Raw genomic sequence first — 56075 nt, 5'->3', positions numbered from 1 at the left:
GTCGTCATGGTTCTGTTCGATGGCGGCGGCCACGATGCGTGACACGCCGATGCCGTAGCAGCCCATGACCATGGTGACGTTGGCGCCGGTGTCGTCCAGCACGCGTGCCTTCATGGCTTCGGAATACTTGGTGCCGAGCTGGAAGATGTGGCCGACCTCGATGCCGCGCTTGATGTCGAGCGGGCCGCTGCCGTCGGGGCTCGGGTCGCCGGGCTGGGCGTTGCGCAGATCCGCCACTTCCGGCTCGGCCGCGTCGCGGCCCCAGTTGACGCCGGTCAGGTGATAGCCCGCCTGGTTGGCGCCGCACACGAAATCGGCGAGCGCGGCGGCGGCGCTGTCCGCCACCACCTTGATCGAAAGGCCACAGGGCCCGAGCGAGCCCGGCCCGCATTTCACCACCGCTTCGATTTCATCCGCCCGCGCCATGCGCAGTGGCGAAGCGACGCCGGCAATCTTCTGTGCCTTGACCGCGTTCAGCTCGTGATCGCCGCGCAGCACCAGCGCCACCAGCGTGCCGTCCTCGCCCGCCACCATCAGGGTCTTCACCACCCGGGCCGGCTCGACTTTGAGGAACTCGGAGACCTCGGCGATGGTATGGGCCTTGGGTGTGGCGACCTTGTCCATGGCCTGGCCCGGCGCCGGGCGCGGCGCGGCGGGCGCCGGCGCCGGCACCATCTCGACGTTGGCGGCGTAGTCGCCGTTGGTGCTGAAGGCGATCAAGTCTTCGCCCGAGTCGGCCAGCACGTGGAACTCGTGCGACTTCGAGCCGCCGATGTTGCCGGTGTCGGCCAGCACCGCGCGGAAAGTCAGGCCGGCGCGCTCGAACACGCGGCTGTAGGCGCGGTACATGTCCTGGTAGGTTTCTTCCAGCGAGGCGTGATCGAGATGGAAGGAATAGGCGTCCTTCATCAGGAATTCGCGCGCGCGCATGATGCCGAAGCGCGGCCGCACCTCGTCGCGGAACTTGGTCTGGATCTGGTAGAAGTTGGCCGGCAGCTGCTTGTAGCTGTGCACTTCGTTGCGGATGAGGTCGGTGATGGCCTCCTCGTGGGTCGGCCCCAGGCAGAAGGCGCGGTCGTGACGGTCCTTGATGCGCAGCAGCTCGGGGCCGTAGTGGTCCCAGCGGCCCGATTCCTGCCACAGCTCGGCCGGCAGCACGCCCGACATCAAGACTTCCTGGGCGCCGGCGGCGTCCATCTCCTCGCGCACGATGCGTTCGACCTTGCGCAGCACGCGCAGGCCCAGCGGCAGCCAGGTGTAGATGCCGGACGCCAGCTGGCGAATCATGCCGGCGCGCACCATGAGCTTGTGGCTCACGATCTCGGCGTCGCCCGGGGCGTCACGCAGGGTCGGGATGAGGAGATTGGTTATGCGCATGGGGTGCTTTCCGCGTGGCTCATGGAAGGGAAACGAGTACAGGGGCGGCATTCTCAAGTCTTAGCCCGGGGCCTGCAACCGCGCCCCGGGGGCGGGCGGGCTCAAGTTCGCCGCGATTTCTCCTTGACCGCTCCGGCGATCATGCGTAGCGTTCCGCCCTCGCTCTCCATCGTCGGTTCGCCATCCACGGCGGCACCTGTCAACGAAGAGCCCGGGCGCAACCACGCGCACGCGGCACTGAGAGGGGAGCGAAGCGTGGATAACAGCCACGTTTACGACTAATCCCGGGCGCGACAGGGCTCGAACAGTTCAAAGGCGGTGATGACTATGACAGAGCGACTGCGTGGTGCGGAGATCTTCGTGCGTGCCCTGGCCGACGAAGGCGTGGAGTTCCTGTTCGGCTACCCGGGCGGTTCGGTGCTGCACATCTACGACGAAATCTTCAAACAGGACAAGTTCAAGCACATCCTGGTGCGTCACGAGCAGGGCGCGACCCATGCCGCCGACGGCTATGCGCGTTCCACCGGCAAGCCCGGCGTGGTGCTGGTCACCTCCGGCCCCGGCGCGACCAACTGCGTGACCGGCATCGCCACCGCCTACATGGATTCGATCCCGATGGTGGTGTTCACTGGCCAGGTCTCGACCGCGCTGATCGGCAACGACGCCTTCCAGGAAGTCGACTGCATCGGCATCACGCGCCCCTGCGTGAAGCACAATTTCCTGGTGGAGCGGGTCGAAGACCTCGCCGCCACCATCAAGAAGGCGTTCTTCGTCGCGACCACCGGCCGGCCCGGCCCGGTGGTGGTCGACATCCCCAAGGACGTCACCGCCAACGTCGCCGAGTACGAATACCCGGCGTCGGTCGAGATGCGTTCCTACAAGCCCAACCTCAAGGGCCACCCGGGCCAGATCAAGCGCGCCGCGCAGCTGTTGGCGACCGCCAAGAAGCCCATGATCTATACCGGCGGCGGCGTGGTGCTGGACAACGCCGCGGCCGAGCTCACGCAGTTCGCGCGCCTGCTCGGCTTCCCGGTCACCAACACCCTGATGGGCCTCGGCGCCTATCCCGGCACCGACCCGCAGTTCATCGGCATGCTCGGCATGCACGGCACCTACGAAGCCAACATGGCCATGCATCATTGCGACGTGCTGTGCGCCATCGGCGCGCGCTTCGACGATCGCGTGACGGGCGACCTGGCCAAGTTCTGCCCGGAAGCGAAGATCATCCATATCGACATCGACCCGGCCTCGATCGCCAAGAACGTGCCGGTCGACGTGCCGATAGTCGGCAGCGTCGGCCACGTGCTGCGCGATCTCATCGAAGTGTTGCAGGCGAGCGGCGTGAAGGCCGTGCAGCGCGACAACGATGCATGGTGGAAACAGATCAACGAATGGCGCGCGCTCGACTGCCTGCGCTTCGACAAGAACAGCGACAAGATCAAGCCGCAGGGCGTGATCCAGCAGCTCTACAAGGCCACCAATGGCGACGCCTACATCACCTCCGATGTCGGCCAGCACCAGATGTGGGCTGCGCAGTTCTACCCCTTCGACAAGCCGCGCCGCTGGATCAACTCCGGTGGCCTCGGCACCATGGGTTTCGGCATGCCGGCGGCGATGGGCGTGCAACTCGCGTTTCCCGACGCCACCGTCGCCTGCGTGACCGGTGAAGCGAGCTTCGTGATGTGCGTGCAGGAGCTTTCGACCTGCCTGCAGTACGGCCTGCCGATCAAGATAGTGAGCCTGAACAACCGCTACATGGGCATGGTGCGCCAGTGGCAGGAGTTCTTCTACGACCGCCGTTATTCCCATTCCTACATGGAATCGCTGCCGGACTTCGTCAAGCTCGCCGAGGCCTTCGGCCATGTCGGCATGCGTATCGAGAAGCCTTCCGACGTGGAGGGCGCGTTCAAGGAAGCCTTCGCCATGAAGGACCGCCTGGTGCTGATGGATTTCATCACCGACCAGACCGAGAACGTCTACCCCATGATCGCGGCCGGCAAGGGCCAGCACGAGATGCATCTCGCGCCGACCCAGGGCGAAGCGTCCGCCGAGCGTGAGCTGGCGTAAGGACGTACACCATGAACGAGAGACACACGATTTCCATCCTGCTCGAAAACGCCGCCGGCGCGCTGTCGCGCGTGTCGGGCCTGTTCTCGGCGCGCGCCTACAACATCGAATCGCTGGCGGTGGCGCCGACCGAAGACCCGACGGTGTCGCGCCTGACGGTCGTCACCAGCGGCTCGCCGCAGATCATCGAGCAGATCACCAAGCAGCTGAACAAGCTGGTCGACGTGATCAAGCTCGTCGATCTCAACGAAGGCCCGCATATTTCGCGTGAGCTGATGCTGGTCAAGGTACGCGCCGCGAGCCCCGACCATCGTGCCGAGGTCAAACGCCTGGCCGACATCTTCGAGGCGCGGGTGGTGGACATCACCGACATCAGCTTCACTTTGGAATTGACCGGCTCTTCGCAGCGCCTCGATGATTTCGTCGAGGCCTTGGGTGTGCGGCACGTGATGGAAATGGCGCGCTCGGGCGTGCTGGGATTATTGAAGGGCAGCAAGGCATTGAAAGCCTGACCGGCTGGCAGATTCGCACTCGATCTTCACTCTCAAACAGGAATGCAACCATGGCAATGAACATCTACTACGACAAAGACGCCGATCTCTCGCTCATCCAGGCACGCAAGGTGGCCATCATCGGCTACGGCTCGCAGGGCCATGCGCATGCCAACAATCTCAAGGATTCCGGCGTTAAGGTCGTAGTCGGCCTGCGCCCCGGTTCGTCCAGCGCGCAGAAGGCGGCCGGCGCCGGTCTCGAAGTGGCGTCGGTGGCCGACGCGGTGAAGTCGGCCGACGTGGTCATGATCCTCGCCCCCGATGAACACCAGGCCGATCTCTACGCCAGCGAAATCGAGCCCAACATCAAGCAGGGCGCGGCGCTGGCCTTTGCCCATGGCTTCAACATCCATTTCGGCCAGATCGTGCCGCGCGCCGATCTCGACGTCATCATGATCGCGCCCAAGGGCCCCGGTCACCTGGTGCGTTCCACCTACCAGCAGGGCGGCGGCGTGCCGAGCCTGATTGCCATTTACCAGGACGCCTCGGGCCAGGCCAAGAACATCGCCTTGTCCTATGCCTGCGCCAATGGCGGCGCACGCGCCGGCGTCATCGAGACCAATTTCCGTGAAGAGACCGAAACCGATCTGTTTGGCGAACAGTCGGTGCTGTGCGGCGGTATCACCGCCCTCATCGAAGCTGGCTTCGACACCCTGGTCGAAGCGGGCTATGCGCCGGAAATGGCCTACTTCGAGTGCCTGCACGAAGTGAAGCTCATCGTCGACCTCATCTACGAGGGCGGCATCGCCAACATGCGCTACTCGATCTCCAACACCGCCGAATACGGCGACTTCACCCGCGGCCCGCGCATCGTCACCGACGAGACCCGCGCCGAGATGAAGAAAATCCTGTCGGAGATCCAGAACGGCGAATTCGCGCGTGAATGGATCGGCGAAAACCGTACCGGCACCGCGGTGCTGAAGGCCAAGCGTCGCAACGCCGCCGCCCATCAGATCGAGGAAGTCGGTGCGCGTCTGCGCGGCATGATGCCGTGGATCGGCAAGAACAAGCTGGTCGACAAGAGCCGCAACTAAGACGGGTTCAGTTCCTTGTAGGTGCGAATTCATTCGCACATTGAGGCCTCGGCTCAGCGCCTCGCGACGGCTTTGATGTGCGAATGAATTCGCACCTACAGGAATGCGCACAGTGGACGCGTGATCGATCATAATGATGGCGTAATCGCCGCAGCGCCGCGCCGCTGATCGATCAACGAGGTTCAGCCCATGCAAGTCGAGTCTTCGCCACCACCGGACGACCCGCCGGAAGCGCCATCCCCCTTGCCGCCGAACAAGCGTCGCGCCGGCATCTACCTGCTGCCCAACCTGTTCACCACCAGCGCGCTGTTCGCCGGCTTCTATGGCGTGGTGGCCGCCATCAACGACCGCTTCGAAGCCGCCGCCATCGCCATCCTGGTGGCCATGGTGTTCGATGGCATGGACGGCCGCATCGCGCGCATGACCAACACCCAGAGCGACTTCGGCGCGCAATACGACAGCCTGTCCGACATGGTGTCTTTCGGCGTGGCGCCGGCGCTGGTCATGTATGAGTGGACCTTGCACTCGCTCGGCAAGCTCGGTTTCGTGGTGTCGTTCATGTACGCGGCCGGCGCGGCCTTGCGCCTCGCGCGTTTCAACACCCAGGTCGGCGTCGCCGACAAGCGCTATTTCCAGGGCCTGCCGAGTCCGTCGGCGGCGGCGCTGGTGGGTTCGCTGGTGTGGTTCGGCGATTACATCGGGGCGCGCGATGCCGGTCTCATGACCACCGCCGCCCTGTTCATCACCATCGCGGCGGCGCTGCTGATGGTCAGCAACATGCGCTACTACAGCTTCAAGGAGCTCGACCTGCACGGCCGCGTGCCGTTCGTGGCGGTGCTGGCGGTGGTGATGGGCTTCGTCCTGATCTCCATCGAACCGGCCAGCGTGCTGTTGATCATCTTCGGCGGCTACGCGGCCTCGGGCGTGGTCGAGACCTTGAAGCTGCGACGCCGGCGGCGTGCCGAGCGGCGCGAAGGCAAGAGTGCATCACCCCCCGTAGAGCCGCCGACGCTTTGACTCCGTCCCTGTAGGTGCGAATTCATTCGCACGGTGATGGCGTCCCGACGCTGTCGCTCGCGCCATGAATGTGCGAATGAATTCGCACCTACAAGTCCCAGGCGTCTTCTCGTCCTCGCGATGCCGCCCTTGTAGATGCCGCCGATGAGGGTCTCGGCCTGCGCTTCGGAAACGCCTGCCGGATCAAAGCTGCCTGCCCAGTGGATGGCGGCCGAGTGGGCATCCAGCGGTTTTACCGTGACCGTTGCCGAGTAATTCGCGACCGGCAACGCGGTCTGTTGATTGATGATGGCGTAGGTGAAGGTGCGCCTGGCGGCGTCATGTGCCTCCAGGCGCTCTTCGATGACACCGCCGTTGGCGAGGATGATGCGACGCACGGCGCCGACGCCGCTGCCGGTGACGGTGAAGTCGGCAATCATCTCGTTCCTTTCCAAGCCGGCGAAATTGCCAATCACCTCGAACACGCGGTCGGCGTCGGCCGCCACCGTTTCTTGCACGACGACATTCATGCTGTTGTCTCCCGTCAAAATTTCTCTGGCCTCGGTGCGCTCACATCGGTGAGGCGCTCGCGCGCGGCCCGAACAGGAAGAACGGGGAGACCGCGGCTACGGTCGGACCTTAGCATGGCCGCGTGCGACCAAGCACAGGCCGTCATTCGGGTTTGGGTGACGCCGCATGCGCGGCGGCCTCAGGTGTCGAAATCGAGGCAGACGGTCTCACTGTCGGGCACCGCCTGGCAGGCCAGCACGTAGCCAGCCGCGCACTCGTCGTCGTCGAGGATGAGGTTGTTGCGCATGTGCAGGCGGCCGGACACCAGCCGGGCGCGACAGGTCGAACAGCAGCCGGCCTCGCAGCTGTAGGGCAAATCGACGCCGGCCGCGCGCGCGGCGTCGAGCACGGTGCGGCCATCGCGTTGCATGCGAAACGCGTGGACGCCACCGAAAACCCGCACGCTGACCTCGGTGTCCGCCGCGCTCATTTCAGGCCAGTCCCGGGATGCCCTGCGCCAACTGCCCGGCGCGACGCACATGGGCACGCATGAGCTTGTCGGCGCGCGCCGCCTTGCCGGCCAGGATGGCGTCGATGATGTCGAGGTGCTCGCGGGCGGAAATCGTACGCTGCTCGCGATCGAGCAGGCGCAGGAACTGCAGGCGGTAGGCCGGCAGTTCGAGCACTTTCAGCGACGCCATGAGGCGTCGATTGCCGGCCATGGCGACGATGCCGTCGTGCAGGGGCACGTTGTTTTCCATGTGACTCAATTCGTTGTTCAACACCTCGTCGCCGAGCCACACGCGGCGCGCTTCCGCCAGCCAGGCGCGATGGCTGGCGACGGTGACCTGGCTGGCGGCGAGACCAGCGGCAAACCCTTCCAGGCATTCGCGCAGTTGGAACAGCTCGGCCAGATCGCTGCGCGTCATGCGTCGTACACAGGCGCCGCGCTGATGCTGCAACTCCACCAGGCCTTCGCCCGCGAGCTTGAGAAACGCTTCGCGCAGGGTGCTGCGCCCGACCGGCAAGCGCGCCATCAGCTCGGCTTCGATCAGGCGCTGACCGGGCGCCAGGAATCCTTCCTGGATCTGGCGCCGGATCTCGTCGGCGGCCAGATCGGCGGCCTTGCCGGGCGCGAGCGGCGTGCGCAATTGCTGCATTTCATGCTCCCCGTGGGCGTAGCGTGCTTGCGTTGACATCAGGACATTAATGTCAGACATTTCGGTCAGTCTAAAACATTCGATCGCCGGCGCAAACGCCCGGCAAGGGGGAGCGGTGAGCAGCGCTGGCTTCGTCGACGAATCCATCCTCGAGCGCGTGCGCGTGGGCCGCGCCTACGTGGCCGCCAAGTACGGTTTTCGCAATCACTGGTACCCGGCGCTGTTCGGCGCCGAACTCGCCGAGGGCGAGGCGCGCGCCCTGACCCTGCTGGGCGAGAACATCCTCGTCAAGCGCATCGACGGCGCGGTGCATGCCATCCGCGATCGCTGCCTGCATCGCGGCGTGCCGCTGTCCACCCAGCTCGAGTGCTACACCAAGAACACCGTCACCTGCTGGTATCACGGCTTCACCTATCGCTTCGACGACGGCGTGCTGTGCGCGATCGCCGGCACCAAGGACAGCGCGGTGGTCGGGCGCAAGAAACTGCACGTCTACCCGGTCGTCGAGGCCAAGGGCCTGGTGTTCGTGTTCGTCGGCGACGCCGACTTCACGCCGCCGCCGCTCGCCCACGACGTGCCGCCCGGTTTTCTCGATGACGAGCTGGTGGTGCGCGGCAAGGCGCGCACGGTGGCCGCCAACTGGCGCATAGGCGCGGAGAACGGCTTCGACTCCACGCATATCTTCATCCACAAGCACTCGGTGCTGATCGAAGATGCCGATCTCGCGCTGCCGCTCGGCCTGCAGCCGCAGGGCCGACATGCCTTCAAGACCAGCGTCAGCGACGACGGCCCGAAAGGCGTGTTCGACAACTTCGGTCCCGGCGAAGTGATGCCGGTATTCACCGCCACCATCGAAGGCGAGGAGGTCCTGCACGGCGCCATGCACGGCGGCAACCGCGTGCCGCAGGACATCTCCATGTGGCTACCCTGCGCGCTTCGCGTGCGGCCGTGGCCGGTGCCGGAACTCACGCAGTTCGAATGGTACGTGCCGATCGACGGCGACCAGCACCTCTACCTGCAGACGCTCGGCAAGCGCTGCGCCAACGAGGCCGAGGCCGCGGAATTTGATGCCGAATTCCAGCGCCGCTGGCTGCCCAAGGCGCTGGACGGGTTCAACGACGACGACGTGTGGGCGCGCGAAGCGACCCAGCCCTTCTATGCCGATGACAGCGGTTGGCTGAAGGAGCAGCTGTTCGAGCCGGACGGCAACATTGTCGAATGGCGCAAGCTGGCCAGCGCCCATGCGCGCGGTATCCAGGCGCCGCAACACATCGATGCGCCGCGCCGACCGCGCGCCCATCCTTCCACGGAGAATCCATCATGAGTTTATGGTTGGACATGCTCGGCGCCAGCGTGCGCACCGTGCACACCCGCAGCTTCGGCGCCACGCGCATCGTCGAAGCGGGCATGCAACACGCCGACACCGTCATTTTCATGCACGGCATCGGCGGGCACCTGGAAGCCTACGCGCGCAACGTCGTGGCGCTGTCCGAGAGCTTTCACACCATCGCCTACGATTTCATCGGCCATGGCCTGTCGGCCAAGCCGGCTGTCGACTATTCGCCTTTGCTGCTGGTGCGGCACCTTGCCGAGCTGATGGACGCGCTGGCGCTCGAACGCAGCCACCTGTGCGGTGAATCCCTGGGCGGCTGGGTGGCGGGCCTGTTCGCCACCGAACATCCGGCCCGCGTCGCGCGCCTGATACTCAACACCTCCGCCGGTCTGCCGATCCTGACTGACAAGGGCCGCCAGGACCTCGAGGACCTGATCGATCTCAGCCGCAAGGCCGCCACCCAGGGGCCGCCCACCTACGACAGCATTCTCAATCGCATGAAGTGGCTGTTTCATCCGCACAACCATCACATGATCAGCGACGAGCTGGTGAACACGCGTCTGCGTTTCTACTCGCAGCCGATGATGAAGGACATCGCGCCGCGCGTGCTGGCCATGATCCCCATGCATGACGACTATCTCATTCCCCTCGACCGCATTCGCGCCGAGACGCTGTTCCTGTGGACCACCGACAACCCGGTGCACGACGTCGAGACCGCGCGCCGCAGCGCGGCCCAGGTGCCGGGCGCCAAGCTGTACGTGATGCAAGCCGAATCGGCGCATTGGCCGCAGTACGAGGCGCCGGCGGAGTTCAATCGCGTGGTAACCAGTTTTCTCGCGCGCGGCGAGCTCTGAGCACGGGCTGCGTGGACGGCGGGGACGCGCGTCGATGACACTAGGCGGCTCCTGGTTACGAGATCCGACCGATGAGCCCGCGCCCCTTTACCCTGCACGTCGACGATGAGGCGATTGCCGATCTCAAAACACGTCTCGCGCTGACGCGCTATCCCGACGAGACCCCCGGTGAGCCGTGGGCCCATGGCACCGACGTCGCGTACCTGCGCGAGCTGGTCGACTACTGGCAGCATCATTTCGACTGGCGAGCCCAAGAAGCGCGACTCAAAGCCTTCCCACAGTTCAAAGTTGGTCTCGACGGCATTGATCTCCATTTTCTCCATGTTGAAGGCAAGGGCCCCAAACCCTGTCCGCTGCTCCTGTCGCACGGCTGGCCGGGTTCGGTGTTCGAATTCATGGACATCATTCCGCGCCTGACCGATCCGGCGCGCTTCGGCGGCGACCCGGCCGATGCCTTCACGGTGGTGGCGCCCTCGCTGCCGGGCTATGGCTTGTCGTTCACGCCCGGCCAGAAGCGCTTCGGCATTGAGATGATCGCCGACTGTTTCGCGTCTCTCATGCACGACGTGCTGGGCTATCGACACTTCGCTGCCCAGGGCGGTGACTGGGGCGCCTTCATCACCTCGCGGCTCGGCGCCGTGCATGCCGACAAGCTGCTCGGCATTCACGTCAACCTGCTCGCCGTGCGCCGCGATGCCAGGATGCTCACCGAACCGAGCGCGGAAGAGCGCGACTTCATCGCCAAGCTCGAGCACTGGCTGAAGGAAGAAACCGGCTACCAGTGGATCCAGGGCACGCGGCCGCAGACGCTCGCGTTCGGCCTGTCCGATTCACCGGCCGGCCTCGCGGCCTGGATCGTCGAGAAATTTCGCGCCTGGAGCGACTGCAACGGCGACGTCGAAAGCGCGTTCAGCCGCGACCACCTGCTCGCCAACATCGCGCTCTACTGGTTCACCGGCGCCATCGGTTCGAGCTTCTGGCCCTATTACGCGCGCATGCACGGGCCGTGGCCGATCCCTGACGGCGGGGTCGGCGTGCCGACCGGCTACGCGGCCTTCCCGCGCGAAATCCTGTCGCCGCCGCGCAGCGTCGCCGAGCGCATGTACACCAATATCCAGCGCTGGAGCGTGATGCCGAAAGGCGGGCACTTCGCGGCCATGGAACAACCGCAGGCCTTGGCCCACGAGATCACCGAGTTCTTTCGGCCGTTGCGTCCGTAGGTGCGAATTCATTCGCATATTGAGGCCCGATTGAAACGGGGATGCACCGGATCGGGTGTCAGACTGAAGTCTGACCCACAGAAGAATGGCTCGGTTGTGCAGACTTCGTCGCAAGCGGATTTGCTCCTCCAACCTCCATCCGTCACCGTCGATGGCGCCGCCCGCCGCCGGCGGCACGCCGTGCGTGCGTATCCATTCGCGCCGCGCTTCGAAGGGCTGGCTGACATAGTCTTTCATGCGCGCCATCGCTTCCGGCGTGACGATGGTCTTCAGCCATTCTTCGGCTTCGATGCGCAAGCCTTCCTCGATCGGCAGGTTGGCGCCGCGATTGATGGCGCGCTTGGCGCCCACCACCGACATCCGTGACTGCGCGGCGAGGCCTTCGGCGATTTCGATGGCGCGGGCGCGGGCGTCGTCGGCGAGTTCGGTGACGATGCCGAGTTCCAGCGCGCCCTGCGGTGTGACGGTGCGGCTGCGCATGAGGAAATCCATGGCGCGGCCGTGACCGATGATGCGCGCCAGCAGTTGCGAGCCGGTGCCGGTGAGGATGCCGAGTGCCACTTCCGGAAAGCCGATGCGGTAGTCGCCGCGCTGCGCGACGCGGATGTCGCAGTTCAATGACAGTTCCAGGCCGGCGCCCATGGTGTCGCCGCTCATGGCCACCACGATGGGGGTATCGAGATAGGCCAGCGAACGCAACAGGGTGTGATAGCCGGTGATGAGGCCGTAGGCCATGGCACGCAGCTTGTCGGGCTGCTTCTCCCAGGCCACCAGTTCTTCGACGCTGTAGTGGGTGATGTAGCGGTCCGGCACCGCGCCGGTCAGCACCACCGCGCGCACCGCCGGGTCGCGCCAGCTTTCGATCAGGGTCGCGAGTTCCGCCGTCGCTTCGCCCACCAGGTAGTTGGTGGGCGGATTGTTGTAGGCGGCGACGACCACCGCGCCCCGTTGTTCGACGTTCCAGTATTTCATCGGCCGCTCCCCTCGCTATGGCTGGCAGGGGATCAATACCTGCGCCCATGCGTCGCGTCGATCCCCCAATGCCGCTATCCTATCGCTGCCCATCGTGCCCTCGGCGCCGCGCGCGCAACCGGAGAATTCCCATGGCCAAAGACCGCCTGATCATTTTCGATACGACCTTGCGTGACGGCGAGCAGAGCCCGGGCGCGGCCATGACCCAGGCCGACAAGCTGCGCATCGCCAAGGCGCTCGAGCGGCTGAAGGTGGATGTCATCGAGGCCGGCTTCCCGATAGCGAGCCCGGGTGACTTCGAAGCGGTGCGCGCGGTGGCGCGCGCCATCAAGGACTGCACGGTGTGCGGCCTCGCCCGCACCGCCCATGAAGACATCGACCGCGCCGCCGAGGCGTTGAAGGACGCGCGCTCGATGCGCATTCACACCTTCATCGCAACCTCGCCCATCCACATGAAGAACAAGCTCCGCATGGAGCCCGAAGCGGTCATCGAGGCCGCCGTCAGCGCCGTCAAGCGCGCGCGCCAGCACACCGACAACGTCGAATTCTCGGCCGAGGACGCCAGCCGCTCGGAGATGGATTTCCTGTGCCGGGTGGTGGAAGCGGTGATCGCGGCCGGCGCCACCACCATCAACCTGCCGGACACCGTCGGCTACGGTCTGCCGGAATCCATCGGCCAGTTCTTCCGCACCGTCATCGAGCGCGTGCCGAATGCCGACAAGGCGGTGTTCTCGGCCCATTGCCACAACGATCTCGGGCTCGCGGTCGGTAATTCCCTGGCCGCCATCGGCGCCGGCGTGCGCCAGGTGGAATGCACCATCAACGGCCTCGGCGAACGCGCCGGCAACGCATCCCTGGAAGAAATCGTGATGGCGGTGCGCACGCGCCAGGACGCGTTCAACTGCGACACCCGCATCGAGACCAGCGAGATCCTGAACTGCTCGCGCCTGGTGTCGACCATCACCGGCTTTCCGGTGCAGCCCAACAAGGCCATCGTCGGCGCCAATGCCTTTGCCCACGAGTCGGGCATCCACCAGGACGGCGTGCTCAAGCATCGCGAGACCTACGAGATCATGCGCGCCCAGGATGTCGGCTGGAACACCAACCGCATCGTGCTCGGCAAGCTGTCGGGGCGCGCGGCGTTCCGTTCGCGTCTGAAGGATCTTGGCATCGAGTTCCCGCGCGAGCAGGACTTGAACGAGGCCTTCGGTCGCTTCAAGGAACTCGCCGACCGCAAGTCCGAGATCTACGACGAAGACCTGCAGGCGCTGGTGTCCGACAGCGCGCCGACCGAGACCCGCGAGCGCATCAAGCTGGTGGCGATGCGCAGCGAATCGGCGACCGGCGAAGTGCCGTTCGCGGCGGTCACGCTCAACATCGACGGCGAAGAGCGTTCGGCGGAGGAGAGCGGTGACGGGCCGGTGGATGCCGCCTACAAGGCGGTCGAGTCGATCGTGAAGAGCGGCGCCAACCTGCAGTTGTTCTCGGTCAATGCCATCACCACCGGCACCGACTCGCAGGGCGAGGTGACGGTGCGGCTCGAACACGCCGGACGCATCGTCAACGGCCAGGGCGCCGACACCGACATCATCGTCGCGTCGGTCAAGGCCTATATCAATGCCTTGAACCGCATCCTGTTCCCGGTGCATCGCGAACATCCGCAGGCGCGCGAGCGCGGCTGACCACGCCCGTGAGCGCGCTCGATCCCCGCCGCCAGGCGATGCTGGCCCGCATGGGCGTCGACGTGTGGCGCCCGCGTGACGCGCTCGCGTCCGTCGCCGGGCAGGAAATCGAAGCCGCGCGCCGACCGGCGTCAGCGTCCGAGCTCGCGCCGATCGCGACCGCGCCCGCCGAATGGACCTCGGCGGCCAGCCTCGACTGGCCGGACCTCGCTGCCTGCGTCGCCGAGTGCACGCGCTGCGAGTTGAGTCGCACCCGCACCCAGACCGTGTTCGGGGTCGGCGATCGGCAAGCGCGCTGGATGGTGATCGGCGAAGCGCCGGGCGCCGAGGAGGACAAGCGCGGAGAGCCCTTCGTCGGCCGCGCCGGGCAGTTGCTCAATGCCATGCTGGCCGCCATCGGTCTCGCCCGCGAGTCGGTCTACATCGCCAACATCCTGAAGTGCCGGCCGCCGCAGAACCGCGACCCGAAAGCCGACGAGGTGCTGGCCTGCCGAGATTATCTCGATCGTCAAATAGATCTCATCCAGCCGACCCTCATTCTTGCGGTCGGTCGTATCGCCGCGCAGAATCTGCTCGAGGTGGACACCCCGATAGGTCGCATGCGCGGGCAACTTCATCATTATGGGCAGCGGTCGATACCCGTGGTCGTGACCTACCACCCTGCCTACCTGCTGCGCTCGCCGGGCGAAAAACGCAAAGCCTGGGACGACCTGCGCATGGCCCTCGCCATCTACCGCGAGCGCGCCGCGGCATCCGCGTGAGCGCCCAGCCGCAAGCCGAGCGCGCCGTCATTCGTCCCATGCAGGACGAGGACATCGAGGCGGTGCAGGAAATCGAACGTCGCGCCTACGACTTCCCGTGGTCGGCGAGCATCTTTTCCGATTGCCTGCGGGTCGGCTACTGCTGCTGGGTGCTGGACAGCGGCGCAGGCCTGGTCGGCTACGGCATCATGTCGGTGGCGGTGGAGGAGAGTCACATCCTCAACGTGTGCGTGGCGCCCGAGGCGCGTCGCCAGGGCCACGCCCGCGCCATGATGAACCACCTCCTGCACACCGGCGCCGAACACGGCGCGCGCATTGCCTATCTCGAAGTGCGGCCGTCCAATGCCGGCGCCTTGAAGCTGTACCTCGATCTCGGCTTCCGCCACGTCGGCACGCGCCGCGCCTACTACCCGGCGCGCAACGGCCGCGAGGACGCCTTCGTGCTGAGCCTGCCGCTGGTGCCGAAGGTGTAGGTGCGAGTTCATTCGCACATTCAGCAGCCGACCGTGGCGCCTCGCCTCCCCTCGCCTCGCCGATGTGCGAATGAATTCCGCCCTACAGGAAGACCGGCGGTGGCGGCGAGTCGCCCTGCCCCCGAGTTGAACGCGCCGCGCCGAACCGCTAACCTCAAGCCTTCCAGAACAACAACATCGGGATTTCATCCGGCATGAAAGCTTCTGCCCTGCTTGCGCCCCTGACCGGCGCCGCGCTCGCCTCCCTGGTCGCGACCGCGCCCGTCGCCGCATTCGACCTCAAGCCCGACGCCATCACCATCGAAGGCGGCATGACCGAAGACCGCGTCGATGCCGATCGCTACGGCGCCAACCTGCGCTGGGACATGAAGCAGCAATGGTTCCAGGTCGGCGAGTGGCACATGGTCAGCTTCGTCGAGTTCGGCATCAATTTCTGGAACAGCTCCAAGGGCCGCACCAACCAGGACGAACTGTTCGATTTCGGCTTGACGCCGGTGCTGCGCTACGAGATGGATCCCAAGCGCGGCTTCGCGCCCTTCATCGAGGGCGGCGTGGGCGTGCACCTGCATACCCGCAACGAAATCAACGACAAGAATTTCGACATTCCCTTCGCCTTCGGCAGTCACCTGGGCTTCGGCGCGCGCTTCGGCGAGGGCGGCAAGTACGAGCTCATGTATCGTTACCAGCATCAATCCAATGCCGGCATCGGTGACAGCAACCCCGGCATCAATTTCCACGTGATGTCGCTGGGCCTGCATTTCTGATCCCGTGCCGGGCCGGGCGCGCGTGCCACCCGCACGCGCGCTTTTCGGTAAACTGTCGCGATGAACTGGCCCACCCTCGAGCATTTCGTCGGCAATACGCCGCTGGTCCGCCTGCAGCGGCTGCCGGGTGACACCAGCAACGTGATCCTGGCCAAGCTCGAGGGCAACAACCCGGCGGGCTCGGTCAAGGACCGCCCCGCGCTCAGCATGATCAAGCACGCCGAGGCGCGCGGCGACATTAAGCCCGGCGACACCCTCATCGAGGCCACCAGCGGCAACACCGGCATTGCGCTGGCGATGGTGGCGGCGATGGCCGGCTACCGCATGATCCTCATCATGCCCGACAACATGACCGCCGAGCGCCGCGCCGCGATGCGCGCCTATGGCGCCGAGCTGGTGCTGGTGCCGGAAAAGGCCGGCATGGAAGCGGCGCGCGATCTCGCCGCCGCCATGGAGGCGCGCGGCGAGGGGCGGGTGCTCGACCAGTTCGCCAACCACGACAACCCCCTCGCCCATTACGGCAGCACCGGCCCCGAGATCTGGGCGGATACCCGCGGCCTGGTCACGCATTTCGTCGCGACCATGGGCACCACCGGCACCATCATGGGCAACTCGCAGTATCTCAAGGCGCAGAACCCCGACATCCAGATCGTCGGCGTCCAGCCGGGCGACGGCGCGCGCATTCCCGGCATCCGCCGCTGGCCGGCGGCCTACCTGCCGAAGATCTACGACGCCAGCCGCGTCGATCGCATCATCGACGTCACCCAGCCCGAGGCCGAGGACATGACCCGCGCCATGGCGCGCGAAGAAGGCATCTTCTGCGGCATTTCGTCGGGCGGCGCGATGGTCGCGGCGCTGACCATCAGCCGCGAGGTGCGCGACGCCGTCATCGTCAGCATCGTCTGCGATCGCGGTGACCGTTATCTCTCCACCGGCGTGTTCCCCGACTGAGTCACGCCCGCGAGCGCCCCGTCATGAATGTCTTCGTGTTCGATATCGAAACCGTGCCGGACGTCGCCACCGCGCGCCGCCTGTGGGATCTCGATGAACTGGACGACGACGGCGTGGCGGCGGTCATGTATTCCAAGCGTCAGCAGGAAACCGGCGGCGCCAGCGAATTCCTGCGTCATCACCTGCATCGCATCGTGGCGATATCGGCGGTATTCCGCGAGCAGGAGCGCTTCAACGTGTGGTCGCTGGGCAGCGAGGAGGCCGACGAAGCGGAGCTCATCCGGCGCTTCTTCGAAGGCATCGAGCGTTACACGCCGACCCTGGTGTCGTGGAACGGCAGCGGTTTCGATCTGCCGGTGCTGCACTACCGCGCGCTGTTGCACGATGTCGCCGCGCCGCGCTACTGGGATACCGGCGACGACGATCGCAACTTCCGTTACAACAACTACCTCGGCCGCTTTCACTGGCGGCATATCGACCTCATGGATGTGCTGGCTGGCTACCAGGGCCGCGCCACCGTGCCGCTCGACCAGATGGCGGTGATGCTGGGCTTCCCCGGCAAGCTCGGCATGCACGGCAGCGAAGTGTGGAATCAGTTCCGCGCCGGCAATCTGAAAGCCATCCGCGACTATTGCGAGACCGATGTCCTGAACACCTATCTCATTTATCTCAAGTTCGAATTCATGCGTGGCCATCTCGGCGCGAGCGCGCTCGAGGAAGAGTTCGGCCGCGTGCGCCATTTCCTCGCCAGTCACGATGCCGGGCACTTCGCTGCGTTTCTCGCCGCCTGGGAGGCAAACCGTGGCGGGTAATCGCCGCCGCCGTGACGCCGGCCGCGCTCCCGCGCAACTGCTTTCGCTGGACATCGACAACCTCTCCCACGAAGGACGCGGCGTCGCCCGTCACGAAGGCAAGACGGTGTTCGTCGACGGCGCCCTGGCCGGTGAACTGGTCACCGCGCGCGTGCTGCGCAAGCATGGCCGCTACGACGAGGCGGAGACCGCCGCGGTGTCGCGCGCCAGCGCGTCGCGCGTCGTGCCGCGCTGTCCGCATTACGGCGTGTGCGGCGGCTGCAGCTTTCAGCATGCCAGCGAAGCGCTGCAGCTCGAACACAAGCAGGCGGTGTTGCTCGAATTGCTGCGTCACCAGGGCGGCTTGAGCGCGCAGCGTGTCGCCGCGCCGATCACGAGCCCGCAATGGGGCTATCGACGCAAGGCGCGCCTGGGCGTCAAGTACGTGACCAAGAAGGGCGGCGTGCTGGTCGGTTTTCGCGAACGGGCCAAGCCCTATGTCGCTGAGTGTCACCAGTGCGACATTCTCGACGCGCGCGTCAGCGCCGCGATCCCCGCCTTGCGCACCATGATTGCGGGGCTCTCGATACGCGACAAGCTGCCGCAGATCGAAGTCGCGGTCGGCGATCATGAAGTGGTGCTGGTGCTGCGTCACCTCGCGCCGTTGAGCGCCGACGATCACGCCGCGCTCGGCGACTACGCGGCGCAAAGCGGCTTCACCTTGTTGCTGCAGCCGGGCGGTTACGACACCGTGGCGACGCTGGCCGGGCAGCCGCCCGCGCCACTCACCTACGAAGTCGAAAACGAAACCATCGCCTTCCTGCCTACCGACTTCACCCAGGTCAACGCCCATATCAACCGCCAGATGGTGGCGCGCGCCCTGCAGCATCTCGAACTCGGGGCCAGTGACCGGGTGGTGGACCTGTTCTGCGGCGTCGGCAATTTCACGCTGCCGATGGCGCGCCGCGCCGGCACGGTGCTCGGCATCGAAGGCGAAGCGGGGCTGGTGGCGCGCGCCCAAGCCAATGCGCAGCATAACGGCCTGGCCAATGTCGAGTTCGCCTGCGCCAATCTCGAGGACCCGCAGGCGGTCGGCGCGCTGTCACTGGCCAGCGCCGACAAGATCCTGCTCGACCCGCCGCGCGCTGGCGCGCTGACCCTCATCGAAGGGCTCAGCTTCGATCGCTGCCAGCGCCTGGTGTACGTGTCCTGCAGCCCGGTCACCTTTGCGCGGGACGCCGCGGTGCTGGTCGCGCGCCACGGCTTCACCCTGGTCGAGACCGGCATCCTCGACATGTTTCCCAATACCGCCCATGTCGAATCGCTGTCGCTGTTCGTGCGCGGGTGAGTGATGTGCGTGGCGCGCTGCGCCATGGACTCGCGTGGGCATGCCTGTGCATGCTGCTTTCAGGCTGCGCACAGCGCAGTGACGACGCCATCCGCGTCGGCATTCCGACCGCGCCCCTGACGCTCGATCCGCGCTACGCGACCGACGCCATGTCGGCGCGCCTGTCGCGCCTGTTGCACGCTTCACTGGTGGAATTCGACAGCGCCGCGCGGCCCGTGCCCGGCCTCGCGCACTGGCGTGGCGTCACGCCCACGCGCTACGAATTCACCTTGCGCGACGACGCGCGCTTCAACAATGGTCGCGCGGTGCGCGCGACCGACGTGGTGGCCACCTACCGCGCGGTGCTCGATGCGGCGCTCGCCTCGCCGCTGCGCGAAGCCCTGCGCAACATCGCCGCGGTGGAAGCACTGGACGAGCGCCGCGTGGCGTTCGAGCTGCGCGCCGCCGATGCGCAATTTCCCGGCAGCGCGACGCTGGGCGTGATGGCGGCCGAAGAGGCGCGCGCGCCGCGCGATGGCTGGCACCTCGCGAGCGGCCCTTTCACGCGTGGGGCACGCAAGCTGGACGGCTGCCTGCGCTTGCACCGACGCGCCGATGGCGCGCGCATCGAGGTCTGCGAAGTGAAGGACGCGACGGTGCGGGCGCTGAAGCTCATCGCCGGCGAAATCGACATCGCGCAAGGCAACCTGCCGCCGGAGACGCTGCGCTGGCTGGCGACGCGCGCGGGCCTCAGGGTCATCGAGCACGCCGGCACCACCATGTCCTATCTCGGCTTCAACCTCGCCGATCCGCTGCTGGCCGACCGGCGCGTACGCCAGGCGCTGAGTCACGGCATCGATCGAGCCGCCATCGCGCACTTCCTGTTTCGCGATCTCGCACAGCCGGCGGCGAGCCTGTTGCCGCCCGCGCACTGGGCGAGCGCGCCCGATGTCGCGGTGCCGGCCTACGACCCGGTGTTGGCACGGCGGCTGCTCGGCGAAGCGGGATATGGCGAGCGGCGCCTCGCCCTGCATTACAAGACCTCCGCCGATGCGTTTCGCCTGCGTCTCGCCACCTTGCTGCAGGCGCAGCTGCGCGACATCGGCGTGGATTTGACGGTCGACAGTTACGACTGGGGCACGTTCTACGCCGACATCGGCGCCGGCCGCTTCCAGCTCTATGGCCTGTCGTGGGTCGGACTGAAACTACCGGACATCTACCGCCAGGCATTCCATGGCGCGTCGCGACCGCCGTCCGGCCTCAACCGCGGACACTATGCCGAGCCCGAACTCGATGCCCTCATCGAAGCCGCCGAGCACAGCGCGGACGAGACGCGCCGGCGCCTGCTCTACCACGCCATCGCGCGACGCCTGTTGTACGATGCGCCCTATGTGCCTCTCTGGTTTGAAACTCAGGCCGCCGTGTTACGCGACGACATCGCGGACTACGGCATCGATGCCGATGGCAGCTTCGATGGCTTGCGCACGGTCCACAGGGTGAGGCCCGATGCGCGCCGTTGACCGATTGGAAATCGACATCGCGCGCCAGACGCTGCGCTGCTTCCACGAAGGCCGCGAACTGAAGTGCTATACGGTCTCGACCGCGCGCAACGGCGCCGGGGAAATGATGGACAGCGAGCGCACGCCGCGCGGCGCCCACGAAATCGCCGAGAAGATCGGCGCCGGCAGCGCACCCGGCACGGTATTCGTCGCGCGTCGCGCCACCGGTGAGATCCATGACGCGGAACTGGCCGCGCGCCATCCCGGCCGTGACTGGATCCTGACCCGCATCCTGTGGCTGGCCGGTCGCGACCACGGTTACAACTCCGGCGGCGAACGCGACTCCAAGGCGCGTTACATCTACATCCACGGCACGCCCGACAGTACCCGACTCGGCGTGCCCGGCTCGCGCGGCTGCATCCGCATGCGCAATGCCGATATCGTGGAATTATTCGACGCGGTGTCGGTCGGTACGCTGGTCGACATCAGGGCATGAGCATGTCCGAACGCCATTGCGGCCTACCCCGGATATTCGTGCGTACATCGCGTTGCCTGGTGCTGTGCGCCGTGGCGCTGTGCGCGGGCAGCGCGCTGGCCGCCGACGCGGCCTTGAACTGGGCGAGCCTCAGCGGCGAACAGCAATACATCCTGTCGGGCTACGCCAAGCACTGGGCCACGCTCGATCTCGCCGCGCGCCGCAAGCTGCTGGCGCGCGCCGACGTGCAAAGCATGAAGGCCAGGCCGGCGCCGGGCACGGCCAGTGCCGCGCGCCCGGCGGACAAGAGCGCCGACAAGACCCGTAGCACCTACAAGTCGTCGCGCCGCCGCCGCAACCTGTCGTCGGCCGAAGCCGCACTGTCCGCCCACAGCTTGCGACTGCGCCGCGCGCTGCGTGACCTGCCGGGCTTGAGCATCAACGAGCGTCGCGCGCTGTTGTCACGCTGGAGCAGCCTGTCCGGGCCGCAACGCTTGTTGCTGGTCGATCGTTACGTGCACAACGCCGATGACGAGGAAGAGCTGCGCCTGCAGGCGGCGCTGGACGACGGCAGCATTTCCAAGGCGGACCTCGCGCGTGGCCTGGCCAGCGGCAAACTCGATGCCAATGCGGTCAAGGATGCCCTCGGTCGCGGCAACCTGTCGGTCGACACCATCAAGGAAGGTATCGCCTCCCACGGCATCGCCGCCGAGCACGTCGAGCGCGTGATGCGCGACGGCGATATAGAGTCCGACGTCTTGAGCAACGCCATCGACCACAACCGCGCCCCGGCCGCCACGCCTGCCTCCGCCACCGCGCGCTGAGCGCCACCCGCCATCGGCGGACCTGTGTCACGAAATGTGAACCCGCGCATCAAGTCCGCCTGACAGCAGCCGACACAAGGCACGCAAGCACTAAAAACCGTGCGCCTCGCCCAGGCCGGAGTCACCCTATGCAAGCCAGTCCCGCTTCCCTGTCCCCGTCCATGTCATCGACGCGAAGGAGCGCGAATGGCGATGTGCCGCCCCCGAGCCCGGGCCTTGCCCGCGCGGTACGCGGCACGCCGCTCGAATACCTGACCACCGTCCATCCCTGTTTCATCGATGGCGTGCGCACACTGGTGCACCGCCGCGGCCTGAAACAGGAGAGCATCGACATGTTCCGCAAGCTCTGCGCCTATGCCCAGCGCCACGGCTTTGCGCTCAAGGAAGACCGTCGCAAGCGCGAGCTGAGCTGCCGCGACGAACGGCGCCGCCTCGCCCCGATCCTGATGTTCGCCGCCAGCCTGCTCGGCCAGGGCGTACACGCCGATGAAGGCAGCCTGCGCGACAACGACGTGAGCGTGGTGCCGACCATCGACGTCATCGGCGAACGCGTGACCACCGATCGCGCCTATCTCATCGAAGCCGGCAAGCGTTTCGTCTCCAAGCCCCATGGCTCGGTGGAATTGATCCTCGGCATCGCCAACGAAGTGCGCGCCAAGGGCGAGAAGCATCGCGTTCGCACACGCGGCATCCAGATGCCGAGCGAATACATCGACAGCTTCATCGATCGCTACGATTACACCCTGCCCACCGCCTGCGGCGAGCAGACCTTCAGCTACTACGAGGGCGAGGGCTTTGCCGCGCTCGGTTACCACGCCGGTCGCGGCGCGGTGATCCTGGACGTGCTGGCGGGCGGCGGGCCGTTCTCGGCGCCGCGCCTGTGGGGGCCCTACGACCAGGTGCTGAACGCCAACATCCGCATGGATCTCATGATGGGTGACGGCTTGAAGGACGGCATGGGCCTGTTGCAGGCCTCTTACAAGATTGGCCTGGTGCCGGTCATGCGCACCGGCACCAAGAATTATTACGGTGAGCTCTATTCACGCGCGGTGCTGGATGCGGCTGCGTGCGTGATGCCCGGGTCACCCGAAGTGCGTCAGGCCGGCACCGAGTCGCCTCCCAAGGTCGACGACCACGGTTCGATGCGGGGGCGGGCTTTGAGGCTCAATGCCGCGGCGGCTCCCCCGGTGGTGCGAATTAATTCGCACGCATTCCAGGGTCATTCCGCAGCGCGCGCGTGCGCTCATCGAGCAGCGCCCGCGCCAGCTTTTTCACCTGCACGTCGTAGAGCGCGAGCTCGCCGCCGGTGCGCACCGCCGCGATGGCGAGGCGCCCGATCAGCAACAGCAGCAGGATGGCCAGCAGCCAGGCCATGAAATAAGAGAAACGAAAACTGGTGGGCGGCGCGTTCGGTGTGGGCTCGGCGGCACGCGCGAGCGGCACGATGCCGGCGCGGTCACTGGTGTCCAGCTGCAACTGGCCTTTCTGGGTGGCGTTCGCCAAGGTCAAATCGAGATGTGAACCCTGTTCGACCGCCTGCGCGAAGCTTTCGATGTGGGTTGGCGAGCGGTACAGCGACCAGGCGCTGAAGATCACGCTGAGCGCCACGATCAATCCCACCACCATCAGCACCAGGCCGAAGCAGCGCACCACCAGGTTGAGCACGCGCTCGGCTCTTTCGATGCCTTCCGGCGGCGGGGGATCCTGATGGAATTCGAAGCGTGCCACGGTCGGGATTCTACACGAGCGATGCGTGGCCACGACGCCGCCACGGCTCGCGAGCATCGCGCGCGGACGCTACAGTAGGCGCGCCTATGTTCGAGCTACGCATCCTCGTATCGCGACTCGCGGGCGCGGCGGGCGTCGCGCTCGGCGTGTCGTCCATGGTTTTCCTGCTGCTCCATTGCGTGCCCGGCGATCCGGTCGACGTGATGCTGGGCGAATACGCGGCGGCCGCCGACAGGCTCGCGCTGCGCAATCGCCTGGGTCTCGACCTGCCCTTGCTCGAACAATGGTGGCACTTCGTGCGCGGCGTGCTGCACGGCGACCTCGGCGTGTCGCTGGTCAGCGGCGTGCCGGTGCTGGAATTGCTGAGCGCGCATTTCGTCTACACCGCGCTGCTGGCCGTCGCCGCGCTGCTGCTGGCGGTGGCGGTCGGCGTGCCGCTGGGCGTGCTGGCCGCGTTGCGTGTCGGCCGGGCCTGGGACAGCGTCGCCAGCGTGGTGGCGGTACTCGGCATGTCCTTGCCGAGCTTCGTGCTGGGGCCACTGCTGATCATCGCCTTCGCCGTGCAGCTGCGCTGGCTGCCGGTCGGCGGTGCCGAACACGGCGCCGGCCTGGTGCTGCCCGCCGTGACCCTGGCCAGCGGCCTGGCGGCGGTGCTGACGCGCATGACCCGCGCCGCCATGCTCGACGCCCTGCGGCTGCCGCATGTGCAGGCGGCGCGCGCACGCGGTCTCGGCGAACGGGCGGTGGTGCTCGGGCACGTGTGTCGCAACGCGGCGCTGCCGGTGGTGACGGTGCTGGCCTTGCAGCTCGGCGCGCTGCTGGGCGGCGCGGTGGTGACCGAGACGGTGTTCAACTGGCCGGGCCTCGGCCAGCTCTTGGTCGATGCCATCGCGCGCCGCGATTACCCGGTGGTGCAGGGCGCGGTGCTGCTGATTGCGCTGACCTACATCGTGCTCAACACCCTGGTCGACTTCGCCTACCCGCGCCTCGATCCGCGCATCGCCAGCGCATCATGAATATCGGGCTGCGCCTGGCCTGCCTCATCGCCACCGGCTGGCTGCTGGTGGCGGTGCTGTGCAGCCTGTGGCCGCCGGCCGCGGACCTCGTCTCGCTGCCGGGCATACTCGCGCCGCCCGGCGCCGACGCGCTGCTGGGCCGCGACGATCTCGGCCGTTCGGTGCTGGCGCGTCTCGCCGCCGGCGCGCGGGTCTCGCTGGAGGTGGCGAGCGTGGTGGTGGCGGTCACCGCGCTGCTCGGCACCGCCCTCGGCCTGTTGGCGGCGTGGTGGGGCGGCCTGGTCGACGCGCTGGTGCTGCGCGTGACCGACGTGTTCCTGGCTTTTCCCGGCATCCTGCTCGCCATTGCGCTGGCCGGCGTGCTCGGGCCCGGCATCGCCAACGTGATGATTGCGCTGAGCGCGGTCGGCTGGGTGGGCTTCGCGCGCCTGGCGCGCGCCCAGACCTTGAGCGTCAAGCAAGGTGATCATGTGCAGGTGGCCCACGCGCTGGGCGTCACGCCGCTGCGCATCGTGCTGCGCCATGTGCTGCCGCTGGTGGCCGGCCCGCTCATCGTCGAAGCGAGCTTTGCCGCGGCCGCGGTGATCGTGGCCGAAGCCGGCCTGTCGTTTCTCGGCCTCGGCGTGCAGCCGCCCACGCCCTCGTGGGGCAGCATGATTCGCGACGGTGCGCGCTACGTGCTGGTCGCGCCGCACCTGGTGATCGCGCCGGGCCTGGCCCTCGCCAGCTTGGTGGTGGCCATCAACCTGCTCGGCGACGGATTGCGCGACCGCCTCGCGCCGCAACGTCATTAGCCGCCGCGCGTCGCGTTACACTTGCCCCCCTCGCCAACCTGCCAACGCACCCAGCGCCGGACCACAGCCATGCTCGGACCCTTGATGATCGATATCGACGGCACGTCGCTGACGCCGGCCGACCGCGAATTGCTGCGCCATCCGCTGGTCGGCGGCGTGATCCTGTTCGCGCGCAATTACGAGAACCCGGCGCAGGTGCAGGCGCTGACCCAGTCCATCCACGCCCTGCGCGAGCCCAAGCTCGTGATCGCGGTCGACCAGGAGGGCGGGCGCGTGCAGCGCTTCCGCGACGGGTTCTCGGCCTTGCCGCCGCTCGCGCGCCTCGGCGAGCTGCACGAACGCGATGCCAAGGCCGCGCTGGCGCGCGCCGCCGATTGCGCGTGGCTGATGGCCAGCGAATTGCGCGCGGTCGGCGTCGATTTCAGTTTCGCGCCGGTGCTGGACCTGTTCACGCCGCGCAGCGCGGTGATCGGCGACCGCGCGTTCAGCGCCTCGCCGCCGGTGGTGGCAAGGCTGGCGCGGACCTACATCGCGGCCCTGCATCGCGTCGGCATGGCGGCGGTCGGCAAGCATTTCCCGGGGCACGGCTGCGTGGCGGCCGATTCGCATCACGAGCTACCGGTCGACGAGCGCGATTTTTTCGATCTCGAACAGCATGATCTCGTGCCGTTCCGCGCGGCGGTGGCGGCCGGCATCGAAGGCATCATGACCGCGCACGTGCTCTATCCCAAGGTCGACCGCGCGGTGGCCGGCTACTCGTCGTACTGGATCAAGGACGTGTTGCGCAAGGACATGGGCTTCACCGGCGCGGTGTTCAGCGACGACCTCAGCATGGCCGGCGCCGATCTCGGCGCGAGCTATGCCGAACGCGCGCGCCAGGCGCTGGCCGCCGGCTGCGACGTGCTGTTGATATGCAACCACCGCGCGGGCGCCATCGAGGTCATCGACAGCCTGCCGGTCGAGCCCTATCCGCAAACCCAGGTGCGCCTCATGCGCATGCATGGTCGTGGCGCGCCACCGGCACTCACCGAGTTGCAGACCGACGCCGACTGGCAGGCGACCGTCGCGCGCGTGCGTAGTCTCGATCCCGATCCGGAATTCGATCTCGGCGACAACAATGTGCTGGCGTGATCGCCTGCTGCCGCTCGCGCTGCTGTTGTGGGCAGGGCTGGCGGAGGTCGCCGCCGACGAGCTGGCATGCGCGCCGCTCGCGCGCGCGGCGCCCGTCGAGCGTGCCGCCATCGTGCATGGCCAGGGCCTGTTGTGGCGGGTCAGTGGCGCCGCCGCGGGCGACAGCTACGTGCTCGGCACCATGCACGTCGCCGAACCGCGCGTGATGCACATGCGCGAGGTGGCCGCGCCGCAGTTCGACGCCGCCCGTGTGTTCGCGCTGGAAGTGGTGCTCGACGCGCCGGCCATGCACAAGCTCGGTGTCGCGATGTTCTATGGCGACGGTCGCCAGTTGTCCGAGGTGGTGGGCGCGCCGTTGTTTGCGAGCGTCGCGCGGCATCTCGGTGACTACGGCGTGCCGCCGACCCTCGCCCAGACCATGAAACCGTGGGCCGCCTTCACCACGCTCAGCATGCCGGCCGGCGGCGGCGCCCAGCCGCTGGATCTCGAGCTGATGGCCGCGGCGCAAGGCGCCGGCAAGCAGGTGGTGGGGCTGGAAAGCGTCGACGAACAGCTCGCGGTGTTCGAAAACGTGCCGGAGGCCGACCAGGTCGACATGCTGCGTGAAGTGACCTGTCACTACGAGACTTTCCAGCGCGAGCTCGACGAGATGGTCGAGGCCTACGTGGCGCGCGACCTGGCGGCGCTGGTCGAACAAGCGGAGCGCTATGACAGCGCCGGCAAGCAGGCCTTCATGGACAAGCTGCTCTACGAGCGTAACGCGCGCATGGCCGAGCGCATGGCGCCGCTGCTCGCGGCCGGTCATGCCTTCATCGCCGTCGGCGCCTTGCATCTGCCCGGGCCGCGCGGCGTGTTGCAGCTGCTCGAACGACAGGGTTACCGGGTCGAGGCGCTATACTGAGCGCGCACGGCACGGCGCCGTCGGCGAGACAAGAACGTGAAGATCCCCTTCGTCAAAATGCACGGGCTCGGCAACGATTTCGTGCTGCTCGATCAACGCGAGCGTCAATTCAATCTCGGCCCGGCGCAGATTGCGCAGCTCGCCGATCGTCGCTTCGGCATCGGCTGCGACCAGCTGCTGTCGCTCGAGAACCCCGATTCGGCGGACGCCGCGGTGCGCTACCGTGTCTACAACGCCGATGGTTCGAGCGCCGAACATTGCGGTAACGGCGTGCGCTGCGTGGCGCGCTACCTCGAGCGGCGCGGTGAAGCGGCGGCCGGCAAGGTGCTGGTCGAGATCGGCCGCGAGGTGTTCGAACTGGCGCTCCTGGCCGATGGCCAGGTGCGGGTCGACATGGGCGCGCCGCGCTTCGCGCCGGCCGACATTCCGCTCGCGGTGGACGCCGAGGCCGAGCGCTACGGCTTGATCTTCGACGGCCAGGCACTGGAATTCGGCGCGGTATCGATGGGCAATCCCCACGCGGTGTTCGAAGTGGCGTCCAGCGATGACGCGCCGGTCGCCGCGCTCGGCGCGCTGCTGCAGGACCACGTCCTGTTCCCGCGTCGCGTCAACGTCGGCTTCATGCAGGTCATGGGCCCCGATCACATCCGCCTGCGGGTGTTCGAACGCGGCGCCGGCGAGACCCTGGCCTGTGGCACCGGTGCTTGCGCGGCGGTGGCGGTCGGCCGAAGATGGCGCCGCCTCGACGCCACGGTGCGCGTGTCCTTGGCCGGCGGCGAGCTCACCATCGCCTGGGACGGTCAGCGCGAGCATTCGCTGTGGATGACCGGCCCCGCCACATTCGTATTTGAAGGAAGCATGGAAATATGACCTCGCCCAGCCAGCCGGAAACGCCGTCGTCGGCGCCCGTTGACGCCGACGACGTCGCCGACTACCTGCGGCGCCATCCGGGCTTCCTGGCGCAGCATCCCGAGCTGCTGCGCGAACTCGCGATTCCCCACGAAACGGGTGCGACGGTGTCCCTGGTCGAACGCCAGGTCGGGGTACTGCGCGAGGAGAATGCCCGCCAGAAGAAGCAGCTCGACGAGCTCATCCGCCATGCGCGGCACAACGAGCAGCTGACGCGCAAGATTCACACCCTGGTGCTGAGCCTCATGAACGCGGTCGGGCCGCAGGCGATCTTCGCGTGCCTGGAACGCGGACTGATTGCCGATTTTGGCGCCGAGCGCGTGGAATGCCTGATCTTTGCCGATTCGGCGGCGTCCGAGCATCTCGCGCCCTTCGTCGGCGCCGACGCAGCGGCGCGCAGCGCGTTCGCGCCGGTGCTGGGCTCGCGCTGCTCGGCCTGCGGCGTGCTGGAAGACGACCAGCGCGAGGCCTTCGATGCCAGCTTCAAAGGCTCGGCGGTGGTCATGCCGCTGCTCGGACAGGGCTGGGACGGCGTCATCGTGTGCGCCAGCCATGACGCCCGCCGTTACTCGGCCGACATGGGCACCGAACTGCTCGACTACCTGCGCGAAGTCACGACGCTGCTCATCGCACCGTGGGTGAAACGCAAGACCCAGGTCTGAACGAGGCGGCGGCGGCCGCACGCCGCGCCGCGCTCGCCGATTTCCTGCGCACGCTGGCCGGGCGCTCGCCCCATACGCTGGCCGCCTACCGGCGCGACCTCGAACAGTTCCTGGCCTGGGCCGACAGCCAGGCCATCGCCGACTGGGGCGAAATCGACATCCACTGCCTGCGCGCCTACATCGCCGCGCGCCATCGCGCCGGCGCCGGCGGCACCTCGCTGGCGCGCGCATTGTCTGCCCTGCGCGCCTGGTTCCGGCATCTCGCCGCGCGCGGCGAGGTGACGGTCAATCCGGCCCAGGGCCTGCGCGCGCCGAAGTCGCCGCGCCGTTTGCCGCGCGCGCTCGACGTCGACCAGGTCACCCGCGTGCTGGAGCAGGACACCGACAGCGTGCTGGCGCTGCGCGACCAGGCGATGTGGGAGACGCTGTATTCCTGTGGTCTGCGCGTATCGGAACTGGTGGGGCTCAACCTGGCCGATCTGGATCTGCGCAACCACGAGGCGCGCGTGCTGGGCAAGGGCCGCAAGCAGCGCGTGGTGCCGGTCGGCCGGCACGCCCGCGAGCGGCTCACGGCCTGGCTCGCGGCCCGCGCGACACTGCTGCGCGGCGACGAGCCGGCGCTATTCGTCAACCATCGTGGCCAGCGCCTGACCACGCGCGGCGTGCAGAACCGGCTCGCGCACTGGTGTCTCGCCCATGGCATCGACATCAAGTTGTATCCGCACATGCTGCGCCATTCGTTTGCGTCCCACCTTTTGGAGTCGTCGGGCGATCTGCGCGCGGTGCAGGAGCTGCTCGGCCACGCCAACATTTCCACCACCCAGATCTACACCCACCTCGATTTTCAGCGCCTGGCCAAGGTCTACGACGAGGCCCATCCGCGCGCCCGCAAGCGCTCCGGATAGCCGGCGGGCGCGGGCCATCGTGTACAATCCGAGGCCCATGTCGAATCAATCTTCTGTCGTGTTGCACGGTACTACCATTCTGTCTGTCCGCCGCGGACGTGATGTCGTCATCGGTGGTGACGGCCAGGTGTCGATGGGTGACACCATCCTGAAAGGCAATGCGCGCAAGGTGCGCCGCCTCTACCAGGACCAGGTCATCGCCGGCTTTGCCGGCGGCACCGCCGATGCCTTCACGCTGTTCGAACGCTTCGAAGGCAAGCTCGAGGAACATCGCGGCAACCTGTTGCGCGCGGCGGTGGAATTGGCCAAGGACTGGCGCACCGATCGCATGCTGCGGCGACTCGAAGCGATGCTGGCGGTGGCCAATCGTGATCATTCGCTGATCATCACCGGCACCGGCGATGTCATCGAACCCGAGCACGACATCATCGCGATAGGCTCCGGCGGCAATTTCGCGCGTGCCGCGGCGCGTGCGCTGCTGGCCGAAACCACCCTCGATCCCGAGACCATCGTGCGTCGCGGCCTCGCCATCGCCGGCGAGATCTGCGTCTACACCAATGGCCATATCACCATCGAAGCCTTGACCGGTTGAGCTCGACACCATGGGCATGAGCAATCTCACTCCGCAGGAAATCGTCGAGCAGCTCGACAAGCACATCGTCGGCCAGGCCGACGCCAAGCGCGCGGTGGCCATCGCGCTGCGCAATCGCTGGCGGCGCGCGCAGGTCGAACCCGTGCTGCGCAACGAGATCACGCCCAAGAACATTCTCATGATCGGGCCTACCGGGGTCGGCAAGACCGAGATTGCGCGGCGCCTGGCGCGCCTCGCCGGTGCGCCTTTCATCAAGATTGAAGCGACCAAGTTCACCGAGGTCGGTTACGTCGGGCGCGACGTCGATTCGATCATTCGCGACCTCGCCGACATCGCCGTCAACATGGAACGCGAAAGCGCCATGGCGCAATTCCGCGGCCAGGCCGAGGACGCCGCCGAGGAACGCATACTCGACGTGCTGCTGCCGGGCCCGCGCACCTTCGGCGAGAGCGCGCCGGAAGACCAATCGGCCACCCGTCAGCGCTTTCGCAAGATGCTGCGCGAGGGCAAGCTCGAAGACAAGGAAATCGAGATCGAGGTGAACGCCGCCGTCAGCGGCGTCGAGATCATGGCGCCGCCCGGCATGGAGGAAATGACCAACCAGCTGCGTGGCATGTTCCAGAACCTGGGACAAGGCCGCAAGCGCAGCCGCCGCGTGCAGATCGCGAACGCGCGCAAGCTGTTGGTCGAGGAAGAGGCCGCCAAGCTCATCAACGAAGAGGACATCCGTGCCCGCGCGCTCGACAACCTCGAGCAGAACGGCATCGTGTTCCTGGATGAAATCGACAAGGTCGCGCGACGTTCCGACAGCCACGGGCCCGACGTCTCGCGCGAAGGCGTGCAGCGCGACCTGCTGCCGTTGGTCGAGGGCTGCTCAATCAGCACCAAGCACGGCATGGTCAAGACCGATCACGTACTGTTCATCGCGAGCGGCGCTTTTCATTTCGCCAAGCCGTCCGATCTCATTCCCGAACTGCAGGGCCGGCTGCCCAACCGTGTCGAACTCGCGCCGCTCACCGTCGAGGATTTCGTGCGCATCCTGACCGAGCCCGACGCCTCCTTGACGCGCCAGTACAAGGCCCTGCTCGCGACCGAAAACGTCGCGCTCGATTTCACCGCCGATGGCGTGGCGCGCCTTGCCGAGATCGCCTGCGCCATCAACGAGCGCAGCGAGAACATCGGCGCGCGGCGCCTGTACACCGTCATGGAGAAGCTGCTGGAGGCGGTGTCCTTCACCGCGCCTGGCCTCGACGGCCAGGCGCTCGTGATCGATGCCGACTACGTCAACCGTCACATCGGACGCCTGGTGGCGGACGACAACCTCGCCAAGTACATCCTCTGACATGGCCAGCCACTTCCCCGTCGACATCAAGCTCCACCAGCAGTCGCGCAAGCTGGAGGTAAGCTTCGACGACGGCCGGCGCTTCGAATTGACCTGCGAGTACCTGCGCGTGCATTCGCCGTCGGCCGAGGTGCGCGGCCACAGCCCCGAGCAGGCGGTGCTGCAGACCGGCAAGGAGCAGGTCAACATCCGCGACATCGAGGCGGTCGGCAATTACGCCGTCAAGCTGGTGTTCGACGACGGCCACGATACGGGCCTGTACACCTGGGATTACCTCTACGAACTCGGTGCGCGCCACGCCGAGTATTGGCGCAAGTACCTCGCCGCGCTGGCGGCGGCCGGCATCGAACGCAAGGGCGAGGGCGGCTGAAGGTGGCCGACACACCGCCGTCCGATAACCACCAGGACGAGACCCAGTTCGGCTTCGAGCGCGTGCCGGTCGCGGCCAAGACCGCGCGCGTCAAGCGCGTGTTCGACGCGGTGAGTCCGCGTTACGACCTCATGAACGACCTGATGTCGGCCGGTCTGCACCGCCTGTGGAAGCGCTTCGCGGTCGACCTGTTGAAGCTCAGGCCCGGCCACGTGGTGCTGGACCTGGCCGGTGGCACCGGCGACATCGCGCGCCTGCTGGTCAAGCGTTTTCCCGGCCAGAACCGCGTGCTGGTCAGCGACATCAACGCCCAGATGCTGTGGCGCGGCCGCGACCGCGCGCTCGACGCCGGCCTGGTCGAGGGCCTCGAATACGTGCAGGGCAATGCCGAGGCCTTGCCGTTCGCGAGTAACAGCATCGACCGCGTGACCATGGGTTTCGGCCTGCGCAATGTCACGCACAAGGACCTGGCCCTCGCCGAGATCGCGCGCGTGCTGCGCCCGGGCGGCCGCGTGGCGGTGCTGGAATTTTCCACGGTCAAGACGCCGCTCTTGTCACGTGCCTACGACTTTTATTCCTTCCAGGCCTTGCCGCGTCTCGGCCAGTGGGTGGCGGGCGACGGCGACAGCTACCGCTATCTCGCCGAATCGATACGCGTGCATCCCGACCAGGAGGCGCTGAAATTCATGATGGAGCGCGCCGGCTTCGAGGACGTGCGTTACTACAACCTGCTGGCGGGCATCGTCGCCGTGCACGTCGGCTGGAAGTTTTGACATGAGCGGCCAGGCACGCGACGCCAAGGATTACGTCGACCCCTTGCTGTCGCGTATCGAGGACGCACTGTCGTTGGCCTTGTCGCGGCTGCTCAACAGCAATCCCGACACCGCCGCGCGCCTCGCGGCGCTCGAGGGCTGCGTGATCGAACTGGCCTTGCGTGACAGCGCGCGCAGCGCTTACGCGCTGCCGGGCGCCAACGGCGTCAAGCTCAAGCGTCGCCACGACGGCGCGGTGGCGGTCAAGGTCAGCGGCCGCGTGGCGGATTTCCTGGCCTATGCGCGCGCCAGCCGCCGCGGTGATTCGCTGGGCGCGGGGCGTATCGAGATCGCGGGCGACCTCGCCGTCGCGCAACAGGTGCAGGCCTTGCTGGCCGAACTCAGCATCGACTGGGAAGAATTGTTGTCGCGCTCCATCGGCGACGTGCCGGCGCACCAGGTCGGTCGCGCGGCGCGCGCGGTGTTCGCGTTCGGCAGACAGGCCTTGGCCAAGCTCGAGCGCGACTCCGCGGATTTCCTCAAGCACGAGAGCCGCATGGTGGTGAGCCGCCAGGATCTCGAGCAGTTCGGGCGCGCGGTGTTCACGCTCGCCGATGACGTCGATCGTCTCGAGGCGCGCATCAAGCGGCTGGGCGAGCGCGGACCGAGTTCATGATCCTCGTTCCGCAGTTTCTGCGCGTCATCGCCATCCAGCGCGTGCTGATCAAGCACGGCTTCGACGAAATCATTTTCTCGATGCCGATGTTCGCGCCCTTCGGTTTCATTCTCTATCTCCTGCCGTGGAACTGGGGGCGTCGCCACTACCTGCCGCGCGCGCAGCGCCTGCGTGCGGTGCTCGAGGATCTCGGGCCCCTGTTCGTGAAATTCGGCCAGATCCTGTCGACGCGTCGCGACCTGTTGAACGACGAGTTCGCCAACGAGCTGGCCAAGCTGCAGGACCACGTGCCGCCGTTCCCCGGCAACCAGGCGCGTGCCATCGTCGAGCGCGCCTACGGTCACAAGCTCGACCGCGTGTTCGCGACCTTCGATGAAACGCCGCTGGCTTCGGCCTCGATCGCGCAGGTGCATTGCGCGCGACTGCTCGACGGCCGCGAAGTGATCGTGAAAGTGGTGCGGCCGAATCTGCGCAGCACCATCGCCAAGGACATCAAGCTCATGTACCTCCTGGCCGACGCCGCCGAGCGACTGTGGTCGCGCGGCCGGCTGTTGAAGCCGAGGGTGGTGGTGGCGGAGTTCGAAAAGACCCTGCTCGACGAACTCGACATGATGCGCGAAGCGGCCAACTGTTCGCAGCTGAAGCGCAACTTCGCCGGCTCCGAAAGCATGTATGTGCCGGAGGTCTACTGGGATCACACGCGCGAGAACGTGCTGGTGATGGAGCGCGTGTCGGGGCTGCACATCGGCGATGTCGACGGCCTGCGACGCGCCGGCGTCGATCTGAAGATGCTGGCCGAGCGCGGCGTTGAGATCTTCTTCACCCAGGTGTTTCGCGATCACTTCTTTCACGCCGACGTGCATCCCGGCAACCTGTTCATCCTGCCGGGCGAGCACGGTGAAGGGCCACGTTACGCGCCGGTCGACTTCGGCATCATGGGTTCCCTGAGCGAATTCGATCAGCGTTACCTGGCCGAGAACTTCTCGGCCTTTCTCGACCGCAATTACCGGCGCGTGGCGGAACTGCACGTCGAATCCGGCTGGGTGCCGCGCGACACGCGCGTGGATGAATTCGAATTCGCGATCCGCGCGGTGTGCGAGCCGATCTTCGACCGGCCGATGAAGGATATTTCGGTCGGCAACCTGTTGCTGCGCCTGTTCCAGACCGCGCAGCGCTTCGAGATGGAAATCCTGCCGCAGCTCTTGCTGTTGCAGAAAACCATGGTCAATGTCGAAGGCATCGGCCGCCAGCTGTATCCGGAACTCGACCTGTGGCGCGCGGCGCGGCCGTCACTCGAAAAGTTCATGATGGAGCGGGTCGGTGTGCGACGCCTGTTCGGCGCCTTCAAGGCCAGCGTGCCGCACTGGGTGGACCGCCTGCCGGAGCTGCCGATGCTGACGGTGGAAGTGCTGGACCAGTTGAAGAGCGGGCGGCTCAAGGTGCAGACCACCGACCCCAAGCTCGACGAGATCCGCCTCGAGATCCAGCGCCTGCAGCGTCGCATCACGCTGGCGCTGGTGGGCGTGGGCTGCGTGGTGTGCGCGGCCATCCTGTTGTCGGTGAAGGGTTCGGCCACGACGCCGGTCGGCCCCTTGCCGCTCGGTGTGTGGCTGATCGGCGCGCTGGGCGCGATAGCCGCGTTCGTCGCCGTGAAGCGCGGCCCGCGGAAAGGCCGCTGAGCCTAGGTCTCGCGATTGCCCTGTAGGTGCGAATTCATTCGCACACTGTCGAAACGCAGGTGCGCATGACTTCGCACCTGCAAGCAACTTTCAAGGCGCGGCGACGTTGCGCTTGCTGTTCAACATCACCATGCCCTTCAGCATGTTGAATGCCTCGTAGAGTTCGTAGTCGCGCTCGGCCAACGGCCCCTTGTCGGCGTCGTCGTCCTTGTCGCCATTGCTTTGCTTGCCGCCGTTGGCCGCTTCGGCCGGCGCGGCCTTGCCCTTGTCGGTGACGGGATTGGCGAGATGGCGGCTGAGATCGGCTTCCTTGATGGTGTCGGCGCCGGCGCTCTTGATCGACGAGACCTTGACCTTGTCGATGACGATGTCGGGCTTGATGCCCTCGGCCTGGATGGAGCGGCCGTTGGGCGTGAAGTAACGCGCGGTGGTGAGCTTCAGGGCCGAGCGATTGTTCATCGGCAGAATGGTTTGCACAGAGCCCTTGCCGAAGCTGCGGCGCCCCATGATCAGCGCGCGGCCGCGATCCTGCAGCGCGCCGGCGACGATTTCCGAGGCCGAGGCCGAACCTTCGTTGATCAGCACGATCAACGGCGCGCCGTTCAGCATATCCGGCGGCTTGGCCGAGAACTCGAGCTTGGAATCCGCCACGCGGCCATCGGTGTAGACGATCTTGCCGGACTCGAGGAAGGCGTCGGAAATCGACACCGCCGCGCCCAGGATGCCGCCGGGGTTGTTGCGCAGATCGAGAATGAGACCGTTGAGCTTGTCGCCCGACTTGGCTTTCAACTCGCCGAGCTGCTTGATGACATCTTCGCCGGTGGCGGCCTGGAACTGCGACACGCGGATGTAGCCATAGCCGGGTTCGAGCAGGCGGCTGCGCACGCTCGCCACCTTGATAAGCGCCCGCGTCAGCTTGAAGGTCAGCGGCTTCTGTTCGCCTTCGCGCAGGATGGTGAGCGTGATGTCGCTGCCCGGCTTGCCGCGCATCTTCTTCACCGCATCGTTGATCGACATGCCCTTCACGAGCGTGTCGTCGAGCTTGATGATAGTGTCGCCGGCCTGCACGCCGGCCTGCTGCGCCGGCGTGTCGTCGATCGGCGAGATGACCTTGACGAAGCCTTCCTCCATGCCGACCTCGATGCCGAGACCGCCGAATTCGCCGGAGGTGCCTTCCTGCAGGTCCGTGTAGTCGTCGGCATCGAGATAGGCCGAATGCGGATCGAGACCGGACAGCATGCCGCGCATGGCGTTCTCGATGAGGGTCTTGTCGTCGATGGCTTCGACGTAGTCGCTCTTGATCTTGTGCAGCACCTCCACCAGCACGCGGATGTCGTCCACCGGGATCGGCTCGACCGCGGTTGCCGTCGCTTTGCCGGTGTTGCTGTCTTCGCTTTGCTCGGGCGCGACGCCCGGTGTCGCGTCGGGCGCGGCGGGCGCGCTCTTGCCACCGTCATCCGCGACTGCGCCCAGACTGACGAAGGCGGTGAACGCCAGCGGAAGGAAGGCGCGGCGCGCGATGGACTTCAACATGGAGGGTGGTCACTCATGGTTCGTTCGTCGGTATGAGAGCCAGGCGTGGGCCGAGTTCCGGCCCGCCACGGCGACTTTGCAGCATACCGGCAGCGCGGCTGAGGGGATAGAGCGCCGCGCCGCGCGTCGAACGACGCGCGGTACACGAGGACTTCAAGCAGCGTTCTGTGCGCCCGCTTTAAGCGCCACCAGCGCATGGCCGGTCATTTCGCGCGGAATGTCGATGCCCATCAGCGCCAGCATGGTCGGCGCGACGTCGGCGAGGCTGCCGTCGTCGGCCATTTCGGCGGCGCGTCCGACGTAGACCAGCGGCACCACGTTGCTGGTGTGCGCGGTATGCGGACTCAGCGTGCCGTGATCATGCTCGCGCATCTTCTCGGCATTGCCGTGGTCGGCGGTGATGAGCACGTCCACGCCGTGGGCGCGAGCGGCGGCCAGCACGCGCCCCAGGCACGCGTCCAGCACTTCTATACATTGCACGGTGGCTTCGAAGTTGCCGGTATGCCCGACCATGTCGGCATTGGCGAAATTGCAGATGATGGCGTCGTAGGTTTCGCTGTGCAGCGCTTCGACCAGCTTGTCCGTCACTTCGGCGGCGCTCATGGCGGGGTCGAGATCGTAGGTCGCGACATTGGGCGACGGCACCAGGATGCGGTCTTCGCCCTCGAATACCTTCTCTTCGCCGCCGTTGAAGAAGAACGTGACGTGGGCGTATTTCTCGGTTTCGGCGATGCGCAGCTGGCGCAGGCCGTGCTGCTCCAGCACCGCGCCGAAGGTGTTGACCAGGTCGCTGGCGTCGAAGGCCACCGGCAATTCGAACGCTTCGCTGTAGTTGGTCATGCACACGAACTCGCCGAGGGCGGGCACGCGCGAGCGCGGGAAGTTGTCGAAGTTCGCGCTGGTCATGGCGCTGGTCAACTGGCGGGCGCGATCGGCGCGGAAGTTGGCGAAAATCACCACGTCGCCATCGGCGATTTCGTGATGGGGCGCGGCGGCCGACTCGATCACGGTGGCGGCGACGAATTCGTCCGTCTCGTTGCGTGCGTAGGCGGCCTGCAAAGCGCTGGCGGCATCGGCCGCGCTGTGCGCGGCGCGACCATTGACCAGCAGTTCGTAGGCTGGCGCGACACGCTCCCACTTGTTGTTGCGGTCCATGGCGAAGTAGCGGCCGATGATGGACGCCACGCGCGCGTTGCCGAGCGCGCGGGCATGCTCATCGAGACGCGCGAGGGTGGCGGCCGCGCTCTGCGGCGGGGTGTCGCGACCATCGAGAAAGGCGTGCACGTAGACGCGCTTCACGCCCTGGGCGTGGGCGAGATCCATCAGCGCGAGCATGTGGTCTTCGTGACTGTGCACGCCGCCCGGCGAGGCGAGCCCCATGATATGCACGGCGCGATCGGTGCGGGCAGCCTTGGCGCAGGCGCCGGCCAGTACCGGGTTGCGCGCGAATTCGCCGCTGGCGATGGCCTTGCCGATGCGCGAGAAGTCCTGGTCGATCAAACGCCCGGCGCCGATGTGCATGTGCCCGACTTCGGAATTGCCCATCTGCTGATCCGGCAGGCCAACATCGGTGCCGGAACAGCGGATGAGGCCGTGCGGGCAGCGCGACCACAGTTCATCCCAGACCGGCGTGCGCGCGCTGTGGATGGCGTTGTACTGCGGGTCCTCGCTGTGGCCCCAACCGTCGAGGACGATCAACATGACAGGGTGTTTGGCGTACGGCATCGTGCTGTTTCGGGCGTTGTTATTGAACGGGTTTGTCGATTCCGGAAGCAGGGTTTGAGTGTATCATACGGCCACGCGCCGACCGTCGCGCGACACACGGTTTTACCCTCGGCCCTCACCCGCATCCGTCTTCATCACCATGCAACATTTGAGCGAATTCGCCTTGAACCACTGGATGCTGGTCACAGCATTTTCAGTGCTGCTCGGACTCCTGGTGGCCAACACCATCACCTCCGTTGGCGGCATCCCGGCCCAGGAGGCGGTGTCCCTGATCAATCGCGAAGGCGCGGTGGTGGTCGACATCCGCAGCGCCGAGGATTTCGCCGCCGGTCACATCATCGACGCGGTGCACTTTCCACTGGCCGACCTGCCCAAGGTCGGCGAGAAGCTCAAGAAGCTCGGCGACAAGCCGATCATCGTGTGCTGCATGAGCGGTAACCTCGCTGGCCAGGCGGCGCGCGAACTCAAGCTGCAGGGCTTTGCCCAGGTGCATGCGCTGAAAGGCGGCATAGGCGCGTGGCGCGCCGAGAACCTGCCGATCGCGGTCGGCTAATCGCCGGCCGCCCGGACATCCATTTCCTCATTCCTATTCACGCACGGGAGCCCGACAGTCATGGCGGACGACAATAACGCGCAGGCGGCAGGCCAACAGGCAATCACCGGCCAGCTCGCGATCCAGAAGATATATGTGAAGGACGTCTCGTTCGAGGCGCCCAACTCGCCGGCGGTCTTCACCGGCGAACTGAACCCCACGGCCGATGTGCATTTCGCCAATCGCACCACCGCACTGGATGCCGAGAACCACGAGGTGGTGCTGACGGTGACGGTCAAGGTGCGCCAGGAAGAGCGCACGGTGTACCTGGTCGAAGTGCAGCAGGCGGGCATCTTCACCATCCGCGGCTTTCCCGAAGAGCACCTGGGCGCGATTCTCGCGACCGCCTGCCCGAACACCCTGTTCCCCTTCGCACGCGAAGCGATCTGCGATCTCGTGACCAAGGGCGGCTTCCCGCAGCTGCTGCTGGCGCCGGTCAATTTCGAGATCCTGTACGCGCAGGAACTGCAACGGCGCATGGCCGGCAACAACAGTCCGCAAGGCGCCGCGCACTAGGCGCGGGCGGCGGGCATGCAGCACGCGCCGGTGCTGGTGGTGGGCGCGGGGGCCTGGGGCACCGCGCTCGCCAGCGTCTGCGCGCGGGCCGGCCGCGAGGTGCTGCTCTACGACAAGGATGCCGCGACCATCGCCGCCCTGGCGGCGACGCGTCACCATCCGCGCTTCGCGAGCGATGTCGAACTCGATGCCCGCATCACCCCGCAGGCCAGCCTCGACGGGCTGCCGACGCCGGCGTTCGCGATGCTGGTGGTGCCCTACCAGGTGATGCGTTCGGCATTGCGGGACGTCAAGGCGGCGCTGCCGGCCCTGCCGGCCGTGGCCTGCGCCAGCAAGGGCTTCGAACTCGACACCGGCATGATGGCGCACGAGATAGTCGCCGACGTGCTCGGCGCCGGGCTGCCCTTCGCCCAGGTCTCGGGCCCCAACTTCGCGATCGAGATCATGCGCGGCGCACCGGCCGCCATCACCATCGGCGCGAGCCACGCGGCGCTCGGCGCGCAACTCGTCAACGCCATGCACGGGCCGGCCTTCCGCCCCTATTACACCGATGACGTGGTCGGCGTGGAGATCGGCGGCGCGCTCAAGAACGTCATTGCCATCGCCGCCGGCATTGCCGATGGCCTGGGTCTCGGCGCCAACACCCGCGCCGCGCTGATCACGCGTGGCCTGGCCGAAATCGCGCGCTTCGGCATCGCGCGCGGCGGGCGCATGGAAACCTTCATGGGCCTGTCCGGCATGGGCGACCTGGTGCTGACCTGCACCGACAACCAGTCGCGCAATCGCCGCTTCGGCATGGCGTTGGCCGAGACCGGGTCGGTGGCGGCCGCGCAGGACAGCGTTGGCGCGCTGGTGGAAGGCGTGACGACCGCCCAGGCCATCGCCGCCATGGCCAAGCGCCAGCACATCGACATGCCCATCGCCGCCGAGGTGGCGCGCGTGCTGGCCGGCGCCACCACGCCGCGCGACGCGGTGCGCGACCTCATGGCGCGCGACCCGACCACCGAGAGTCGTTGAATCTTCCGCAACCCTGACCGCCTAAAGTTCCCGGGACGCGCGCCGCTAGCGTCAAGGACAGCCCGCCTTGGCTGTCCCCGTCAGAACTGGAGGCTGGACCTTGGAGAAACTGCGCAACCGCTTTTCCTTGAGCGACACCATCTCGGTGATCGTCATTCTCGGCACCTTGTCGGCATTCGCCCTGCCGGGCTTTGCCAACGTCGAGCGTGAATCCCGCCAGGCGGCACTGGACGAATTGACCGGCGCCATGCGCAATTCAACCGCGCTCGTGCACGCGGTATGGGTGGCGACCGGCGCCCAGGGCACCTCCGTGATGCTCGAGGGCCGTGAGGTCAAGGTCAATGCCGAGGGCTACCCCGCCGACCACTCGGCATTGCGCGCCGCCTTGTCGCAGGATCCGGTCGGCCACGGCTACGTGCTGAGCGGCAACGGTTTCGCGCCGGCCGACATCGCCCATCCCGGCGCCTGCACCGTGAGCTATGACAGCTCGGTCAATCCGCCGCTGATCAGCTCGCCGGCATTGCTCGACTGCGAGTGATCGCAGGCTTCTGAAGTCACGCGCCGCGCGTCGCGGCGCGCCAGGTTTCTCCCCGCCTAGCCGCCGGTCGGCGTACTGCCGGCGTAGCCATGCTGCCGCCAGGCTTCGAACAGGGCGATTGACACCGCGTTGGAGAGATTCAGGCTGCGGCTGCCCGCCACCATCGGAATACGCACGCGCCTCGAGGCCGGCACATCGGCCAGCACGATGTCGGGCAGGCCACGTGATTCCGGCCCGAACAGCAGGGCGCTGTCGCGCGCGAATCGAATAGCGGACAGCGAGGTGGCGGCCTTGGTGGTGAACGCGTACAGGCTCACTTCGCCGAGGCTCGCCAGGCACGCGTCCAGCGATGCGTATTGGCGGATGTCGGCGAACTCGTGGTAGTCCAGTCCCGCGCGCCGCAGCTGGCGGTCGTCGAGCGTGAAACCCAGCGGTTCGATGAAATGCAGACGCGCGCCGCTGTTGGCACACAGCCGTATAATGTTGCCGCTATTCGGCGGAATCTCCGGCTCGTAAAGAATGATGTTGAACACGGTGCAATGGTCAGGCGCGGCTCGCGGGCGGGACGAAAATCATGGCCGATGAGGCGCGACTGGCTGTCGATTTGTGCGGTCTGCGCCTGCGCACGCCGCTGGTACTGCTGTCGGGCTGCGTCGGCTTCGGCGAAGAGTACACGCGGGTCGAAGGCTTTTCCAACGCCGACGCCGGCGCCATCTGCCTGAAAGGCACGACCCTCGCGCCGCGCCTCGGCAACCCGGCGCACCGCGTCTACGAGACGCCCGGCGGCATGTTGAACGCCATCGGCCTGCAGAATCCCGGCGCGCGCGTGGTGGTCGATGACATCCTGCCGAAGCTCGATTTCACGGAAACGCGCTTCATTGCCAACGTGTCCGGCTCGACCGTCGAGGAATACGAAGAAGTCACGCGTATCTTCGACGATTCGCCCATCGACGCCATCGAGATCAACATCTCCTGCCCCAACGTCAAGGAAGGCGGCGTGACTTTCGGCAACGATCCGGACATGTCCGCGCGGGTGGTGGCGGCCTGTCGGCGCGCGACCAGCAAGCCGCTCATCACCAAGCTCTCACCCAACCAGACCGACATCGCCAACAACGCGCGGCGTTGCATCGAGGCCGGCACGAATGGTTTTGCCGTGATCAACACCCTGATGGGCATGGCCATCGACATCGAGGCGCGGCGACCGGTGATCGGCAACAACCAGGGCGGTGTATCGGGACCGGCCATCAAGCCCATCGCGGTGTTCAAGACCTTCCAGGTGGCGCAGGTGGCGCGGCCCCTGGGCATCCCCATCATCGGCCAGGGCGGCGTGACGTGCGCGGCCGATGCCATCGAGTTTCTGCTGGCCGGCGCCACCGCGGTGGGCGTCGGCACCGGGCTCTTCTACGATCCCCTGCTGTTGAAATCCATCAACGCGGGTTTGCTGGACTATCTCGATCGCCACGGCATGGCGAATGTCGGCGAGCTGAGCGGTGCGCTCACCTTGAACGGGGCGTGAGCGCGCTCACTCGCGTGTCAGTCGTTTGAGGAACACCCGCATCTCCTTGGCGGCTTGGATGTCGCCGCGCCGTTCGGCGACCACGATGCCCTGTTCATAGGCGCGCTGCGCCGCCGCCGGATCGCCGCCCATGGCCAGCGCCTTGCCGAGCAGCTTCCACGCCGCCGAGTAGTCGGGGTCGAGCGCGACCGCGCGCTGCAGGTGTTCAGTAGCCTGGGCCGGGTCGTCTTCGAGACAGGCATTGCCGAGACTGAAGCGCAACAGGGCGGTTTCGCCCTGGCTGACGAGCAGCGCTTCCAGCCTTGCGACGATGGGCTTCACGCCGCGTGGGGCGCATGCGCCGCGCTCATTCCCGCCCTTCGTCCTTGATGCGCTTCGGATCGATGCCGAGGCTGCGCAGCTTGCGATAAAGATGGGTGCGTTCGATACCGACCCGCTCCGATACGCGGCTCACGCTGCCGTTGAAGGCGCGCAGCTGGTATTCGAGGTAGGCCTTTTCGAATTGCTCGCGCGCTTCGCGCAGCGGCATGTCGAAGCCGGGCAGCAAGGGCTCGGCGCTGACTTCCGGCGTGAGGCCGAGCATGGCGTTCACCTCCGACACCTCCACCTGGCCGGTACCGCCCAGGATCAGCAGACGCTGGATGAAGTTCTTCAGCTCGCGCACGTTGCCCGGCCAGTCGTAATCCTGCAGACGATGGCGCACCGCGCTGGCCAAGGCACGTCGCGGCAGTCCTTCGCGGGTTTCGAAGTAGGTGAGGAAGTGATCGACCAGTTCGTCGATGTCGCCGCGCCGTTCGCGCAGCGGCGGCACCGTCAGCGGCAGCACGTTGAGGCGGTAATAGAGGTCTTCACGGAATTTGCCGGCCGCCACCATCTCGGCAAGATTGCGCCGCGTGCTGGCGATGATGCGCACGTCCACCGTCACCGGTTCACGCCCGCCGACACGCAGGAAGGACTGGTTCTCCAACGCGCTCAAGAGGCGCGCCTGGGTGCTCATGTCCATGTCGGCGATGTCCTTCAGGAACAAGGTGCCGCCATTGGCGAGTTCCAGCGAGCCGAAGCTGACCTTGCCGTTGTCCTCGGTGCCGAACAGCTCGGCATCGGGGTTCTCGCGCGCGAGGCCCGCCACGCTGACGTTGATGAAGCGGTTGCCGGCGCGGCTGCCCTGGCTGTGGATGAAGCGCGCGATGGTTTCCTTGCCGACGCCCGATTCGCCGCTGATGAAAACGCTGGTCTTGTGATCGGCGATGCGGCGCCCGTCGGCGCGCAGCTTCTCCATTTCCGGGCTGGAGCCTATCGGCTCGTTGGGCGACTGGCTGCGCGCGCGCAGACCGATGTTCTCCGATACCAGGCTCGCGTTCTCGAGCGCGCGCTGCACGGTCACCAGGATCTTGGCAATCGAGAGCGGCTTTTCGATGAAGTCGTAGGCGCCGAGGCGGGTGGCCTCGACCGCGGTTTCGACCGTGCCGTGGCCGGACATCATGATCACCGGCGTGTCGACGGTGGAGCCATCCGACCATTCCTTGAGCAGCGTGATGCCGTCGGTGTCGGGCATCCAGATGTCGAGCAGGATCAGATCGGGGCGACGCTGGCGACGCGCCTCGCGCGCGCGCTCGGCGTTTTCGGCGATGGTGACCTCGAAACCCTCGTCCTCGAGGATTTCCTTGAGCAGTCCGCGAATGTCGGGTTCGTCGTCGACAACCAGGATATGGGCGGTGCTCATACGGCGTCCTTCGCTAGTCTAGGTTCGTTCGGTGCCGACTCCTTGTCGAGCGGCAGACGGATGATGGCAACCGCGCCCTGGTCCGGGTTGTTACGCAAGGTGACGACGCCGTTGTGCTCTTCGACGATCTTCTTGACGATGGCCAGGCCCAGGCCCGTGCCCCGTGCCTTACTGGACACGTAGGGCTCGAAAATGTTCTGCAACATCTGCTCGGGCAAGCCATCGCCGCGATCCTCGATGCGGATCTCGACGTGGTCCGCCTGCGCGTACTGGGTGGTCGAGGTCGCAATAATGATATGCGCATTCGTCGGTTCGGGCGACGCCTCGAAGGCATTCTTGATGAGGTTGTTCATGACCTGGCGCAGGCGCGTCACGTCACCGGAGATGGGCGGCAGATCGGCAGCCAGATGGGTTTCCACCGTGGCCCCGGGATAGGCGCCACGGAACAGTTCGATGACGCCGGACAGCAAGGCGTTGATGTCGACCGCGCCGCGACTGATGGTCGGCGTCTTGGCGTAGTCCGAGAAGGTATTGACGATGGCCTTCATGGTGTCGACCTGTTGCACGATGGTGCTGGTCAGGCGCTCCAGCGCCTCGCCTTCCTCGGCCCCCAGTTTCTTCAGGTATTTCTGCCGCAGCCGTTCGGCGGCGAGCTGGATGGGCGTCAGCGGATTCTTGATTTCGTGGGCGAGGCGACGCGCCACTTCCGACCACGCCGCGTCGCGTTGACCCTGGATGATGGCGGTGATGTTCTCGAACACGATGACATAGCCACGCGCGGCGTCGCCTTCGGCGGCCAGCGCGGTGCCGCGACACATCAGCACGCGACGTCCGTCCGAGGCGAAGATCGTGATCTGCTCCTGCCATTGCCGCCGATGCTCTTCGATCAGGGGCGCAAGCGCCTCGGCCAACGGATGCAGGTGCGGATCGGCCTGGCAGGCGGCGAGGAACGAGGCGCCGGGGCGGGCGTCCTCGCCGAGTTCCAGCATCTGCGCGGCGGAGTCGTTCAAGGTGGTGATGCGCGCCGATTCATCGAGGGCAATGACGCCCGACGACAGCTGCCTGAGCACCGTGTCCAGGTACTCGCGCTGGGTTTCCACCTCGACGCGCGCACGGCCGATGCGCCGCGTCATGTCGTTGAAGGAACTGACCAGGAAGCCCATCTCGTCGTTGCTCTGCACCGGCAGGCTGGTGGTGTAATCACCCGCCGCCACCGCCGCCGTGCCGGTCGCGAGATCGCGGATCGGCGCGGCCAGCCGCCGCGCCGAGTAGAACGCCGCCCACACCGCGGTGACGATGCTGAACAACAGCACCATGGTCAGGGTCATGGCGAAGCTCAGCTTGAGCTTGTCGCGCAGGTAGTCGAGCTCGTGGTACTTGGCGTAGGCATCCTCGACCGTGGCGGCGAGCCTGTTGAGGCGCGGCGAGATGGGATAAAGAGCGTGCAACACGCGGCGTTGCCCCGAGCCGGGCGCGACGTTGACATTGACCGCCACGCGCACGAACAAGGTGCCATCACGCAAGGGATCGAGGCCGATGTAGCTGCGCCCCTGTCGAACCTGCAGCAGCACCGCTTCGGCCGGCAGGTGCGGAATCAGATCGGAAATGCGGCTGCTGGTCGCGAGCGGTTCACCGTCGCTGCTGAGCAAGGTCAATTCGTCGGCGCCGCTGTGGGTGCGCATGGTGTCCAGCACCGCCGAGCCCGGCGTCCACGCGCTCGCCACCACGATGCTGTCCGGATCGCGCAGCGCATCGAGGTTGAGCGTGGTGCGCTCCGGCGCGCCCTGGCCGATCTCTTCGGCCATCGCCTCGGTCTGCGACAAAAGTTCGCGCATGCGCAGGTCGAGCGCTTCGCGGCCGAGCTCGAGCGCGCTCTCCAGCGCCTGGCCGATGCGCACGTCGAACCAGCTGTCGATGCCGCGTTTGAGGAAATCGAGGGAGAACGAATACAGCACCGTCACTGGCAGCACCGCGAGCGCGACGAAGATCACCAGCATACGCAGCGTCAGGCGCGCCCCTGCTTCGCGCGCGCGCAGCTGGCGGGCGAGGCGCCGCACATTGATGCTGATGAGGCCGACAAAAGCCAGCAGGCCGGCGGTGTTCGACAACAGCAGCACCGAGTACAGTGCGCCGAAACGCGCCGAGTTCTGCATCGCCGCGCTCATCAACACCAGCGAGCCGAGCAGCGACAGGCTGAGCAGCGCGACCGCGCCCAGCATCACGGTGCGCGGGCGTTTCACTGCTGGGTTTGCCATCGGAACCAGCCGCTGGACATATGCCAGCCCGGTGAAACATAGGCTATCGGGATCAGTGGTCCTGGCAGCGAGCGGATGGCGAGGCGCACGCGCATCGCCACGTCCAGATCCTTCTCGCCTTCGAGCTGGCGCGCCTCGGCTATCGGCAGGTTGCGGATGCGCCCGAGATCGTCAATCGCCAGTTCCAGCGAGCCGTGTATGCGCCGGTCGCCGGTGATCTGGTCGGCAATGATGAACTGCTTGCTCAAGGCGTGGCGCTCGATCACGTATTCGCGATGCGCGCTCAGCAGCTCCGTATCCCACAGCAGTTTGCGTGGACGCGATACGCGGATGTCGAACTCGATGGTGATCGGCACCCCGCTGTTGATGGCCTTGATGGCGTCGTCGCTGAACTGGAAGTCGGCGTCGGCGTCGATCATCACCATGTCATTGGTGATGTGCTCATTGGCGGCGGTCAGCGTGATGGTGCCGGCGCGCACGCTCGGCAGCCACAGCAAGGCCAGCAGCAGGGGCAAGCCCAGCAAACCGCGCATCGAGAACAGCGTGAAGCGTTTCAGCATGGGGGCCGCTTGGTCAGGAGGCAGTAGTAGAAGCCGTCCATGGAATCTTGTCCCGGCAACACCTGGCGCCCATGGCGCGTGGCGTGTCCGGCTTCGATCGGCAGAGGCACGGTCTCGGCGTCGACATGGGTGCTCAACAGGCTGTCGATGACATCATCGTTCTCGGCGCGCAATATCGAGCAGGTCGCGTAAAGCATGCGACCACCGACCGCGAGCAGGGGCCACAGCGCGAGCAGCAGACGGCGCTGCTGATGGCCGACCGCCAGCACGTCCTGCGCCGTGCGTCGCAGGCGGATGTCGGGATGGCGGCGCATGACACCCAGCGCGCTGCACGGCGCATCGAGCAGAATCTTGTCAAAAGCGCGGCCATCCCACCACGACGACGGCGCGCCGGCGTCGGCTGCCAGCACCGTGCAATGCAGTCCCAGGCGCGCCAGGTTGTCCGCGACGCGGCGCAGGCGCATGGCCGATTCATCCAGCGCCACCAGTTCGAGGCTGGGGCCGCCGAGCTCCATGAGGTGCGCGGTCTTGCCGCCTGGCGCGGCGCAGGCGTCCAGTACGCGTTCGCCCGCACGGGGAGCAAGGATTTGCGCCGCCAGCTGCGCGGCTTCATCCTGCACCGAGACATGGCCGTCGTTGAAGTGCGGCAACTGTGTGACCGCGCTGGCCTCGGCGAGTCGCAGCGCGGCATGGCCGTGACGGCCGGGTGTACAGGCCATGCCGCGCTCGCCCAGCAGCGCGGCATAGGCCTCGCGCGTGGTCTTAAGGCGATTGACGCGCAGCGTGAGCGGCGCTTCGGTATTGCTGTGTTCGAACACCGCGCGCCACTCTTCGGGCCAGTCTGCGCGCACGCGATCGAGCATCCACTGCGGGAATTCGCTGCGCGGGTCCGCATGCGTGTCGGCGGCGGGTTGGCGCTGGGCGGCGCGCAGCACGCCGTTCACGAGGCCGCATGCCCAGTCCTTGTCGAGTTCACGCGCACCGTCGACGGTGGCGGAAACCGCTGCGTGACTGGCGACGTCCATGTACTGGAGCTGGTACAGGCCAACCAGCAGCAAGGCTTCCAGATCGGCGTCCTTGCGCCGCAGCGGTTTTGGCATGAGGGACGCGAGACGTGCCTTCAGCGCATTAAAGTGACGCAGCACGCCGAAAGCGCAGGCCTGAACGAAAGCGCGATCGCGTTCATCGGCGAGTTCAACGAGCGCGGCGGGCGCGGCCTGCGAGAGAGAGCGGCCTTCGTTGACGACGGCGTGCACGATGGCGGCGCTCCTGACGCGGGTCGAGCCGCGAACCGCATTCACAGATAACTTCCATAGCCATTGCGGAACGACTGCGCGGACATGCGTTGCTTACCCGCCGGCTGCAGTTCGGTGATGGTATAGCTGCCGTCGCCCGTCGCCACCACGATGCCGCCATCGTCATGGCCGACGACGCTGCCAGCGACGGCGCCGGCGACGGGCGCGGACACGTGACCGGCCAGCACCTTGACGTCGAGCTGTCCGAAACGCGTCGTGGCCGCGGGACTCGGGTTCAGCGCGCGCACCTGGCGATCGATGGCCTGCGCCGGCTGCCGCCAGTCGATATCCCTGTCCGCCGGCCCGAGCTTGGCGGCGTAGGTGACGGCGGCTTCATCCTGGACGCTTTCCTGGACTGGGCCCGCCAGGTAGAGATCCAGCGCCGCGTCCAGCGCCGCGCCGCCGAGCGCCGCCAATTCATCGTGCAGACTGCCGCCGGTGGTCGTGCTCGTGATCGGGCACTCGCGCATCAGCCACACAGGCCCTGCATCCAGTTTTTTCACCACGCGCATGATTGAAATGCCGGTGCGCTCGTCGCCGGCCATCACGGCCCGTTGGATCGGTGCGGCGCCGCGCCAGCGCGGCAACAGCGAGGCGTGGATGTTGATGGCCGTGACCGGCGCGTCGATGAAAGGATTCGGCAGCATCAGGCCATAGGCCGCGACCACCAGCAGCGCCGGCCGGTAGCTCTGGTAACGGGCGATGGCCTCGTCGGTGGTGACGCGTTCCGGCTGTTCTATGGCAAGACCGGCGGACACTGCCAGTTCCTTGACCGGACTGGCATGCAGGCGACGACCGCGACCCGCCGGGCGATCGGGTTGCGTGTAGACCGCAACCACTTCGAATTCCGGACGCTCCAGCAACACTTTCAGGCCGGGCACGGCGAAATCCGGCGTACCGGCAAAAATCGTGCGGACGGCCGGCTGTTTCATCCCTTGTCGACCTCGCCATGCGCAGGGCATGGGCGGGCGCCCGCGGGCCATTGCGCCACGTGCGGCGCGCTCGACGACTTGCGATGGCTCACCCTCAGCCCGCCTGTCGCTGCTCTTTTTCGAGCTTCTTGCGTATGCGCGTCTGCTTCAGGTGCGACAGGTAATCGACGAACAGCTTGCCTTCCAGGTGATCCATCTCGTGCTGAATGCACACCGCCAGCAGGCCATCGGCTTCGAATTCGAAGGGCTTGCCGTCACGGTCGCACGCGGCGATGCGCACCCATTCGGCGCGCTGCACGTAATCGAAAATGCCCGGCACCGACAGGCAGCCTTCCTCCATTTCCTCCTCGCCGCGGCGGTCGAGGATGCGGGGGTTGATGAAGCAAAGCGGAGTGCATTTGTCGGACGAGGTGTCGACCACGATGACGCGCAATTGCACGTCTATCTGGGTCGCCGCCAGGCCGATGCCCGGCGCGGCATACATGGTCTCGAACATGTCGTCGACGAGGCTTGCGAGCGAGGCGTCAAAGCGCGTCACATCCGCCGCCTTGTGTCGCAGACGGGGATCGGGATGGTGGAGGATCTGCCGCAGGGCCATGCTCGTTCCGGAAAATTTGTAGAGCCTGCAGGATATCTGTAAGGCACTGATTAATCAAGAAGAATTGACTTTGCAGGGGAATCGCGCCGGGCTTCGCGCAAGTGTTTATTTTCGATTCGATTCTGCTAAACTACATTAAAGACGTCACCTAAGAGCATTGACATGTCGGGAAAAATTGTCATTTTTCTTGTTGCGCTGTTGGTTTGCGCCGTGGCCGGAGCCGATGAAGTCCAACTCCGCAGCGACCACCCGCAGACCTACACCGTGCAAAAAGGCGACACCCTGTGGGACATTTCAGGGCGCTTTCTGACGCACCCCTGGCAGTGGCCCGAGATCTGGCACGACAACCCGCAAATTGCCGATCCCCACTGGATTTATCCCGGCGATGTGCTGTCGCTCGAATACGTCAACGGCAAGCCGCGCCTGCGGGTGGTCGACCGTAACGTCAAACTCTCGCCTTCGATTCGCGAATCGGCTCACGCCGAAGTCATCCACGCCATTCCCCTCGATGCCATCCACCAGTTCCTCAGCCGCCCGCGCGTGGTGTCCGAGGCCGATCTCGACAATGCGGCCTACATCGTCGGCTCGCAGGACGAACACCTGGCTTTCGGCCAGGGTTTCCGCGTTTACGTGCGCAATCTTGGCGAACCGGCCACCGCCAAGTTCTCGGTGTTCCGCAAGGGGGGTGAATACCGAGACCCCGACACCCAGGCGCTGCTGGGTTACGAAGCCGAGCACCTGGGTGACGCCCTGGTCGAGAAATTCGGCGATCCGGCCACCGTGCAGGTGGTCAGTTCCAGCAAAGAGGTCATGAAGGGTGACCGCTTGTTGCCCCAGACCGAAGACGAATACGTGGAGTTCATTCCCCACGCGCCGGCGGCGCCGGTCGATGCCAAGATCATCTCGGCCATGGGCGGCATCAGCCAGATTGCCCAGCACCAGGTCGTGGTACTCAATCGCGGCGCCCGCGACGGTCTCGAAGCCGGCCATGTTCTGGCCATCTTCCAGCGCGGCAAGGTGGTCAAAGACCCGATAGGCAGCGACGTCGCCTACCAGCGGCAGGAAGAAGAACGCGCCCGTTTGGAGCGTGAAAGCCCGACCCGCGCCGGGCGCCTGTGGGAAAGCCTCATCAACGACGTGCGCGGCGTGGACCGCGCGGCGCGAGATTTCGTCGGGACGCCCGTCAAGGGCAGCAAGCCGGTGGCGGTGCGTCTGCCCGAGGAGCGCGCCGGAGAACTCATGGTGTTCCGCACCTTCGACAACGTCAGCTACGGCCTGGTGATGAATATCCAGCGGCCGGTCTACGTGCTGGACGCCGTGCGCAATCCCTGACATCCGAGGTAAGGGTGCCGAAGTGCAAGCTTCGTGCGCCGCCGTTATGATGTCCGGCGATGGACAAAGGACTGGACATCGCCATGCTGCGCACTTTTCTGGCCTGCCACGCGGCCGCCTGCAACAATCCCCGATATGCGTCTGATTTCCGAGGCGGTCCCGCGTCGGCCGACGAACGATCCCGGGCTGCCCTGCGTTGGCTCAAAAGCCACGGGATGGCGCCCGACTGGCATGCCGCCGACCACGCATGCGCGTGGCTGGCGGAGACCGGACATCACTTGCTGGTGCTCGGCGATACGGACTATCCCGCGCATCTCGCTGCCTCGCCGTCGCCGCCGCTGTTGCTGTTCGTCGATGGCCAGTCGCATTGGCTGCGCCAGTCTCAGGTCGCGGTGGTGGGCAGCCGCCAGGCCAGCCCCCACGGCGCCGATACGGCCCATGCATTCGCACGCCAACTGGCGGCCCACGGCATCGTCGTCACCAGCGGCCTCGCGCGCGGAATCGACGGCGCGGCCCACCGCGGCGCGCTGGCGGCAGGTGGGCCCACCGTCGCGGTCCTCGGTTGCGCGATCAACCACGTCTACCCGCGCCAACACCGTGCGCTGGCGGAGGAAGTGCGGAACCATGGTGCGCTGGTGTCGGAGTTTCCCTTCGGGGCGGCGCCCTTGCCGGCCAATTTTCCCCGGCGCAATCGCATCATCAGTGGCCTGGCCGTCGGCACGCTGGTGGTGGAAGCGGCGCTGCGCAGTGGTTCGCTGTCGACGGCGCTGCATGCCCTGGACCAGGGCCGCGAGGTGTTTGCCGTACCCGGTTCCATCCACAATCCGCTCACCAAGGGCTGCCATGCGCTGATCAAGCAGGGCGCCAAACTGGTCGAAGAAGTGCAGGACATCCTCGACGAGTTGCCGACGCTGCCGATATCGAGAGTCGCACCGCGAACCGCCGATATCGTCCCATCACTGCCCGCGACCGCCGACCTACGCGTCCTCGACGCCTGCGGATGGGAGACGTTTACCGCTGACGACGTGGTGTCGCGCAGCGGATTGACGGTCCAGGAGGTTTCATCCATGCTGTTAAAACTAGAACTCGCGGGCATCATTCAGGTGCAGGGCACCGGCAGCTACCTGCGGATCCGCTAGTTTCCGACCGGCAGGCGTCATACGTCTAGACGCTAGACCGTCTACGCGACTTACCTTTCGTTCAAGCCCTTATGTTGTGTGGACGTTCGCAGGTTCGAACCGGGAACCAGTTGGCAATGAAGCAGACAGTAATCGATATCCTGATTTACCTTTTCGAGCATTTCGTCGACGATGATCTGGAGCTTGAAGCCGACCAGGATCGGCTCAAATCGGAATTGCGCGATGCAGGATTCGACGCCGGCCAGGTGACCAAGGCATTCGATTGGTTGCAGGAACTGGCAATCAACCGCGCCGGGTCCGATGGCCTGCCGGTGGCGGCCCTCACTTCGACGCGGATCTATACCCTTGAAGAAGAGCGCAAGCTCGACGCCGAGTGTCGTGGCTTCATGTACTTCCTAGAGCAGGCGGGGGTGCTCGACGCGACCTCCCGCGAGCTCGTGATCGACCGGGTCCTGGCGCTGGAGAACGATGAAATCGACGCCAGCCAGCTCAAATGGATCATCCTGATGGTCCTGTTCAATCAGCCTGGCCAGGAACACGCCTTCGTGTGGATGGAAGATCTGGTGATGGACGACCTGAATCGCAATCTGCATTAAAGTCCGCGCATCCAGCGGATGCGGTACCGCATCGCGAGCGCCGCACGCAAACTCGAAACGCATCACCGTATGGCAAGCAATCTAGTCATTGTTGAATCGCCGGCCAAGGCCAGCACCATCAAAAAATACCTGGGCAAGGACTTCGAAGTCCTCGCATCCTATGGCCACGTGCGCGATTTGCTGCCCAAGGAAGGCGCGGTCGATACCGAACACGACTTCCGCATGAAGTACGAGGTGATCGAGCGTAATTCCAAGTACGTCGAAGCCATCGCCAAGGCCATGAAGAAAGCCGATGTGCTCTACCTCGCGACTGACTTGGATCGCGAAGGCGAGGCGATTTCCTGGCACTTGGTGGAACTGCTCCGCGATCGAGCCATGCTCGAAGGCAAGGACGTGTACCGCGTGGTGTTTCACGAAATCACCGAGCGCGCCATCAAGGACGCCATCAAGACGCCGCGCAAGGTGTCGATGGATCTCGTCAACGCGCAACAGGCGCGGCGCGCGCTCGATTACCTCGTCGGTTTCAACCTTTCACCCTTGCTGTGGAAGAAGATCAAGCGCGGTTTGTCGGCGGGGCGGGTGCAGAGCCCGGCGCTGCGACTCATCTGCGAGCGCGAAGCGGAGATCGAGAAATTCATCGCGCGCGAGTATTGGACCATCGAGGCCGATCTGCTGGCGGCCAGCACGCCTTTCATGGCGCGTCTGAGCGAGCTGAAGGGTGAGAAGGTCAAGCAGTTCACGATTACCACCGAGGCCGATGCCAGCGCCGCCCGTGAACGCCTGATTGCCGGCGCCGGCGGCCAACTGGTCGTTTCCAACGTCGAGAAGAAACAGCGCAAGCGCAATCCCGCGCCGCCGTTCATCACCTCGACCCTGCAACAGGAAGCGGTGCGCAAGCTCGGCTTCACCGCGCAGCGTGCGATGCGCGTGGCGCAGCAGCTGTACGAGGGTATCGACGTCGGCTCGGGCACCGTTGGCCTCATCACCTACATGCGTACCGATTCGTTGAACCTGGCGCAGGAAGCGCTGGATGAACTGCGCCAGTTCATCACTTCGCGTTTTGGCCGCGACCAGGTGCCGCACGCGGCGCGTGTGTTCAAGACCAGTTCGAAAAACGCGCAGGAGGCTCACGAAGCGATTCGTCCGACGTCCTGCTTCCGCGTGCCGGCGGAGATCAAATCACGTCTCAGCGACGAACAATTCAAGCTCTACGATCTCATCTGGAAGCGCACCGTCGCTTGCCAGATGATCCCGGCCACCATCGATACCGTCGCCGCCGATCTCGCGGCCGGCAGCGAAGGCGTGTTCCGTGCCAATGGCTCGACGGTCACCGAGCCGGGTTTCATGAGCGTGTACCTGGAAGGCTCCGACGACGTCGAGCCGGAAGACAAGACGTTGCCGCCGCTCGAGGTCGGTCAGAAGATTGCCCTCGAGCAGATCCGCAGTGAGCAGCACTTCACCGAGCCGCCGCCACGTTACACGGAAGCAAGCCTGGTCAAGACCCTCGAAGAGTACGGTATCGGTCGTCCGTCGACCTACGCCTCGATCATTTCGACGTTGGTGCAGCGCGAATACGTCAATCTCGACAAGAAGCGTTTCCAGCCGACCGACATCGGCCGCATCGTCAATACGTTCCTGACCAACCATTTCTCGAGCTACGTGGACTACGAGTTCACCGCGCGCCTGGAGGATTCGCTCGACGCCGTGTCACGCGGCGAGCGTGACTGGATCCCGTTGCTGCGCGAGTTCTGGGTGCCCTTTGCCGCCAAGGTCAAGGACAAGGAAGAGAACGTCTCGCGCCAGGAGGCCAACCAGGCGCGTGAGTTGGGCGTCGATCCCGTCAGCGGCAAGCCGGTATCGGTGCGCATGGGCCGCTACGGACCCTACGTCATCATCGGTTCCACCGAGGACGAGGAAAAGCCGCAGTTCTACGGCCTCAAGACCGGCCAGCGCATGGATGCCATCACGCTCGAAGAAGCGATGGAACTGACCAAGCTGCCGCGCGAACTCGGCGTCACCGCCGATGGCGTCAAGCTGACCGCCAACATCGGCCGTTTCGGTCCCTACGTGCGCTATGCGGACAAGTTCGTGGCGCTCGGCAAGGAAGACGATCCGTACACGGTGACCTTGGAGCGTGCACTGGAACTGGTCGAGGCCAAGAAAGTGGCTGACGCCGCCAAGACCATCCGCGTGTTCGAGGCCGAGGGCATCAAGGTTCTCAACGGTCGCTACGGTCCCTATGTGACCGACGGCACCCGCAATGCGCGCATCCCCAAGGATGTCGAGCCGACCGGCCTCGACCTCGCGGCGTGCCAGGAGTTGCTGGCCAATGCGCCACAGCGGCGTGGTGGGCCGATGCGTCGCGGCGCCGGAGCCGCGACCGCAGCCAAGGCGAAGGCGGCGCCGAAAGCCAAGGCGGCTCCAAAAGCCAAGGCCGAGGCGGCACCCAAGGCAAAAGCCAAGGCGAAGGCGAAGGCCAAACCCAAGGCCAAGGCAAAGGCGAAAGCCAAGGCCAAATCCAAGGCCAAATCGAAACCCGAATGAACGCGCCCTCTGCGCGCCAGCTCATCTAGTGTGGAGGCTGCGTCATCATGACTTCCCCGTCCCGTTTTGTAGCCATCCTCATGGGCTCGGATTCCGACCTGCCGACCATGCAGGCCACCGCCGACATCCTGGCCCAATTCGGCATTCGCTATGAAATGAACATCAAGTCCGCCCATCGCACGCCGGCCGCGGCCCAGGCCTACGTCGCCGATGCGGAACGGCGCGGCTGCGCGGTGTTCATTGCCGCCGCCGGTCTGGCTGCGCACCTGGCGGGATTCGTCGCGGGCCACACCGTGCGGCCGGTCATAGGCGTGCCCATGGATGGCGGGCCGCTGCAAGGCATGGACGCGCTCCTTTCGACCGTGCAGATGCCTGGCGGCATCCCCGTTGCCTGTGTCGCCATCGGCAAAGCCGGCGCCAAGAACGCCGCTTATCTTGCCGTACAGATGATGAGCCTGGATGACCCGGCCCTGGCGCAGGCCCTGCGCGACGAGCGTCAGGCCAACGCCGAGAAGATTCTCGAGAAGGACCGTCAGCTGCGCGGCACCTGAGCGTGTCCTTCGACTGGCAGGTCTGCAGGGCGGCC

The 56075-nt window shown here is 66.2% G+C and carries 56 protein-coding genes (2 of these 56 cut by a window edge); 42 read left to right on the top strand and 14 right to left on the bottom strand.

The features are described from left to right. Window positions 1-1377 carry the 5' portion of a proline--tRNA ligase gene (locus IPM80_11975; GenBank protein ID MBK8959126.1) on the bottom strand. Its footprint begins 339 nt before the window's first position, so the window shows 1377 of its 1716 coding nt (coding positions 1-1377); the start codon lies at window positions 1375-1377; its stop codon lies beyond the left edge, outside the window. A 321-nt stretch (window positions 1378-1698) separates the two neighbouring features. Here IPM80_11975 and ilvB point away from each other — a divergent pair, with 321 nt between their 5' ends. From ilvB to pssA, 4 genes are all read left to right on the top strand, one after another. Then, window positions 1699-3444, top strand: a complete 1746-nt coding sequence (gene ilvB / locus IPM80_11970; GenBank protein MBK8959125.1) for a biosynthetic-type acetolactate synthase large subunit — start codon at window positions 1699-1701, stop codon at window positions 3442-3444. 11 nt (window positions 3445-3455) lie between these two features. Then, on the top strand, window positions 3456-3956 hold the full coding sequence (gene ilvN / locus IPM80_11965; GenBank protein MBK8959124.1) for an acetolactate synthase small subunit: 501 nt from the start codon (window positions 3456-3458) through the stop codon (window positions 3954-3956). A gap of 56 nt (window positions 3957-4012) precedes the next feature. Further along, on the top strand, window positions 4013-5029 hold the full coding sequence (ilvC, locus tag IPM80_11960) for a ketol-acid reductoisomerase (GenBank protein MBK8959123.1): 1017 nt from the start codon (window positions 4013-4015) through the stop codon (window positions 5027-5029). 189 nt (window positions 5030-5218) lie between these two features. Continuing rightward, on the top strand, window positions 5219-6046 hold the full coding sequence (pssA, locus tag IPM80_11955) for a CDP-diacylglycerol--serine O-phosphatidyltransferase (GenBank protein MBK8959122.1): 828 nt from the start codon (window positions 5219-5221) through the stop codon (window positions 6044-6046). On the opposite strand, the gene IPM80_11950 is transcribed toward pssA, so the two are convergent. The 3 genes from IPM80_11950 to IPM80_11940 all read right to left on the bottom strand — a co-directional run bounded on the left by IPM80_11950 (window position 5938) and on the right by IPM80_11940 (window position 7695). Then, window positions 5938-6555, bottom strand: coding sequence for an SRPBCC family protein (locus tag IPM80_11950; GenBank protein MBK8959121.1), 618 nt, complete (start codon window positions 6553-6555; stop codon window positions 5938-5940). The genes pssA and IPM80_11950 overlap by 109 nt on opposite strands. A gap of 179 nt (window positions 6556-6734) precedes the next feature. Continuing rightward, window positions 6735-6965, bottom strand: coding sequence for a 2Fe-2S iron-sulfur cluster binding domain-containing protein (locus IPM80_11945; GenBank protein MBK8959120.1), 231 nt, complete (start codon window positions 6963-6965; stop codon window positions 6735-6737). 61 nt (window positions 6966-7026) lie between these two features. After that, window positions 7027-7695: a GntR family transcriptional regulator gene (locus tag IPM80_11940; protein ID MBK8959119.1), complete on the bottom strand. Its 669-nt coding sequence runs from the start codon at window positions 7693-7695 to the stop codon at window positions 7027-7029. A gap of 49 nt (window positions 7696-7744) precedes the next feature. Between IPM80_11940 and IPM80_11935 the strand changes: the two genes are divergently transcribed. From IPM80_11935 to ubiB, 27 genes are all read left to right on the top strand, one after another. Further along, window positions 7745-9019 carry a Rieske 2Fe-2S domain-containing protein gene (locus IPM80_11935; GenBank protein MBK8959118.1) on the top strand — a complete coding sequence of 425 codons (1275 nt, stop codon included), beginning with the start codon at window positions 7745-7747 and terminating at the stop codon, window positions 9017-9019. Further along, window positions 9016-9882: an alpha/beta hydrolase gene (locus IPM80_11930; GenBank protein ID MBK8959117.1), complete on the top strand. Its 867-nt coding sequence runs from the start codon at window positions 9016-9018 to the stop codon at window positions 9880-9882. Before IPM80_11935 ends, IPM80_11930 begins: the two co-directional genes overlap by 4 nt. Window positions 9883-9953: 71 nt before the next feature. Then, entirely contained in the window at window positions 9954-11102 is a 1149-nt protein-coding gene (locus IPM80_11925) for an epoxide hydrolase (protein MBK8959116.1), read from the top strand. 1103 nt (window positions 11103-12205) lie between these two features. Further along, window positions 12206-13756 (top strand): 2-isopropylmalate synthase, encoded by a 1551-nt coding sequence (locus tag IPM80_11920; protein MBK8959115.1) that lies wholly within the window; start codon window positions 12206-12208, stop codon window positions 13754-13756. A 38-nt stretch (window positions 13757-13794) separates the two neighbouring features. Further along, window positions 13795-14517, top strand: coding sequence for a uracil-DNA glycosylase (locus tag IPM80_11915; GenBank protein ID MBK8959114.1), 723 nt, complete (start codon window positions 13795-13797; stop codon window positions 14515-14517). 38 nt (window positions 14518-14555) lie between these two features. Further along, on the top strand, window positions 14556-14990 hold the full coding sequence (rimI, locus tag IPM80_11910; protein MBK8959113.1) for a ribosomal protein S18-alanine N-acetyltransferase: 435 nt from the start codon (window positions 14556-14558) through the stop codon (window positions 14988-14990). Window positions 14991-15184: 194 nt separating this feature from the next. Then, complete coding sequence (locus tag IPM80_11905; GenBank protein ID MBK8959112.1) at window positions 15185-15754, top strand: acyloxyacyl hydrolase; 570 nt, start codon at window positions 15185-15187, stop codon at window positions 15752-15754. A gap of 60 nt (window positions 15755-15814) precedes the next feature. Further along, window positions 15815-16705, top strand: a complete 891-nt coding sequence (gene cysM, locus IPM80_11900; protein ID MBK8959111.1) for a cysteine synthase CysM — start codon at window positions 15815-15817, stop codon at window positions 16703-16705. Between the two features lie 23 nt (window positions 16706-16728). Further along, window positions 16729-17517 carry a 3'-5' exonuclease gene (locus IPM80_11895; protein ID MBK8959110.1) on the top strand — a complete coding sequence of 263 codons (789 nt, stop codon included), beginning with the start codon at window positions 16729-16731 and terminating at the stop codon, window positions 17515-17517. Then, window positions 17462-18844 (top strand): 23S rRNA (uracil(1939)-C(5))-methyltransferase RlmD, encoded by a 1383-nt coding sequence (gene rlmD / locus IPM80_11890; GenBank protein ID MBK8959109.1) that lies wholly within the window; start codon window positions 17462-17464, stop codon window positions 18842-18844. The genes IPM80_11895 and rlmD overlap by 56 nt, the downstream gene beginning before the upstream one ends. 50 nt (window positions 18845-18894) lie before the next feature. Beyond that, window positions 18895-20343, top strand: coding sequence for an ABC transporter substrate-binding protein (locus tag IPM80_11885; protein MBK8959108.1), 1449 nt, complete (start codon window positions 18895-18897; stop codon window positions 20341-20343). Continuing rightward, a complete protein-coding gene (locus IPM80_11880) occupies window positions 20330-20818 on the top strand; it encodes a L,D-transpeptidase (GenBank protein ID MBK8959107.1) in 489 nt (162 codons plus the stop codon). The genes IPM80_11885 and IPM80_11880 overlap by 14 nt, the downstream gene beginning before the upstream one ends. Window positions 20819-20856: 38 nt before the next feature. Next, window positions 20857-21621, top strand: coding sequence for a hypothetical protein (locus IPM80_11875; protein MBK8959106.1), 765 nt, complete (start codon window positions 20857-20859; stop codon window positions 21619-21621). 194 nt (window positions 21622-21815) lie between these two features. After that, complete coding sequence (locus IPM80_11870; protein MBK8959105.1) at window positions 21816-22997, top strand: hypothetical protein; 1182 nt, start codon at window positions 21816-21818, stop codon at window positions 22995-22997. A gap of 438 nt (window positions 22998-23435) precedes the next feature. Continuing rightward, entirely contained in the window at window positions 23436-24365 is a 930-nt protein-coding gene (locus IPM80_11865; protein MBK8959104.1) for an ABC transporter permease, read from the top strand. Continuing rightward, window positions 24362-25159: an ABC transporter permease gene (locus IPM80_11860; GenBank protein MBK8959103.1), complete on the top strand. Its 798-nt coding sequence runs from the start codon at window positions 24362-24364 to the stop codon at window positions 25157-25159. Before IPM80_11865 ends, IPM80_11860 begins: the two co-directional genes overlap by 4 nt. Before the next feature lie 69 nt (window positions 25160-25228). Continuing rightward, the gene (gene nagZ / locus IPM80_11855) at window positions 25229-26290 is read left to right on the top strand and encodes a beta-N-acetylhexosaminidase (protein ID MBK8959102.1); all 1062 of its coding nucleotides are present in this window, start codon (window positions 25229-25231) and stop codon (window positions 26288-26290) included. Next, window positions 26277-27191 carry a TraB/GumN family protein gene (locus IPM80_11850; protein MBK8959101.1) on the top strand — a complete coding sequence of 305 codons (915 nt, stop codon included), beginning with the start codon at window positions 26277-26279 and terminating at the stop codon, window positions 27189-27191. The genes nagZ and IPM80_11850 overlap by 14 nt, the downstream gene beginning before the upstream one ends. Window positions 27192-27227: 36 nt before the next feature. Next, window positions 27228-28061 (top strand): diaminopimelate epimerase, encoded by an 834-nt coding sequence (dapF, locus tag IPM80_11845; GenBank protein MBK8959100.1) that lies wholly within the window; start codon window positions 27228-27230, stop codon window positions 28059-28061. Then, on the top strand, window positions 28058-28762 hold the full coding sequence (locus IPM80_11840) for a DUF484 family protein (GenBank protein ID MBK8959099.1): 705 nt from the start codon (window positions 28058-28060) through the stop codon (window positions 28760-28762). Before dapF ends, IPM80_11840 begins: the two co-directional genes overlap by 4 nt. Then, entirely contained in the window at window positions 28735-29667 is a 933-nt protein-coding gene (gene xerC / locus IPM80_11835) for a tyrosine recombinase XerC (protein ID MBK8959098.1), read from the top strand. The genes IPM80_11840 and xerC overlap by 28 nt, the downstream gene beginning before the upstream one ends. Before the next feature lie 37 nt (window positions 29668-29704). After that, the gene (hslV, locus tag IPM80_11830; protein ID MBK8959097.1) at window positions 29705-30259 is read left to right on the top strand and encodes an ATP-dependent protease subunit HslV; all 555 of its coding nucleotides are present in this window, start codon (window positions 29705-29707) and stop codon (window positions 30257-30259) included. Window positions 30260-30275: 16 nt separating this feature from the next. After that, window positions 30276-31601: an ATP-dependent protease ATPase subunit HslU gene (gene hslU, locus IPM80_11825; protein ID MBK8959096.1), complete on the top strand. Its 1326-nt coding sequence runs from the start codon at window positions 30276-30278 to the stop codon at window positions 31599-31601. A gap of 1 nt (window position 31602) precedes the next feature. Next, on the top strand, window positions 31603-31971 hold the full coding sequence (locus IPM80_11820) for a DUF971 domain-containing protein (GenBank protein ID MBK8959095.1): 369 nt from the start codon (window positions 31603-31605) through the stop codon (window positions 31969-31971). 2 nt (window positions 31972-31973) lie between these two features. Next, on the top strand, window positions 31974-32744 hold the full coding sequence (locus IPM80_11815; protein MBK8959094.1) for a class I SAM-dependent methyltransferase: 771 nt from the start codon (window positions 31974-31976) through the stop codon (window positions 32742-32744). A 1-nt stretch (window position 32745) separates the two neighbouring features. Beyond that, complete coding sequence (locus tag IPM80_11810; GenBank protein ID MBK8959093.1) at window positions 32746-33399, top strand: SCP2 sterol-binding domain-containing protein; 654 nt, start codon at window positions 32746-32748, stop codon at window positions 33397-33399. Continuing rightward, window positions 33396-35078, top strand: a complete 1683-nt coding sequence (ubiB, locus tag IPM80_11805; GenBank protein ID MBK8959092.1) for a ubiquinone biosynthesis regulatory protein kinase UbiB — start codon at window positions 33396-33398, stop codon at window positions 35076-35078. Before IPM80_11810 ends, ubiB begins: the two co-directional genes overlap by 4 nt. 90 nt (window positions 35079-35168) lie before the next feature. Here ubiB and IPM80_11800 read toward each other — a convergent pair whose 3' ends face one another. Both IPM80_11800 and IPM80_11795 read right to left on the bottom strand, forming a co-directional pair. Next, window positions 35169-36611 (bottom strand): S41 family peptidase, encoded by a 1443-nt coding sequence (locus IPM80_11800; protein MBK8959091.1) that lies wholly within the window; start codon window positions 36609-36611, stop codon window positions 35169-35171. 153 nt (window positions 36612-36764) lie between these two features. Next, a complete protein-coding gene (locus tag IPM80_11795; protein MBK8959090.1) occupies window positions 36765-38336 on the bottom strand; it encodes a 2,3-bisphosphoglycerate-independent phosphoglycerate mutase in 1572 nt (523 codons plus the stop codon). A 139-nt stretch (window positions 38337-38475) separates the two neighbouring features. On the opposite strand from IPM80_11795, the gene IPM80_11790 reads away from it, so the two are divergent. The 4 genes from IPM80_11790 (at window position 38476) to IPM80_11775 (ending at window position 40999) form a co-directional block, all read left to right on the top strand. After that, entirely contained in the window at window positions 38476-38889 is a 414-nt protein-coding gene (locus IPM80_11790; protein ID MBK8959089.1) for a rhodanese-like domain-containing protein, read from the top strand. A 60-nt stretch (window positions 38890-38949) separates the two neighbouring features. Continuing rightward, window positions 38950-39444, top strand: a complete 495-nt coding sequence (gene secB, locus IPM80_11785) for a protein-export chaperone SecB (GenBank protein ID MBK8959088.1) — start codon at window positions 38950-38952, stop codon at window positions 39442-39444. 15 nt (window positions 39445-39459) lie between these two features. Continuing rightward, on the top strand, window positions 39460-40461 hold the full coding sequence (locus IPM80_11780; GenBank protein MBK8959087.1) for an NAD(P)-dependent glycerol-3-phosphate dehydrogenase: 1002 nt from the start codon (window positions 39460-39462) through the stop codon (window positions 40459-40461). A 100-nt stretch (window positions 40462-40561) separates the two neighbouring features. Beyond that, window positions 40562-40999 carry a hypothetical protein gene (locus tag IPM80_11775; GenBank protein ID MBK8959086.1) on the top strand — a complete coding sequence of 146 codons (438 nt, stop codon included), beginning with the start codon at window positions 40562-40564 and terminating at the stop codon, window positions 40997-40999. Between the two features lie 56 nt (window positions 41000-41055). Here IPM80_11775 and IPM80_11770 read toward each other — a convergent pair whose 3' ends face one another. Next, the gene (locus IPM80_11770; GenBank protein MBK8959085.1) at window positions 41056-41532 is read right to left on the bottom strand and encodes a tRNA (cytidine(34)-2'-O)-methyltransferase; all 477 of its coding nucleotides are present in this window, start codon (window positions 41530-41532) and stop codon (window positions 41056-41058) included. A 41-nt stretch (window positions 41533-41573) separates the two neighbouring features. Here IPM80_11770 and IPM80_11765 point away from each other — a divergent pair, with 41 nt between their 5' ends. Continuing rightward, a complete protein-coding gene (locus IPM80_11765) occupies window positions 41574-42515 on the top strand; it encodes a dihydroorotate dehydrogenase (GenBank protein MBK8959084.1) in 942 nt (313 codons plus the stop codon). A gap of 6 nt (window positions 42516-42521) precedes the next feature. Here IPM80_11765 and IPM80_11760 read toward each other — a convergent pair whose 3' ends face one another. The 7 genes from IPM80_11760 to def form a co-directional block, all read right to left on the bottom strand. Next, window positions 42522-42827, bottom strand: a complete 306-nt coding sequence (locus IPM80_11760; GenBank protein MBK8959083.1) for a hypothetical protein — start codon at window positions 42825-42827, stop codon at window positions 42522-42524. Between the two features lie 34 nt (window positions 42828-42861). After that, window positions 42862-44238 (bottom strand): sigma-54-dependent Fis family transcriptional regulator, encoded by a 1377-nt coding sequence (locus IPM80_11755; protein ID MBK8959082.1) that lies wholly within the window; start codon window positions 44236-44238, stop codon window positions 42862-42864. Continuing rightward, entirely contained in the window at window positions 44235-46457 is a 2223-nt protein-coding gene (locus IPM80_11750; protein MBK8959081.1) for a HAMP domain-containing protein, read from the bottom strand. The genes IPM80_11755 and IPM80_11750 overlap by 4 nt, the downstream gene beginning before the upstream one ends. A 17-nt stretch (window positions 46458-46474) precedes the next feature. Continuing rightward, window positions 46475-47053, bottom strand: a complete 579-nt coding sequence (locus tag IPM80_11745) for a DUF4390 domain-containing protein (GenBank protein MBK8959080.1) — start codon at window positions 47051-47053, stop codon at window positions 46475-46477. Next, window positions 47047-48354, bottom strand: a complete 1308-nt coding sequence (gene rsmB, locus IPM80_11740) for a 16S rRNA (cytosine(967)-C(5))-methyltransferase RsmB (protein MBK8959079.1) — start codon at window positions 48352-48354, stop codon at window positions 47047-47049. Before rsmB ends, IPM80_11745 begins: the two co-directional genes overlap by 7 nt. Next, window positions 48351-49280, bottom strand: coding sequence for a methionyl-tRNA formyltransferase (locus IPM80_11735; protein MBK8959078.1), 930 nt, complete (start codon window positions 49278-49280; stop codon window positions 48351-48353). Before IPM80_11735 ends, rsmB begins: the two co-directional genes overlap by 4 nt. Before the next feature lie 94 nt (window positions 49281-49374). Next, window positions 49375-49878 carry a peptide deformylase gene (def, locus tag IPM80_11730; GenBank protein ID MBK8959077.1) on the bottom strand — a complete coding sequence of 168 codons (504 nt, stop codon included), beginning with the start codon at window positions 49876-49878 and terminating at the stop codon, window positions 49375-49377. 210 nt (window positions 49879-50088) lie between these two features. On the opposite strand from def, the gene IPM80_11725 reads away from it, so the two are divergent. From IPM80_11725 to IPM80_11700, 6 genes are all read left to right on the top strand, one after another. Further along, the gene (locus IPM80_11725) at window positions 50089-51210 is read left to right on the top strand and encodes a LysM peptidoglycan-binding domain-containing protein (GenBank protein MBK8959076.1); all 1122 of its coding nucleotides are present in this window, start codon (window positions 50089-50091) and stop codon (window positions 51208-51210) included. A 71-nt stretch (window positions 51211-51281) separates the two neighbouring features. Then, a complete protein-coding gene (gene dprA, locus IPM80_11720) occupies window positions 51282-52349 on the top strand; it encodes a DNA-protecting protein DprA (protein ID MBK8959075.1) in 1068 nt (355 codons plus the stop codon). Window positions 52350-52465: 116 nt separating this feature from the next. Then, the gene (locus IPM80_11715; GenBank protein ID MBK8959074.1) at window positions 52466-52945 is read left to right on the top strand and encodes a DUF494 domain-containing protein; all 480 of its coding nucleotides are present in this window, start codon (window positions 52466-52468) and stop codon (window positions 52943-52945) included. Between the two features lie 69 nt (window positions 52946-53014). After that, the gene (locus IPM80_11710) at window positions 53015-55489 is read left to right on the top strand and encodes a DNA topoisomerase I (GenBank protein ID MBK8959073.1); all 2475 of its coding nucleotides are present in this window, start codon (window positions 53015-53017) and stop codon (window positions 55487-55489) included. 47 nt (window positions 55490-55536) lie between these two features. Beyond that, the gene (gene purE / locus IPM80_11705) at window positions 55537-56040 is read left to right on the top strand and encodes a 5-(carboxyamino)imidazole ribonucleotide mutase (GenBank protein MBK8959072.1); all 504 of its coding nucleotides are present in this window, start codon (window positions 55537-55539) and stop codon (window positions 56038-56040) included. Between the two features lie 2 nt (window positions 56041-56042). After that, window positions 56043-56075: the beginning of an L-threonylcarbamoyladenylate synthase gene (locus IPM80_11700; GenBank protein MBK8959071.1), read on the top strand. 519 nt of this gene lie beyond the right edge of the window; only the first 33 of its 552 coding nucleotides appear in the window; its start codon is at window positions 56043-56045; its stop codon lies off the right edge, out of view.

The organism is Pseudomonadota bacterium (assembly GCA_016719885.1).
In the GTDB taxonomy this organism is placed as follows: Bacteria; Pseudomonadota; Gammaproteobacteria.
Note: the sequence above shows the minus strand (reverse complement) of the source record. Positions and strands in the feature narration are given on the sequence as shown.

What these genes read in the sequence shown, in the direction of transcription:
- ilvB (MBK8959125.1), top strand. Translation starts at nt 1,699, where the DNA reads ATGACTATGACAGAGCGACTGCGTGGTGCGGAGATCTTCGTGCGTGCC.
- ilvN (MBK8959124.1), top strand. Translation starts at nt 3,456, where the DNA reads ATGAACGAGAGACACACGATTTCCATCCTGCTCGAAAACGCCGCCGGC.
- ilvC (MBK8959123.1), top strand. Translation starts at nt 4,013, where the DNA reads ATGAACATCTACTACGACAAAGACGCCGATCTCTCGCTCATCCAGGCA.
- pssA (MBK8959122.1), top strand. Translation starts at nt 5,219, where the DNA reads ATGCAAGTCGAGTCTTCGCCACCACCGGACGACCCGCCGGAAGCGCCA.
- IPM80_11950 (MBK8959121.1), bottom strand. Translation starts at nt 6,555, where the DNA reads ATGAATGTCGTCGTGCAAGAAACGGTGGCGGCCGACGCCGACCGCGTG.
- IPM80_11945 (MBK8959120.1), bottom strand. Translation starts at nt 6,965, where the DNA reads ATGCAACGCGATGGCCGCACCGTGCTCGACGCCGCGCGCGCGGCCGGC.
- IPM80_11940 (MBK8959119.1), bottom strand. Translation starts at nt 7,695, where the DNA reads ATGCAGCAATTGCGCACGCCGCTCGCGCCCGGCAAGGCCGCCGATCTG.
- IPM80_11935 (MBK8959118.1), top strand. Translation starts at nt 7,745, where the DNA reads ATGTCAGACATTTCGGTCAGTCTAAAACATTCGATCGCCGGCGCAAAC.
- IPM80_11930 (MBK8959117.1), top strand. Translation starts at nt 9,016, where the DNA reads ATGAGTTTATGGTTGGACATGCTCGGCGCCAGCGTGCGCACCGTGCAC.
- IPM80_11925 (MBK8959116.1), top strand. Translation starts at nt 9,954, where the DNA reads ATGAGCCCGCGCCCCTTTACCCTGCACGTCGACGATGAGGCGATTGCC.
- IPM80_11920 (MBK8959115.1), top strand. Translation starts at nt 12,206, where the DNA reads ATGGCCAAAGACCGCCTGATCATTTTCGATACGACCTTGCGTGACGGC.
- IPM80_11915 (MBK8959114.1), top strand. Translation starts at nt 13,795, where the DNA reads ATGCTGGCCCGCATGGGCGTCGACGTGTGGCGCCCGCGTGACGCGCTC.
- rimI (MBK8959113.1), top strand. Translation starts at nt 14,556, where the DNA reads ATGCAGGACGAGGACATCGAGGCGGTGCAGGAAATCGAACGTCGCGCC.
- IPM80_11905 (MBK8959112.1), top strand. Translation starts at nt 15,185, where the DNA reads ATGAAAGCTTCTGCCCTGCTTGCGCCCCTGACCGGCGCCGCGCTCGCC.
- cysM (MBK8959111.1), top strand. Translation starts at nt 15,815, where the DNA reads ATGAACTGGCCCACCCTCGAGCATTTCGTCGGCAATACGCCGCTGGTC.
- IPM80_11895 (MBK8959110.1), top strand. Translation starts at nt 16,729, where the DNA reads ATGAATGTCTTCGTGTTCGATATCGAAACCGTGCCGGACGTCGCCACC.
- rlmD (MBK8959109.1), top strand. Translation starts at nt 17,462, where the DNA reads ATGCCGGGCACTTCGCTGCGTTTCTCGCCGCCTGGGAGGCAAACCGTG.
- IPM80_11885 (MBK8959108.1), top strand. Translation starts at nt 18,895, where the DNA reads ATGCTGCTTTCAGGCTGCGCACAGCGCAGTGACGACGCCATCCGCGTC.
- IPM80_11880 (MBK8959107.1), top strand. Translation starts at nt 20,330, where the DNA reads ATGCGCGCCGTTGACCGATTGGAAATCGACATCGCGCGCCAGACGCTG.
- IPM80_11865 (MBK8959104.1), top strand. Translation starts at nt 23,436, where the DNA reads ATGTTCGAGCTACGCATCCTCGTATCGCGACTCGCGGGCGCGGCGGGC.
- IPM80_11860 (MBK8959103.1), top strand. Translation starts at nt 24,362, where the DNA reads ATGAATATCGGGCTGCGCCTGGCCTGCCTCATCGCCACCGGCTGGCTG.
- nagZ (MBK8959102.1), top strand. Translation starts at nt 25,229, where the DNA reads ATGCTCGGACCCTTGATGATCGATATCGACGGCACGTCGCTGACGCCG.
- IPM80_11850 (MBK8959101.1), top strand. Translation starts at nt 26,277, where the DNA reads ATGTGCTGGCGTGATCGCCTGCTGCCGCTCGCGCTGCTGTTGTGGGCA.
- IPM80_11840 (MBK8959099.1), top strand. Translation starts at nt 28,058, where the DNA reads ATGACCTCGCCCAGCCAGCCGGAAACGCCGTCGTCGGCGCCCGTTGAC.
- hslV (MBK8959097.1), top strand. Translation starts at nt 29,705, where the DNA reads ATGTCGAATCAATCTTCTGTCGTGTTGCACGGTACTACCATTCTGTCT.
- hslU (MBK8959096.1), top strand. Translation starts at nt 30,276, where the DNA reads ATGAGCAATCTCACTCCGCAGGAAATCGTCGAGCAGCTCGACAAGCAC.
- IPM80_11820 (MBK8959095.1), top strand. Translation starts at nt 31,603, where the DNA reads ATGGCCAGCCACTTCCCCGTCGACATCAAGCTCCACCAGCAGTCGCGC.
- IPM80_11810 (MBK8959093.1), top strand. Translation starts at nt 32,746, where the DNA reads ATGAGCGGCCAGGCACGCGACGCCAAGGATTACGTCGACCCCTTGCTG.
- ubiB (MBK8959092.1), top strand. Translation starts at nt 33,396, where the DNA reads ATGATCCTCGTTCCGCAGTTTCTGCGCGTCATCGCCATCCAGCGCGTG.
- IPM80_11800 (MBK8959091.1), bottom strand. Translation starts at nt 36,611, where the DNA reads ATGTTGAAGTCCATCGCGCGCCGCGCCTTCCTTCCGCTGGCGTTCACC.
- IPM80_11795 (MBK8959090.1), bottom strand. Translation starts at nt 38,336, where the DNA reads ATGCCGTACGCCAAACACCCTGTCATGTTGATCGTCCTCGACGGTTGG.
- IPM80_11790 (MBK8959089.1), top strand. Translation starts at nt 38,476, where the DNA reads ATGCAACATTTGAGCGAATTCGCCTTGAACCACTGGATGCTGGTCACA.
- secB (MBK8959088.1), top strand. Translation starts at nt 38,950, where the DNA reads ATGGCGGACGACAATAACGCGCAGGCGGCAGGCCAACAGGCAATCACC.
- IPM80_11780 (MBK8959087.1), top strand. Translation starts at nt 39,460, where the DNA reads ATGCAGCACGCGCCGGTGCTGGTGGTGGGCGCGGGGGCCTGGGGCACC.
- IPM80_11765 (MBK8959084.1), top strand. Translation starts at nt 41,574, where the DNA reads ATGGCCGATGAGGCGCGACTGGCTGTCGATTTGTGCGGTCTGCGCCTG.
- IPM80_11755 (MBK8959082.1), bottom strand. Translation starts at nt 44,238, where the DNA reads ATGAGCACCGCCCATATCCTGGTTGTCGACGACGAACCCGACATTCGC.
- IPM80_11750 (MBK8959081.1), bottom strand. Translation starts at nt 46,457, where the DNA reads ATGCTGGGCGCGGTCGCGCTGCTCAGCCTGTCGCTGCTCGGCTCGCTG.
- IPM80_11745 (MBK8959080.1), bottom strand. Translation starts at nt 47,053, where the DNA reads ATGCTGAAACGCTTCACGCTGTTCTCGATGCGCGGTTTGCTGGGCTTG.
- IPM80_11735 (MBK8959078.1), bottom strand. Translation starts at nt 49,280, where the DNA reads ATGAAACAGCCGGCCGTCCGCACGATTTTTGCCGGTACGCCGGATTTC.
- def (MBK8959077.1), bottom strand. Translation starts at nt 49,878, where the DNA reads ATGGCCCTGCGGCAGATCCTCCACCATCCCGATCCCCGTCTGCGACAC.
- IPM80_11715 (MBK8959074.1), top strand. Translation starts at nt 52,466, where the DNA reads ATGAAGCAGACAGTAATCGATATCCTGATTTACCTTTTCGAGCATTTC.
- IPM80_11710 (MBK8959073.1), top strand. Translation starts at nt 53,015, where the DNA reads ATGGCAAGCAATCTAGTCATTGTTGAATCGCCGGCCAAGGCCAGCACC.
- purE (MBK8959072.1), top strand. Translation starts at nt 55,537, where the DNA reads ATGACTTCCCCGTCCCGTTTTGTAGCCATCCTCATGGGCTCGGATTCC.